Below are 54,700 nucleotides of genomic sequence, written 5' to 3'. Positions count from 1 at the left end.
AGGCAGGCCGCGCTGGAGGCCAAGGGCGCGACGGTCAGCTACCTCGCCAACCCCCAGGGCAAGGTCGACCTCGCGGCCATGCTGCGCGATCTCGCCGTGCGCGAGGTCAATGAACTCCATGTCGAGGCTGGCCACAAGCTCAACGGCTCGCTGATCCGCGAAGGGCTGGTCGACGAACTGCTGGTTTACTTGGCGCCAAAGTTCATCGGAGACGGGCTCGGCATGGCCAGCCAGCCGCATGCATCAGGCCCCCTGACCGTGCTTGGCGATGCATTGGCGCTCGAATTCAAGTCCTTCGAGCCGATCGGCCCGGACCTGCGAATCGTCGCCCGGGTCGCTGGTCGAGACCGCTTTTAGGGTTTGGCCGAGCGGCCTTCGCATCTCTGCGAAAATGCCGCGATGTTCACCGGAATCATTACCGGCGTGGGGCGCATCGCCGCCGTCCACGACCTCGGCAGCTCTTCATCCCACGGCAAGCGGCTCAGCATCGCGGTGCCCGACGGCTATCTGGCCGACGTGGGTCTCGGTGACAGCATCGCGCTCAACGGCGCCTGCATGACCGTCACCTCCCTCGACCCGGCGAAGCAGCTCTTCACCATCGACATCTCGGCCGAATCGCTGGACAAGACGGCCGGCCTCGCCGAAGAAGCGGGCCGCGTCAACCTCGAGAAGGCACTGCGCGCCAGCGACCGGCTCGGCGGCCACATCGTGTCGGGCCACGTGGACGGCATCGGCACGGTCAGCCACTTCGCGCCGGTGGGCGAAAGCTGGGAGCTGCGTGTGCTGGCGCCGCCCGCGCTCGCCCGCTTCCTGGCCTACAAGGGCTCGATCACCGTCAACGGCGTGAGCCTCACGGTCAACAGCGTGAGCGACGGCGCTGACGGCAGCGAGATCAGCATCAACCTGATTCCGCACACGGTCGAAAACACCGCGCTCGGCAGCCTGAAGCAAGGCAGCCGCGTCAACCTCGAGATCGACACCGTCGCCCGCTACGTGGAGCGCATGCTCCAGGCCGGCGCCCTGCCCGTCCCACAGAAAGACAAGACCCCATGAACGCCTCCGTCACGCCGATCACCGCCCCGCGCAGCGGCCGGGCGCCCGCGCCGATTTCGTCGGTCGAAGAGATTGTGGCCGAGCTCGCCGCGGGCCGCATGGTGATCCTGGTCGACGAGGAAGACCGCGAGAACGAGGGCGACATCGTGCTCGCGGCCGACCACGTGACGCCCGAGGCCATCAACTTCATGGCACGCCATGCGCGCGGCCTGATCTGCCTCACGCTCTCCCGCGAGATGTGCGAGCGGCTGCAGCTGCCGCCGATGGTGGCGCGCAACGGCGCCAAGCACTCGACCGCCTTCACCGTGTCAATCGAGGCGGCCGAGGGCGTGACCACCGGCATTTCCGCCGCCGACCGCGCGCGCACCGTGCAGGCCGCCGTCGCACCGAATGCCGTCGCGGCCGACCTGGTGCAGCCCGGCCATATCTTTCCGCTGCAGGCGGTCGACGGCGGCGTGCTGATGCGCGCCGGCCACACCGAGGCCGGCTGCGACCTCGCCGCAATGGCCGGTTGCTCGCCCGCGTCCGTGATCTGCGAGGTGATGAACGAGGACGGCACCATGGCGCGGCTGCCCGACCTGCAGCTCTTCGCCGCCGAGCACGGCATCAAGATCGGCACCATCGCCGCACTGATCGAGCACCGCAGCCGCACCGAGTCGCTGGTCGAAAAGGTCGGCTGCCGCGAAATCCACACCACCTGGGGCTGGTTCACCGCCCATGCCTTCCGCGACAAGCCCAGCCACGGCGTGCACCTGGCGCTGGTGCGCGGCAACTGGAATCCGGGCGACACGGTGGACGTGCGCGTGCACGAGCCGCTCTCGGTGCTCGACGCGCTGGAAGTCAACCGTTCGCTGCACTCGTGGAGTCTCGATGCCAGCCTGGCCCACATCGCGGCCGAAGGCAAGGGCGTGGCCGTGCTGCTCAACTGCGGCGAGACCGGCGCCGAGCTGCTGTCGCAGTTTGACGGCACTGCACGGCCCGCGCAGGCGCCGGAACGTGGGCGCATGGACCTGCGCAGCTACGGCATCGGCGCGCAGATCCTGCGCGAGTGCGGCGTGCACAGGATGAACCTGCTGGGCACGCCGCGCCGCATGCCCAGCATGGCAGCAGGTTACGGCCTGGAGATCGCGGGCTACATCACGAAAGAAGAGCAATGAAGAAGAACACACACGCGAGGCGGGAAGCCTAATGCAGCACGCGAACAAGGGCAGCGATGTCACGCTCGACGGCAAGGGCCTGCGCATCGGCATCGTGCAGGCGCGCTTCAACGAAGACATCACCGACGCCCTGGCCGAGGCCTGCCTGGGCGAGCTCCGAGTGCTCGGCGTCGCCGACGCCGACATCGACCATGTCAGCGTGCCGGGCGCGCTCGAGGTGCCGGTCGCGCTGCAGGCCCTGGCCGAGCGCAACCGCTACCAGGCGCTGATCGCGCTGGGCTGCATCATCCGCGGCGAGACCTACCACTTCGAGCTGGTGGCCAACGAATCGGGCGCAAGCGTGAGCCGCATCGCGCTCGACTACCGCATCCCGGTCGCCAACGCGATCCTCACCACCGAAAACCTCGAACAGGCCATCGCGCGGCAGACCGACAAGGGCCGCGATGCGGCGCGCGTGGCCGTCGAGATGGCGCAGCTGCTCGCCACCCTTTCATGACCGAAGACAACAAGACCGCCGGCGACAAGCCGCGCCAATCCCGCACGGGGCTGACCAGCACGGGCGCACGCAAGGCCTCCGCCAAGTCGACCCGCAGCCGCGCGCGCGAGTTCGCGCTGCAGGCGCTCTACCAGCACCTGGTGGGACGCAACGACGCCGCGTCCATCGACCAGTTCACGCGCGACCTGGCCGGCTTCCACAAGGCCGACGCGGCGCACTACGACGCGCTGCTGCACGGCTCGATCGCGGCCGCGGGCGAGCTCGATGCGCTGATCGTGCCGCTGCTCGACCGCAAGCTCGAAGAGATCTCGCCGGTCGAGCACGCCGTGATGTGGATCGGCGTCTACGAATTCCAGCACTGCCTCGACGTGCCCTGGCGTGTGGTGCTGAACGAATGCATCGAGCTCGCCAAGGAGTTCGGCGGCACCGACGGCCACAAGTACGTGAACGCGGTGCTCAACGGCCTCGCGCCGCACCTGCGCCCGGCCGAGGTCGAAGCCGATCGAGCGACGGGCAAGGCACGGCCATGAGAATTTCGAAGCGCGCCGAGCGCATCGAGCCCTTCTACGTGATGGAAGTCGCCAAGGCGGCCTCCGCGCTGGCGCGCGAAGTCGCGCACACCGATCGGCCGATGATCTTCCTCAACATCGGCGAGCCCGACTTCACCGCGCCGCCGCTGGTGCAAGAAGCCGCCGCACGCGCCGTGCGCGCGGGCGCGACGCGGTACACGCATGCGATCGGCCTCGACCACCTGCGCGAGCGCATCAGCGGCTGGTACCGCGAACGCTTCGGCGCCGACGTGCCGGCGCGCCGCATCGTCGTCACGGCCGGTGCATCGGCCGCGCTGCAGCTGGCCTGCCTGGCGCTGATCGAGGCCGGCGACGAGATGCTGCTGCCCGACCCCAGCTATCCCTGCAACCGCCACTTCGTGAGCGCAGCCGACGGCCGTGCCGTGCTGGTGCCGACCACGGCCGCCGAGCGCTTCCAGCTCAGCGCCGCCAAGGTCGAAGACGCCTGGACCGAACGCACGCGCGGCGTGCTGCTCGCATCGCCCTCCAACCCGACCGGCACCTCGATCGCGCCCGACGAGCTGCGCCGCATCCACGAGGTGGTGTCGAAGCGCGGCGGCATCACGCTGATCGACGAGATCTACCTTGGCCTGTCCTACGACGACGCCTTCGGCCACACCGCGCTCGCGATCGACGACCAGGTCATCAGCATCAACAGCTTCAGCAAGTACTTCAACATGACCGGCTGGCGCCTCGGCTGGCTGGTGGTGCCCGATGCGCTGGTGCCGGTGGTCGAGCGGCTGGCGCAGAACCTTTTCATCTGCGCGAGCACCGTCTCGCAGTATGCGGCGCTCGCCTGCTTCGAGCCCGAGAGCATCGCCGAGTACGAGCGCCGCCGCGCCGAGTTCAAGGCCCGGCGCGACTGGTTCATTCCGCAGCTCGACGCGCTGGGCCTCAAGGTGCCGGTGGTGCCCGACGGCGCCTTCTATGCCTGGGCCGACTGTTCTGCCTTCGGCGAGAAGCTCGGCATCTCGAGCAGCTGGGACTTCGCCTTCGAAGCGATGAAGAAAGCCCATCTCGCGATCACGCCGGGCCGCGACTTCGGCGCGGCCGAAACCGCCCGCTTCGTGCGCTTCTCGACGGCCAGCTCGATGGCGCATCTCGAGGAATCGGTGGAGCGCCTGCGCGCCTGGGCCGGCGCCACCGTCGCTGCATGAGCTTTGCATTTCCAATCCGCGTCTACTGGGAAGACACCGATGCCGGCGGCATCGTCTTCTATGCCAACTACCTCAAGTACATGGAGCGTGCCCGCACCGAGTGGCTGCGCTCGCTCGGCATCGCGCAAGGCCGGCTGCGCGAAGAGACCGGCGGCATCTTCGTGGTCAGCGAGACGCAGCTCAAGTACCACCGCCCGGCGCGGCTCGACGACGAACTGCTGGTTACAGCCGAGCTGCGTCAGATGGGCTCCGCGTCCCTGATAATCGGCCAGCGCGTGCTATCAAATTCAGAGCACGGTCCGGCCACCGGCCCGGCGCCCGATACTGCGGTCCTTTGCGAAGGCACGATCCGCATCGGCTGGGTCGACGCGGCCACGCTGCGGCCCGCGCGCATCCCACCCCAAGTTTCGGGAACCCTCGGGCGCCATGCCGGCTCCATGTCTCAACCTCAGAAGCCATGAATCAAGACCTGTCGATCCTTTCCCTCCTGCTCCATGCCAGCCTTCCGGTGCAGTTTGTCGTGGCCTTGCTGCTCGTGGTATCCGTCGCCAGCTGGGCGGCCATCTTCCGCAAGTTCTTCTCTCTCAAGCGCACGCGCGCGCTCAACGACGACTTCGAACGCGAGTTCTGGTCCGGCACCAGCTTGAACGAACTGTTCTCCTCGGCTGCGCAGAACGCCAAGTTCGCCGGCCCGATGGAACGCATCTTCGCTTCCGGCATGCGCGAGTACCAGAAGCTGCGCGAGCGCCATGTCTCCGACGCCGGCACGCTGCTCGACGGCGCACGCCGCGCGATGCGCGCGAGCTTCCAGCGCGAGCTCGATGCGGTGGAGCAGAACCTGTCCTTCCTCGCCACCGTCGGTTCGGTCTCGCCCTATGTCGGCCTGTTCGGCACGGTGTGGGGGATCATGCATGCCTTCACCGGCCTCGCAGCGCTGGCGCAGGTGACGCTCTCCACCGTCGCTCCCGGCATCGCAGAAGCGCTGGTCGCCACCGCCATCGGCCTCTTCGCCGCCATTCCGGCCGTGGTGGCCTACAACCGCTTCGCCCGCGAGATCGACAAGATCGCGATCGCGCTCGAGACCTTCATCGAAGAGTTCTCGAACATCCTGCAGCGCAACCTGACGGCCCACGTCAACCCGGCATCGGTGACGCCGGCGACCGGCCGCTGAAGCGGAGCACCACGCCATGCCAGCAATGTCCTCCCGCGGCCGCGGCCGCCGAACGATCAACGAGATCAACATGGTCCCGTTCATCGACGTGATGCTGGTGCTCCTGATCATCTTCATGGTCACGGCGCCGCTGATCACGCCGAGCGTGATCAACCTGCCCACGGTGGATCGCGCCAACAAGCAGCCCGACAAGCCGATCGAGATCGTCATCAAGAGCGACGACGAGGTCCAGATCAAGAAGGACCCGTCCACCGGCAGCGGCGCCACCTCGATCCCCATGACGCAGATCGGCACGGCGGCCAAGACCGCGCAGGGCGGCGACGACCAGCGGCCGGTGGTCATCAGCGCCGACAAGTCGGTCAAGTACGAGACGGTGGTCAAGGCGATGAACGCGCTCAAGAGGAGCGGCGTCGAGCGCGTCGGCCTTTCGGTCACGACCACGGGCGCCAAGTGATGGCCTTGGCCTCTTCGCTGATGTCGCTCGGCGCCGATCGCCCGGAGTTCGCGCCGCCGCCGCAACGCGGCACGCCGCGTGCCGTGCTGCTGGCGCTGCTGGCGCATGGGCTGCTCATCATCGCGCTGACCTGGGGCGTGAGCTGGCGCCGCGAAGCGGAGGACGCCGCGATCGAGGCCGAGCTCTGGTCGTCGACCGCGCAGCAGGCCGCGCCGCGCCTCACTGCGCCGCCGGTTCCGACGCCACCCACTCCGGCGCCTGCACCAACGCCGGCACCACCCCCTCCGCCGCCACCTCCCCCGCAGGCGCGAGCACCCGAACCCGCGCCGGCGCCGCGTGCGCCCGACATCGCGCTCGAACGCGAGAAGAAGCTGAAGGAGCAGAAGGAGCGCGAGCTGGAGCAGCAGCAACAGAAGAAGCTCGAAGCCGCGAAGAAAGCGGCGCAGGAGAAGAAGGAACAGGAAGCCCGGGAGCGCGCCGAGGACGAAGCCGAGCGCAAGAAGGAACAGCAGCAGAAGTTGGCCGAGGCGAAGAAGAAGCAGGAAGCCGAAGCCGCGAAGAAGAAGGAAGCCGATGCGAAGGCGGCTGCGCAGGCCGCGGCCGACCGTGCAGCCACGCTCAAGCGCATGCAGGGTCTGGCGGGCGCCAGCGGTGACGACAACTCGAAAGGGGCTGCGCTGAAGGCCTCCGGCCCTTCGGGCGGCTACGGAGCTCGGATCGCGGCAGCTGTGCGCCCCAACATCGTCTACCCCGATGCCGATCTCGTGAGCGGCAATCCGACCGCGGAATTCGACGTCAACTTGGCGCCCGATGGCACGATCGTGGGTGTCAAGCTACGCAAATCGAGCGGTTTGGCGAGTTGGGACGATGCCGCAGAGCGCGGGCTGCGTAGAACGGAAAAGGTACCGCGCGACGTAGATGGCCGCATCTTCCCTTCGCTAACAGTGGTGCTTCAACCAAAGCAGCGCTGAAGCGCCCGCTACTCGTAGACCACCGCCGCGCGGCCCGCATCGGCCTGCGCCGTCCAGCTCGCGAGCGCGGCGTCGGTCGGGAAGAACTTCGCGCGCTCGCCCAGCTGCAGCTCGACCTGCGCGCCGCCGCGCGCCATCGACAGCCGCACCGCCAAGCCCTGCAGCAGCTCGCCGTGCTCGCTCTGTTCGGTGCGCGGCGGAAAGTCGCGCACCAGCCGCGCGATGTCCGGCGCCTTCCCGTTGACCGCGACGCGCAGGAACTTGCCGAAGCGGCAGCGCGCTGCGGCCAGGTCCCACACCTGCTGCACCTGGAAGCGCGCCTCGAAGCCGCCGCGGCCCGGCTGCAGGCGGCCGCTCACGATCACCAGTTCGTCGTCCTTCAGCACGTTGCGGTTGGCGTTGAAGAGCGCCTCGTCGGCGGTCGCGTCGATGGCGCCCGACTTGTCGTCCAGCTTGAAGATCGCCAGCCGGCCGCGCTGGCCGTTGATGACGCGGAAGTCGCTCACGATGCCGGCGATCACCTGCTGCTCGCGGCTGTCGATCAGGTCGTCGATCTCGCGCTTGCAGAAGCGCCGCACCTCGTGCGCCACTTCGTCGAACAGGTGGCCCGACAGGTAGAAGCCGATGGCCGTCTTCTCGTAGGTCAGGCGTTCCTTCACGCCCCAGGGCGTGGCGTCGATGAGCTCGGGCTCCTGCGTCGCAGAGCCGTGCTCGCAGTCGCCGAAGATATCGACCTGCGAGGCGTTGGCCTCGGTCGCGCTCGCGAATTCGAAGGCGCGGTCGACCGAGGCGATCAGCGAGGCCCGGTTCTGCTGCAGCGAATCGAAGGCACCTGCCTTGATCAGCGCCTCGACGGTGCGCTTGTTGATGCGCTGGCGGTCCACGCGCACGCAGAAGTCGAACAGGCTCTTGAAGGGGCCGCCCTCTTCCCGCGCCTTGACCACCGCCTCGACCGCCAATTGCCCCGTGCCCTTGACCGCACCGAGCCCGTAGCGAATGACCTTGTCGGTGACCGGCTCGAAGCGGTAGTTGCCGCGGTTCACGTCCGGCGGCTCGAAGGTCATGCCGAAGTGCTTCTGCGCATCTTCGAACAACACCTTGAGCTTGTCGGTGTCGTCCATTTCCACCGTCATGTTGGCGCAGAAGAACTCGGCCGTGTAGTGGACCTTGAGCCAGCCGGTGTGATAGGCCAGGAGCGAATAGGCGGCCGCGTGCGACTTGTTGAAGCCGTAGCCCGCGAACTTCTCCATCAGGTCGAAGATCTCGTCAGCCTTCTGCTGGTCGATGCCGTTCACCGCCGCGCCCTTGCGGAAGATCTCGCGGTGCTCGGCCATCTCCTCGGCCTTCTTCTTGCCCATCGCGCGGCGCAGCAGGTCGGCGCCGCCGAGCGAGTAGCCGCCCAGGATCTGCGCGGTCTGCATCACCTGTTCCTGGTAGACCATGATCCCGTAGGTCTCCGAGAGCATCTCTTCGACCAGCGGATGCGGATACTCCACCGTCTCGCGGCCGTGCTTGCGTGCGACGAAGCTGGGGATCAGGTCCATCGGGCCCGGACGGTACAGCGCGTTGAGCGCGATCAGGTCTTCGAGCCGCGTCGGCCGCGCGTCCTTCAGCATGCCCTGCATGCCGCGCGATTCGAACTGGAACACGGCCTCGGTCTTGCCCTCGGCGAAGAGCCGGTAGGTCGGCGCGTCGTCGAGCCGGATGTTCTCGTAGGCGAAGTTCTCCTGACCCTTGTGGCGCTGGACGATGAACTCCTTCGCGATCTCGAGGATGGTGAGCGTGGCCAAGCCCAAGAAGTCGAACTTCACCAGGCCGATGGCTTCGACGTCGTCCTTGTCGTACTGGCTCACGGCCGAGTCGCTGCCCGGCTGCTGGTAGAGCGGGCAGAAGTCGGTGAGCTTGCCCGGCGCGATCAGCACGCCGCCCGCATGCATGCCGATGTTGCGCGTCATGCCTTCGAGCTTCTGCGCCAGCTCGACCAGCATGCGGACTTCTTCTTCCTTCTCGATGCGGGCCGCGAGCTGCGGCTCCATCTCGATCGCGTAGTTGTTCTTGTCGCCCTCGGGCTTGGGCGAAGGCGGGTACTGGATCGTGACCGGCTGCCCCGGCTTGTTCGGGATCAGCTTGCTGATGCCGTCGCAGAACATGTAGCTCATGTCGAGCACGCGGCCCACGTCGCGGATCGCGGCGCGTGCGGCCATGGTGCCGAAGGTCGCGATCTGGCTCACCGCGTCGCGGCCGTACTTGTCCTTCACGTAGTCGATCACGCGGTCGCGGTTGCCCTGGCAGAAGTCGATGTCGAAGTCGGGCATCGAGACGCGCTCGGGGTTCAGGAAGCGTTCGAACAGCAGCTTGTATTCGAGCGGATCGAGGTCGGTGATCTTCAGCGCATAGGCCACCAGCGAGCCCGCGCCCGAGCCCCGGCCGGGTCCGACCGGGCAACCGTTCTTCTTGGCCCAGTTGATGAAGTCGCCCACGATCAGGAAGTAGCCCGGGAAACCCATCTTCAGGATGGTGTTGATCTCGAACTCGAGGCGTTCGACGTAGCGCGGGCGCTCGGCATCGCGCTTGGCGGCGTCGGGGTAGAGGTGCGCGAGACGCTCCTCCAGGCCTTCGAAGGAGGCGACGCGGAAGTACTCCTCGATCGGCATGCCGTTGGGCGTCGGGAAGTTCGGCAGCTGCGGCTTGCCGAGCACGAGCGTTAGGTTGCAGCGCTTGGCGATCTCGACCGTGTTGGCGATCGCGCTCGGCACGTCGGCGAAGAGCGCTTCCATCTCGGCGGCGGACTTGAAATACTGCTCCTGCGTGAACTTGCGCACGCGGCGCGGGTTGCCGAGGATCTCGCCTTCCGAGATGCAGACGCGCGCCTCGTGCGCTTCGAAGTCCTCGGCGGTGGCGAACTGCACCGGGTGCGTTGCCACCACCGGCAGCCCGAGCCTTGCGGCCAGCTGCACCGCGGCCAACACATGCGGCTCGTCCTCGGGGCGGCCGGCGCGCTGCAGTTCGATGTAGAAGCGATGCGGAAAAAGCCCCGCCAACTGCAGCGCGATCTCGGCCGCGCGCTCGGCCTGGCCCTGCAGCAGCGGCGCGCCGAGCGGGCCGGCCTGCGCGCCCGAGAGCGCGATCAACCCGCCCTGCAACTCCTCGATCCAGGCCAGCTTGCAGACCGCCTGGGCCTGGCCGCGGCCCACGTTCTGCGTCCAGGCGCGCGCCAGCAGTTCGGACAGGTGCAGATAGCCTTCCATGTTCTGCACCAGCAGCACGATGCGCGTGAGCGCGCCGATCTCCGCGCCCAGGCCTTCGAGGAACACCTCGGCGCCCAGCACCGGCTTGACCCCCTTGCCGCGCGCTTCCTTGTAGAACTTGACCGCGCCGAAGAGGTTGTTGAGATCGGTGATCGCCAACGCCGGCTGCCGGTCGGCCGCGGCGGCCTTGACGACTTCGTCGATTCGGTTGGTGCCGTCGACGACGGAAAACTCGGTGTGCAGGCGCAGGTGAACGAACATGGTGCGCATTGTAGAAAGCAGCACCCCCACCATGTGGTTTGGCTCTCCCTACAATCGCGCTCCGTGCAAGAGATTTTGAATATCGCGGCCTACAAGTTCGTGGCCATCGACGACGGCGAGCTGCTGCGCGACGCGCTGCGCGCCACCGCCCACGCGCTGGCGCTCAAGGGCACCATCCTGCTCGCGCCCGAGGGCATCAACCTGTTCCTCGCGGGCGAGAAAGATGCCGCGCATGACTTCCTCCGGGGCCTGCGTGCCGACCCGCGTTTCGCCGATCTGGAAGCGAAGGAAAGCTGGTCCGAAGCCCAGCCCTTCCGCCGCATGCTGGTCAAGCTGAAGCGCGAGATCATCCGCATGGACCATCCGGCCATCCAGCCCGCCGCGGGCCGCGCGCCGGGCGTCGATGCGCCCACCCTCATGCGCTGGCTCGACCAGGGGCACGACGACGCGGGCAAGCCGATCGCGCTGCTCGACACGCGCAACGCCTTCGAGGTCGACCACGGCAGCTTCGACGGCGCCATCGACTGGCGCATCGGCAAGTTCACCGATTTCCCGAAGGCGCTGAAGAAGCACCGCGAAGACCTGGCCGGCAAGACGGTGGTGAGCTTCTGCACCGGCGGCATCCGCTGCGAGAAGGCCGCGATCCTGATGCGCGAGGAAGGCGTGGCCGACGTGCTTCAGCTCGAAGGCGGCATCCTCAAGTACTTCGAGCAGGTCGGCGGCGCGCACTACCACGGCGAGTGCTTCGTGTTCGATGGCCGAGAGACTTTGGCGCCGGACCTGAGTGCGCGTGCGAGCGGCGCCAGCGCCCGGGCCGCCGAGGACCCGGACATCGCGATCAAGCGCTAGACCGGCGTCGTGCCGGTATCGGCCGGCGTCTGCACCTGGAACGGATGTCCCGGCAGTGGAATGAATTCGGTCTCGCCGGGCACATGGCCCATGCGCTGCGCGGACCAGTCGGCGCCGGCTTCGAGGACGCGCTCGCGCCGGCTGGAGACGAAGTTCCAGGTAATGAAGCGCGGGCCGTCGAGCGGCTCGCCGCCGATGACCACGATGCGAACGGCATCGCGTGTCTCGAAGATGCCGCCCTCGCCCTCCGGCAGCATGGCCATCGTGTGCTGCGCCACGGGCTCGCCATCGAGCCGGATCTCGCCATCGACCGCGTAGACAGCCATCTCCTGCGCCAAGGCCGGCAGTTCGAAACGCGCGCCGGCCGGCAATGGCAGGTCGAGATAGAGCGTCTTGGAAAAGGTCTTCACCGGCGAACGCACGCCGAAGGCTTCGCCCACCAGTACCCGCACGGCCACGCCCTGCACTTCGAGTGCCGGGATCTGCTCAGCCGCCGTGTGGGAAAAGCTGGGCTCGACTTCCTCATGGGCCTGCGGCAGCGCGGCCCAGAGCTGCAAACCATGGTTGACATAGCTCGCATCGAGCAGATGCTCGGGCTTGCGCTCCGAGTGCACGATGCCGCGCCCCGCCGTCATCCAGTTGATCGCGCCGGGGCGGATCTCCTGCACCACGCCGAGGCTGTCGCGATGCGTCATCGCGCCCTCGAAAAGATAGGTCACGGTGGCCAGGCCGATATGCGGATGCGGCCGCACGTCGTGCTCGTTGCCCGGCTCCTCGGTCGCCGGGCCGAAGTGATCGAAGAATACGAAGGGCCCGACCGATCGCCGCTTCGCCGCCGGCAGCAGGCGCCGGACCTTGAAGCCTCCGCCCAGGTCCTTTTCATGCGGTCGAAGCAGCAGCAGCGGTTCGGTCATCGTGGTTCTCCGTGGGGCGATCGAGATCTTGCCACTTCGGCCACGCGTTCGCCGAATGCATAGGCCGTCTCGAGGTCGCCCTTCGCCATCTCGGCCGGGCTGGCATCGGTCGGCGAAGTGGTCAGCAGGCCGTTGTAGCCGCCGACGTAATTGATCGAATCGCGCTTCGCGGCACGGTCGTTGCTCGGCATGAGGCCGAGGCTGACCCACAGGCCGCCGTGCTGGCTGGCGAGGTGCCACAGGTAGGTCAGCGTCGCGTCCTTGTCGCCGTTCATGGCGGCGCTGTTGGTGAAGCCCGCGAAAAGCTTGTTGCGCCAACCCTGGACGTACCAGACCTTCGAGGAGGCATCGGCGAACTTCTTGAACTGCCAGCTCACGCTGCCCATGTAGGTGGGCGAACCCATGATGATCGCGTCCGCGGCCGCCAGCATCTCCCAGCCGCCGGCCGGGAGCTTGCCGTCGGCGTCGATCGCGAGCAGGTGGGCGCCTGCGCCATCGGCCACCGCCTGCGCAATGCGCTGCGTGTGGCCGTAACCCGAATGAAAAACAACGACGATGTTGGTCATGCGGGAAGTATGGCTGCTCAGCGCTTGTCGATGCTGAAGCGGCCGGAGCCGAAGGCTGCGATGGCCAACAGGCCGCCTGCGATCGCGATGTTCTTGAAGAACATCAGCTGGTTCACATAGGCCTTGTCGGCGGGCATGCCCCAGTAGTTGTGGAAGAGCACCGCGGTGGCGACGGTGAACACGGCCAGCACGATGGACACGATGCGCGTCTTGTAGCCGACCAGGAGCAGCAGGCCGAGGCCGAGCTCCACGATGATCGCGATCGCCGCGCCGAGCTGCGGCAGCGGCAGGCCGACCGCGCTGATGTAGCCGACGACGCCGGCGAAGCCGCCGATCTTGCCGAAACCGGCAGGTATGAAGAGCGCCGCGATCAGGATGCGCCCGATGAGCGCGAGCGTGTCTTGCGAAGCGCTCGCGCCGGCGGGGGCGGCGTAGCCGGATGCGGTGGTGGTGGATGCCATTGGAAAGTACTCCTGGGTTGATGAAAAAATAACGCAGCTTCAGGCCGCGAGGTCGAACACCAGCACTTCGGCATTCTTGCCGGCGCCGAGCGTGAGGTGCGATTCGTCCTTGATCAGGGCCGCATCGCCAGTAGCCAGTTTCGTGCCGTTGACCTCGAGCTCCCCGCGCACCAGGTGCACGTAGCTCTTGCGCTTCGGGTCGAGCGCGAGGCTGGCTTGCTCGTTGCCGTCGAGCAGGCCGGCATACATGCGCGCATCGGCATGCACCAGCACCGAGCCCTCGGCCCCGTCGGGCGAAGCCACCAGGCGCAGCTGTCCGCGCTTCTCGGCATCCGGGAAACTCTTCTGCTCGTAGCCGGGCGCGATGCCGCGCACGTTGGGCTCGATCCAGATCTGCAGGAAGTGCGTGGTCTCGTCGGCCTTGTGGTTGAACTCGCTGTGCATCACGCCGCGGCCGGCGCTCATGCGCTGCACGTCGCCCGGCGGGATCGATTCGACGTTGCCCATGCTGTCCTTGTGCGCGAGCTCGCCCGACAGAACGTAGCTGATGATTTCCATGTCCTTGTGGCCGTGGGTGCCGAAGCCGGCGCCCGCGGCGACGCGGTCTTCGTTGATCACGCGCAGATTGCCATAACCCATGTGGGCCGGATCGTAGTAGCCGGCAAAGGAGAAGCTGTGGAACGAGCGCAGCCAGCCGTGATCGGCATAACCGCGTTCCTGGGACTTGCGAACTTGAAGCATCTTTGAACTCCTGCCCCGCCAGATGGCTTGGGGCCTTCGAATGCCGCGCCGCATGCGCAGCGGATGCCCAGAACTTTAGGTCGCGGCCCCGCCCTCGAAAGCGCCGGCTTTTGATGGCATCATTCAATTTTTTTGAACGATCTATGCCCAGCGCCCGTGATGTCCTGACGCCCGATGCGCTCGCGATGCTGCAGACGGTGGTGAGCACCGGCAGCTTTGCCGCGGCCGCGCGCACGCTGGACCTCGTGCCCAGCGCCCTCAGCTACCGCGTGCGCCAGATCGAGGACGCCCTCGACGTGCTGCTGTTCGACCGCAGCGCGCGCCAGGCACGGCTGACCGAAGCCGGCACCGAATTGCTGCGCGAGGCCTCGTGGCTGCTCGGCGAAATCGACGCGGTGGCCAACCGCGTCAAGCGCGTCGCGACCGGCTGGGAGCCGATGCTCACGATCGCGGTCGACAGCGTGATCGCGCGCGATCCGATGCTGGACCTGGCCACCGCCTTCTTCGCGCTCGACCCGCCGACCCGGCTCAAGCTGCGCGATGAAACGCTGCTGGGCACCATCGAGGCACTGTCCAGCGGCGAGGCCGATCTCGCCGTCGGCGCCGTGCTCGATGCCTCGAGCCTCGCCTTCGGCGCCACCGGCATCCGCAGCCGGCCGCTGGGCCAGTTGCATTTCGTTTATGCGGTGGCACCGCACCATCCGCTGGCGCGGATCGACGCCCCCCTCTCCGACAACGTGCTGCGCCAGCACCGCGCCGTGGCCGCGGCCGACTCATCGCGCGCCGGCCCGAGCATGACGGTCAATCTCGTCGGCGGCCAGGATGTGCTCACCGTGCCCACCATGCAGGCCAAGCTGGCCGCGCAGCTCCACGGCCTGGGCGGCGGCTTCCTGCCCGAGCCGATGGCGCGGCCCTACATCGAGGCCGGCCACCTGGTCGAGCGCAAGACCGAACGCGTGGCGCCGATCGGCACCATGCATTGCGCATGGCGCGAGCGCACCGCCGGCAAGCCGGGACGCGCGCTCAAATGGTGGCTCGAACAGTTCGAGCACGAAGGGACGCGCCGGGCGCTCCTTGAAAGGCATCGCGGCCGGTGAGTGTGTCGAGGCGGTTAGAGTCTCCCTTGATCGCCAACAGAAAACGAGACCGCTCAACATGACCACCTCCCGTCCTCCCGCCGATCGCCACCGATCCACCTCCCCGCGCCACTACGCCGTCGTCGGCGCCGGCATGGCGGGCATCGCCTGTGCCCGCACCCTCGCGCAGGCCGGCCACCGCGTCAGCGTGTTCGAACGCGAAGCCGCCGCCGGCGGCCGGATGGCGAGCGAATCCACGCCCTTCGGCAAGTTCGACAGCGGCGCGCAGTACTTCACCGTGCGCGACCCGCGCTTTGCGCGCGTGCTCCAAACCGTGCCGCAAATCTGCAAGCCCTGGAGTGCCAACCTCGTGCGCGTACTCGACCCGCACGGCCGCGTCGCCGAGGCCGCCCTGCCCGCGCGCGAGCCGCACTGGGTTGCCCAGCCCGGCATGGATGCCCTGGTTGCGCATTGGGCCGCGCCGCTGGGCGATGCGCTCGTGACGCGCACCCAGGTCACGACCATCGAGCGCGACGCGCTCGACGGAAAGCGCTGGCAACTGCGCACCGCGGGCGCCGACGATTCGCAACATGTGTACTCCGGTTTCGACGGCGTGCTGCTGGCGGTGCCGCCGGCTCGCACGCGCGCCCTGCTCGACAACGGCAAGCTCTCCTCCGGCATCAGCGAGAAGATCGAAGCAGTGCGCATCGCGCCCTGCTGGACGCTGATGATCGCCTTCCCGCAGGCCAACCAGGCGAACCTCTCCCATCTCGGCCCGCAATGGAACGCCGCGCGCAGTACCCACCACCGCGTGGCTTGGCTGGCGCGCGAATCCTCCAAGCCCGGCCGTGATCGCATCGAGCGCTGGACCCTGCAAGCCAGCGCGGCCTGGTCGCACGAACACCTGCGCGACGACGCCTCGCGCGTCCAGGCCAAGCTGTTGCGCGCCTTCGCCGAGATCACCGGCATCCGCGCCGAACCTTCGCACGCGCAGGCGCGCTGCTGGCCCGAAGCCCAGACCCAGGTACCGGTCGGCAAGCCGCACCTGTGGGACGCCAAGGCGCGCATCGGCGTGGCCGGCGACTGGTGCACCGGGCACCGGGTCGAAGATGCGTTTCTTTCGGGTCTGACGTTGGCGCTCAAAGTGGCGTGATTTCCACCGGTCGATTTGCGCCCTCGCCCACGGGACCGCTGCACGCGGGCTCGTTGGTCGCCGCGCTCGCGAGCTGGCTCGATGTGCGCGCCCGCGGCCCGCAGGCACGCTGGCTGGTGCGCATCGAGGATGCCGACACCGAGCGCTGCCTGCCCGGGCTGGGCGAATACATCCTCTCGCAGCTCGCAGCCTGCGGGCTCGTGCCCGACGCGACGCCCGTGTGGCAGACGCAGCGCACCGCGCTCTACGCGCACGCACTCGATCACCTGAAAGCCCTGGGCCTCAGCTACCCCTGCGGCTGCTCGCGCAAGGACATCGACGAGGCGCTGGCCTTTCGCGGCGTGCCGCACGCCCGGCACGGCGAACGCGTCTATCCCGGCACCTGTCGCGACGGACTGCACGGCAAGCCGGCGCGCGCCTGGCGCTTCGCCACGGTGCAGTTCGAAGCCGCCCGCGCATCGAAGGCCGTGTACTGGGTCGATCGCCGCAAGGGCCAGCAATGCCAGGACGTGGCGCACGAGGTCGGCGACTTCGTGCTCAGGCGCGCCGACGGGCCCTGGGCCTACCAGCTCGCGGTGGTGGTCGACGATGCCGACCAGGGCGTGACGGACGTGGTGCGCGGCGAAGACCTGGCCGACAACACGGCGCGCCAGATCCTGCTGCAGCGTGCGCTCGGCCTGCCGACGCCGAGCTACCTGCATACGCCGCTGGTGCTCGGCGTCGACGGCGAGAAGCTCTCGAAGCAGAACGGCGCCGCGCCGCTCGACACCGGCACGCCAGCCGCGGCGCTCGCTGCGCTCGACGCCGCGGCGCGCGTGCTCGGGCTGGCGGCCACCACGGCTGCAACGCCCGCAGAGGCACTGGCTGACTGGGTGGCCGGCTGGCGGGCTCTCTACAATCCCTCCCCCTGATGACCCTGCCTGCCACCGACCCCGCGCGCGATCCCGCCGCACCCGCTTCCGACGAAGAAACTCCGCCGCATCCCCTGCATCGCCGCCTGAAGAGCTTCGTCAAGCGCGCCGGTCGAACCACCGAGGGCCAGGCACGCGCCTTCGCCGAACTGGGCCCGCTGTTCCTCCTGCCCTATCGCCCCGAGCCGCTGGACATTGCCGCCGCCTTCGGCCGCGTTGCGCCGACCGTGCTCGAGATCGGCTTCGGCATGGGCGAGGCCACCGCGCACATCGCGGCGCTCCAGCCCGAGAAGAATTTCCTGTGCTGCGAGGTGCACGAACCCGGCGTCGGGGCGCTGCTCAAGCGCATCGGCGAACAGCAACTCTCCAACATCCGCATCTGCGCCCACGATGCGGTCGATGTCATCGACCACATGCTGATGCCCGGCATGCTGGCCGGCGTGCATGTGTTCTTTCCGGACCCCTGGCACAAGACGCGACACAACAAGCGCCGGCTGATCCAGCCGCCTTTCGTGCGCAAGCTGGCCGACCGGCTCGCGCCCGGCGGCTACCTGCATTGCGCGACCGACTGGCAGCCCTATGCCGAGCAGATGCTCGAGGTGCTGTCGCAGGAGCCGCTGTTGCGCAACACGGCAGCGGGCTATGCGCCCAAGCCGGACTACCGCCCGCTCACCAAGTTCGAGAACCGCGGCCTCAAGCTGGGCCACGGCGTGTGGGACGTGGTGTTCGAGCGCATCTAGCGCTCAGTGGGCGACGCCGTACACGTCGTCGGTCTGCAACTCGCCTTGCGCGGCCAGCACGTGCTTCTGCGCAGCCATGATGAGCGCCGCACGATAGGCCGAGCGGCTGGCGATCTTGGTGTGCGCGATCAGCGTCTGCCACTCGCGCTCCAGCGTCTGCGGCGAGCGGTCGACCGAGCGGTTCATCAGCGCCTGGCTCACGTCGATCAGCGCGGCCGCCGAGCCGAGGCAGATGTTGATGGCCGACTGCGCGGCACTGGTGCGAAAACGGCCGTCTTCCGACGGCTTGTTCGAGTGCAGGACGTCCAACGGCATATTGGCGGTGGGGCCGAAGTACGGCGCTCCCTGCATGTCGCTGTCGGCACGGGCCAGCACCTGTTCGATGGTGGCGAGGGCGCTTTCCAGCAAGGCGATATCGGATGGCTTTTTCTTCATGTCAATTGCCGGGGACAAGAGCCCGGGATCAGCGGGGATGTTGCCATCGGAGCGCGCTTTCGCCGTGTGCAAAAAGCACGTTTCAAAAACAAAAGTTAACACCTCATCCGAGCACTCCGACGCTACACGGCCACCAACTGGACATCGAACACCCGCTCGAACAGCCAGAGCGCCGCGATGGCGACGGCCAGCACCGAGCCGCTTCGCAGGACCACAGGGCGATAGCCGCGCCAGCCGCGCAAGGCCACCAGCACGAGAAGCGCTGCGCTCACGATCACCAGCTGTCCGGCCTCCACGCCCAGGTTGAACTGAAGCAGCGCGGTGACGAAGCCGCGGGCCGGCAGCTCGAGTTCGCCGAGCACGCCCGCAAAGCCGAAACCGTGGATCAGGCCGAACAGGAAGCTGAAGAGCTTGCGCCGGCCCCGCAGCAGCGGATGGAGATTGTCGAGCGCCGCCACCATGATGGTGAGCGCGATGGCCGGCTCGATGATGCGCGGCGAGATCGTCAGCAGTTCGAGGCCTGCCAGCGCGAGCGTGATGGAGTGCGCGACGGTGAACATGGTGACCATGCCGACCATCGGCCACAGGGCCTCGCGCCAGTTTGCGACCGGCACCCACCCGTCCGCCCCGCGCCGCAGCACGGCGGGCAGCAGCAGGCAGATCAGGAACAGCACGTGGTCGTAGCCGATCAGGATGTGGTGCACGCCATCGCGAAAGAAGCTCGTGCCCGATGCCGCCCCGGTCGGGCCCTCCGGCCAGGCCACGGCCACCGGCCCGCCTGCCGGATCCAGCGAGCGCGCCGTCGGCGCCGCGTCGCCTTGCGCTCCGATGCGCAACAGCCCGCGATGCGTGGGGTCCACTTCCTTGAACAGCCGGTAGTCGAGTTCCATGGCGGGGCCGGTGTCGCAGCGTGCCTGCAACTGCAGCACAAGGTAGGCCCCGTCGATGCGGCTTTCGACGGCAGGCGGCTGTGCGTGCGCGAGCCTGCAGCGCCCCTGCTCGATGCGCAGGCGCGCCAACGCGTAGGCGCCGATGTCGTCCATGCGCGCGCGAACCTCGCCCCAGCTCAGCTGCCGGTCGCCGTTGCGATCCAGGTCGAGCGCCGCATCGAGGTCGCGCAGCGCGATGTCCCAGCGGAGGTCCAGCGTGTCGCCGTTGCGCTGCAGCTGCAGGTAGGCATCGCTCGCCTTGTGGGCCCGCGCGGCCGGTGAGGCGGCGGCCAACGCGATGAACAGCAGCACCGCACCAAGGCGCTCAAAGAATCGCATCGATGCGCGCATCTCGCAGCCCCGTCTGTTGCAGCAGCGCTTTCACTTCGCCGCATGCGGCCTCGTCGCGCGCCGCAACGGCCGCGCGCGCTAACAGCAGCAGGTCGATCGGTTCGCGCTGCAGCTGGACGTTGACGCGCGCGAGCGCGAGGGCGCGTCGCGCATCGCCCTGCACATCGAGTGCGAACAGCGCTTGTTCCCGCGCATGCACCGACGTCGCATGGGGCCGCAGCGCGGCGGCCGCAAAGCGCGCCTGCAGCTCCTGCACTTCCCGCTGCGCGCTGTCGCGCCGTCCGGCCACGGCCAGCCGCAGCAGCACGGCATCGTTGCGCGGCTCCTTGCCGAGCAGAGGCGCAATCTCGGCCGCTCGCCCGTGCCGCTGGAGAAAGTCGCTGTAGGCCAGCAGCAGGTAGCCCGAGCGCTCGGTATCGAGCGCCTGCCGGTACGCGAGTTCGGCCGCCGCCGGGCGGCCCGCACGTTCCTCGATCTCGGCCACGCTGGTCAGCAGCCATTGGCGCGTGCCGGCCTGGCGCGGGTGCGCCAGCGCCGGGTCGGCCAGGAGCCCCTGCAGCGCGCTGCGGGCCGCCGCATGCTCGCCGCGCAGGCCTGCGTTCTCGGCCAGGCAGGCGATGGCGTACAGCGCCGGCCCGACACGGCCCAACGCGCGGCAGGCCGCATCCGATTCGCTATAGCGCCCGCGCACGCGCAGGATGGTGGCGAGCGTGATCCAGGCCCGCGCATGGGTCGGCTGCCGGGCCAGCGCCATCTTCAGCGTGGCTTCGGCGCCGTCGAAGTCGTGCAGGAACTGCGCCACGGTCGCATGCATGACCAGCACCGCCGGCGGCGTTGCGCCGGCCGAGACCGGTTCCCAGGCCTGCAGCGCAGCCATCGCATAGCCCGCGTAGCGCGCATCGCCCTGCGCGCGGGCCAGGTCCAGATAGGCCTGCGCCGCCGCGATGGCCACGCCTTCGTCGCGCGGACTTTGGGCGAGCTCGCGCCGGAGCCTGCGCTCGTCGCGCGACCAGCCTGCGATGGAAGGCAGGGTCTCGACGATGGCCTCGTCGCTCGCCGGCACGCGCGGGGCCGCGCCTGCGGCCCCGGCGAGCACGACGAAGGCCGGAACCAGCCATCGCATGAGCGCGCGCACCCGCATGGCCGCTCCAGACATCACTGCGTGGAAAGCGGGTCTTTGGTGTCCGAAGTCGGCGGCGGATCGAAAGCCGCGACATCGGCCGGCTCGGCGGTGTCGAGCGCCATGTCGATCAGTCCTTTCACGTAGGCGATGAAGGCGTCGTACGGATCGGTCATCACGGGCGGTGGGTTCGAAGGCGGCGGTGCGGTGCCGATGGGGAAGCCCCCAGATCCGCCCCCTCCTCCGCCGCCGCACCCGGCCAGGACGACCGCTGCCAGCAAGGATGCACTCCACAGATGGGTCTTGCGGTTCATGCCGTTCTCCTCACTGCGCACCGGGCAGCGGCGTGTTCAGGTACGGAAAGGCGTCGAGGAACTGGGCAGGACTCACGGCCGCCCCGTCGGTCAGCGCCGCGCCGCCGGCCGGAGCGTCGGCAGGCGTGCAACCAACCTTGAGCGTGTCGCTCGCGCCGGTCGCGACGCAGAGCACGCCCATCGCCACGCGCAGCTCGGCATCGACGATGTCGTCACCCGGCCGGCGGCCGTTCGGGAAGCCCGCGGTATCGCCGGCCAGGACGCCGAGGTTCATCTGGCTGGCCTTCGGTGTCGGCGCGATGCCTGTGTTGAGCCGCAGCATTTCCGAGGGCTTCACGTTGGCCGGCTTGTTGACGCCATCCACGCCCGTGAGAAAGGCCGCGACCAGGTCGCTGCGCGGAAAGTTGGTCGGCGCGGGGGCCGAAGGGAACAGCGTCTGGATCAGGGCCGGCAGGGTCGGATTTGTCACGTAGTCCGCGAACTGCGCGTCGTCCCTGGGCTTGGAGCTGTTGAACTTGTCCTTGTCCTTCAGGCCGATCACCAGTTCGTTGACCAGCGGCATCCCCAGACGCGAGACCTGCGCCCAGGCGCCGCCGTTCAGCGCGGTGGTGCCGTGGCCGCTCTTGGGCGGGCTCGCGATCAGGCGGCCCTGGCGCACGCTGGCGCTGGTCCAGCCGCCGACGATGGGGTCGGCGCCCGTCACGCAGGCGATCGGCACTTCCAGCGCCATCGTGGTGATGTTCCTGCCGGCCAGCGAGTCGGGATTGGCGTTCGGCGCACCCAGCGGATTGAGGTTGATCAGGTCGAACACCTGGCCCAGCGCGACGGCGAAGGGGTCCTTGCGCTGGCCCACGAACACGCGCCCGGGCGTAGCGCAGCCCGGGATGTTGACCGCATAGAGATGCTGGTTGGCGTAGGCGGCATAGCCGGTCGGGCCGCCGAAGGTCTTGTCGCCGATGTTGTCGGTGGGCTTGTCGAACTCCGTGCCGCCGCCGGCCATCGTGACCGCCTCCGCACGCCCCTTGCGGCGGTCGCCGTACACCACGCTCAGGGTGTAGGTCTCGCGCAGGTTGCTGGTCGCGCCATTGGGCGCCGAGATGCCGCCCGACTGCACCAGCGGAATCGACACCTGCTTGCCGGAGATCGGCAGTTGGATGTCGCGCAGCGTGTTCTTGAACTTGAACTGGAAAGTGACGTTCTCGACCGCGTCGCCGTCGGTGTCCAGGTGGATCTCGTACAGCGCGTTCGGATCCATCGTGAAGTAGTTCGGCCCGCCGTACGGACCCTGGTCGGGCTGGTAGTTGGCGATCAGCGTCAGGTAGTTCTGCCGGCCCGGCTCGTAGCTGCGGAACATGTAGAAGTCGGTCGCATCGAGCTTGGGCATGCCGGCAATGGAAGGCGCTTCGCGGTGGCTGGACGCGAAGGCGCCGCCGGCCGCTGCCGCGCACAAGGCGAGGACGCAGGCTCTGCGGGAATGTGTTGGGAATTTCATCGGCGTCACCTCAAGAAGTGGAACGGTTTTCGAAACAGCGCACGGAGCGCCTTCGAAGTACGCGGCAATCGTTCACGTGGATACGGCGCAGAGCGCGCAATACAGCGTTGCGCATCCGGCAAGCGCGCCGCCGACGCGGCGCCCATCAGCAAACCGGCCCAACGTGACTTACTACCTTCGTATAAGGCACCAAAATTGCTACATTTTTCCGATTGATGTAGCGAAAGGTTTCCGATGGATCTGTCACGCAGGCTTTGGCTGGGCAAGGTGGGGGCCACGATGCTGCTGGGCGGCGGCCTCGGTGCGAGCCGGATCGGCCAGGCGCAGACCACGCGCGCCGCCGCGCCGGCAGCGGCCTCGGCGCGCACGGTGATCCTCGGGCAATCGGTTCCGCTGACCGGCGCCGCCAGCGAGATCGGGCTGGCCTTTGCCGCCGGCTGCCGCCTCTACGCGACCCACTTCAACGAAACGCAGGCCGCCAGCGGCATCCACCTGAAACTGCAGCAGCTCGACGACGGCTACGACGCCGCGCGCGCTGCCGCCAATGCGCGCACCCTGCTCACCACCGACAAGGCCGACATGCTGTTCGGCTTCGTCGGCACCGCCAGCAGCGAAGCCGGTGCCGCCGCGGCCGCGCAGCAGGGCACGCTGCTCTTCGCACCCTTCGCCGCCTCGGACAGCCTGCGCGGCGCCGCGCATCCGAACGTGTTCCACGTGCGTCCCAGCATGGCCGACGAGGCCTTCAAGATCGTGCGCCAATGTGCCACCGTGGGGCAGACGCGCATCGCGCTGGTCGGCGACGACGACGCCATGGGCCGCGCCGGTCTCGCCGCCGTGCAGCAGGCCATGACCGATCAGAAGCTTGGGGCCCTGGCGGCGAGCGCGCTGGTGCCCGCCGCCGGCGACAAGCTCGATGCGGCACTCGCCGCGGTGCAGAAGCAGAACCCGCAGGCCATCGTGCTGGTGTCGCTTTCGAGCACCACCGCCAATGTGATCCGCAAGCTGCGCAAGAGCGGCTATTCCGGCGCCTTCATGGCCTTCTCGATCGTCGGCATCGATCCGCTCTACGCGGCGCTGGGCAAGGACATCGGCGGCATCGTGATCTCGCAGGTCGTGCCCTCGCCGCGGCCCTCGGCCATCCCGATCGTCAAGGAATACCTCGCCGCCATCGACACCTCCGACCAGACGGCCTCCTACGAAGGCATGGAAGGCTTCATCGCCGCCAAGGCCGCGGGCGAAGCCGTTCGCCGCGCCGGCCGCGGCTTCACACCCGCGAGCCTGCAGCGCGTGATGGCCGGCATGTCGGACTACGACGTCGGCGGCTTTCGCATCAACCTGCGCCCCGGCCTGCGCGATCCGCAGCGCAGCATCGACCTGATCAGCATCACGGCCGACGGGCGCGTATTGCGCTAAGCAGTGCCGCCCAGGCGCTGCAGCGCATCGAGCGACAACAGCTCGATGCGGCCGTAGCCGAGCGCGATCGCGCGCTCTTCCGCCAGCGCGTTGAGCTCCTTCGAGAGCGTCTGCCGCGTCACGCCCAGCATCATCGCCAAGGCCTCCTGCGGCAGGCGCACGCGCTTGCGCAGATGCACCGACTGGGTCGCGTCGCCGCGCGCCAGCACCAGCAGCCGGCGTGCGACGCGGGCGCGCAGGTCGCGCAAGGTGGCGTCCTCCATCAATCCATAGAGTCCCCGCACCCGCGCCGCGAGCAGTGCCGCGATCGCATGGGAGAAGGCCCTGCCCTGCATCTGCTGCGCGAAGGCTTCAGGCGGCACCACCAGCAGGTCGAGCGCGCTCAGCGCGGTGGCATCGTGGGTGCGCGGCGAACCGTCGATCAGGCTGATCTCGCCGAACCAGTTGCCGGGCTCGAGCACGGCCAGGATGGCTTCGCGCCCATCGTGCCGCAAGGTCGAGATCTTGATCGTTCCGGCCGCCAGCCCGTAGAAGCCGCTGCCCGCCGCCTGCACCGGATCGCCCTGGCGGAACAGCATCGCGCCGCGCCGCAGGTGGACCAGGTCGGCAGCGCCCAGCAAGGCCTCGCGCTGCAACCGCGGCATCGAGGCGAACCACGGGTTGGCTTCCATGGCGCTGCGGTGCGCTGCAGACAGGCGCGGTCGGGGAGGCTGAGGCATGCAGGGTCGGGGGTTTACCAGGGCCCTGGATTGTCAAATTCTTGACAGTTGATGGTCAAGCGCAGGTCTACAGTGGGCCGCACCCCACGGAGACACGATGAACGCAAGAGCGAACTTCACCCGCATGCAGGACAGCACGCGGGAAGACTGGCAACTGATCGGCGGCGAGTTCATGCAGTTCGCGAGCGGCCTGCCCGAGCGCGTGATCAAGCACCTGCAGATCCTCGAAGGCGACTACGGCGGCTTCCCGGTCGACCGCTACACCCACTCGCTGCAGACCGCCACGCGCGCCTTGCGCGACGGACGCGACGAAGAGTACGTGGTGTGCGCGCTCCTGCACGATATCGGCGACACGCTGGGCTCCTTCAACCATCCCGACATCGCGGCCGCGATCCTGAAGCCATTCGTGCGCGAGGAGAACCACTGGATGGTGCAGAACCACGGCATCTTCCAGGGCCACTACTTCTTCCACCACATCGGGCTCGACCGCAACCTGCGCGACAACTTCAGGAACCATCCGAACTACGAACGCACGGCCGAGTTCTGCGAGCTCTACGACAACCCGGCCTTCGACCCGAAGGCCGAGACGCTGCCGATCGCCGAGTTCGAACCGATGCTGAAGCGCGTGATGGCGCAGCCGCGTCAAAGCATCTACAAGGCTGCGTTGAAGCCTGCAGAGGCCGTCTGAAATTTCACCCCAAGGACACCCACATGAACGCCACCACCCAACCCGAAATCCAGAAGCTCGTCTCCGCCGAAGAATGGCAGCTGCGCGTCGACCTCGCGGCCTGCTACCGGCTGGTCGCGCTCTACGGCTGGAGCGACCTGGTCTTCACGCACATCAGCGCGCGCGTGCCCGGGCCCGAACACCACTTCCTGATCAATCCCTACGGCCTGATGTTCGACGAGATCACGGCGTCGAGCCTGATCAAGGTCGACCAGGACTGCAACAAGATCATCGACTCGCCCTACCCCGTGAACCCGGCCGGCTTCGTGATCCACAGCGCGGTGCATGCGGCGCGCGAAGACATCCAGTGCGTGCTGCACACCCACACGCGCGCCGGCATCGCGGTGAGCGCGCAGAAGAACGGCGTGCTGCCGATCAGCCAGCAGTCGACCTTCGTGCTCGCCTCGTTGGCCTACCACGACTACGAGGGCGTGGCCTTCCGCGACGACGAGAAGCCGCGCCTGCAGGCCGACATGGGTGACGCCAACTTCCTGATGCTGCGCAACCACGGCCTGCTCACCGTGGGCAAGACCATCGCCGATGCTTTTCTCTCGATGTACGTCTTCGAGACCACCTGCCAGATCCAGATCGCCGCGCAGTCCGGCGGCAGTGAACTCACGCAGGTGAATCCGAAGATCGTCGAGGGCGTGGGCCAGGCGATGAAGGTGCAGACCGGCGGTCTCGGAGGCGCCTTCGTCTGGCCCTCGCTGATCCGCAAGCTCGACCGCATCGATCCCGGCTACAAAAACTAGGTGGCCCCGTACAAACCCTGATCGCCGTGACGGCGGATCGACAGCTTCGCTTTCTACGATTTCTCCAGGGCATCCCCACGCTGGATGCCCACAGCGCAGTTCGCGCACACCAGGAGACATCGACATGCAGATCACGGGTATGTTGCACGGCGCGCGGCTGCTGCAATTTGCAGGCTTTCCCGCCACCGAGGTGCTGGGCCCCGCGGCCAGCGAAGAAGAAATCAAGGCGCTGATCGACAAATACGGGCTCATCTTCGTCAAGCCGGTCTTCAAGGGCGGCATCGGCAAAAAGGGCAAGGCCGGCCTCCTGGGCCGCGCCACCGATCTGAAGACTGCGCTGGCCGAGAAGGAGCGCCTCTATTTCGCCGAACACACGGTCGGCCACGTCAAGGCCAAGGCCAACGGCGTGACCTTCGAGGCCGACGTGCCGGCCAAGCACGAGGTCTACTTCTCGATCAGCGATTCCACGCGTTTCCGCGCGCCGACCATGACGCTCACGCACATGGGCGGCATGGACATCGAGGAGCTCGAGAAGAGCCAGGTCGCGATGGTGCCCTTCGATCCGCTGACCGGCCTCAAGGCCTTCGTGGTGGCCAATGCGCTGACCGAGATCGGCGCACCGAAGGAGATCATCTCGCCGCTGGTGCAGCAGTTGCCCAAGCTGTGGGAGCTGTTCCACGACTTCGGCATGACCACGCTGGAGCTCAACCCGATCCGCATGCGCGAGGACAAGAAGGGCCGGCTCACGCCGGTGGCCTGCGACTTCAAGTGCGGCTTCGACCGCGACGATCCGCGCTGGCTGCGCCTGGGCCTGCCGCCGCACCTGTTCGCGGCCGACTATTCCGACTTCGAGCAGGAGATCAACACGCTGCGCACCCACCAGGGCCAGAGCGATGTCTACGTGATCAACGAGCGCGGCACGGTGCTCGCGCCCACCTTCGGCGGCGGCGCCAACTCGCTGGTGACCGAAATGCTGGGCGACGACGCGATCATCAGCTCCGACTTCGGCGGCAACCCGCCCTACGAGAAGATGAAGGAGGTGGCGCGCATCTGCTTCAAGCACTGGCTCAGGCAGGCCAACGTGCTCTTCATCATCGGCGGCAAGAGCAACAACACCGACATCTTCGAGACCCTGCGCGCCATGGCCGATGCGCTGCGCGAGCACTTCAGCCAGCACGGGCCGACGCCGCTCTACGTGGTGCTGGGCCGCGGCGGGCCGAACCTGGTGCGCGGCATGGGCGCCTTGCGCGACACCTGCGATGCGCTGGGCCTGCCCTATCGCCTCTTCGGCTTCGACTCCGACATGAGCGAGGTGATCCAGTTCGCGAAGAAGGTCAACAACTGGATGAAGGACGGCGGACGCGAACAGATCGCGGCCCGGCTCGGCATCCAGGCCCCCGCAACCGCCAACGCCGACTGACGCAGGAGAGATCACCATGCAAGCCAACTGGCAGAAAAAAGGCGTCGGCGACTTCAAGTACCACGTCGGCATCAGCTCGCTCACGCAGGTGGCGTCGCGCGACGACCGCGTCTGCGTGCTCAACATCCTGGGCGGTGAATCGAGCGAGGTGACGCCGGTGAGCCATGTGTACTCCGGCGGCAACGTGGTGTGCGGCACGGCGCCGGGCAAGGGCGGTGCGGTGCTCGAGACGAGCATCGGCAACATCCCGGTCTACAACAACGTGCGCGACGCGCTGGCCGCGGGACACCGCTTCAACTGCGGCGTGGTCTATCTGCCGCCCTCGGCCGCGCGCGACGGCGTGGCCGAACTGATCCGCGTCAACCCCGACCTGCGCAAGATCTTCATCATCACCGAGAAGATCGCCGTGCACGACGCGCGCGAGATCCGCGCCATGGGGCAGCAGAACGGCATCGACATCTTCGGCGCCAACGGGCTCGGCGTGGCCGACTCGTGGAACCAGGTGCGCATCGGCGGCGCATTGGGCGGCGACAAGCCCGGCGACTCGCTCAGGCCGGGCTCGATCGCGATCTTCTCCAACTCGGGCGGCTTCTCGACCACCATCGCGCAGTACCTGCGCATGGCGGGCTGGGGCACCACCACGGTCATCTCATCGGGCAAGGACGTCTACATCCACTACGCGGCGCCCGAGTTCGCCTTCGCGCTGGCCAACGATGCGCGCAGCAAGGCCGCGGTGCTCTACTGCGAACCCGGCGGCTACTACGAGTTCGATGCCCAGTTCACCAAGCCGGTGGTGGCCTGCGTGGTGGGCCGCTGGAAGAGCAAGCTCACGCGCGCGGTCGGCCATGCCGGCGCGATGGCCGGCGGCTCGGACGACGCGCTGGCCAAGGAACGCTGGTTCATGGACAAGTTCGGCGTCGACGCGATCTTCACGCCCGACAACCCGGTGTTCTCTGCCAAGGGCGCGCTGGTGACCAACATCGCCCACATCCCGGCCGCGCTCACGGCCGTGATGCGCGCCAATGCGACCATGCCCGACTTCGCGGCCGAAGGAAACCTGGCGCTCAAGCCCTGGTTCGGTTCCGACGAAGGGCTGGATCTGCCCGATGAACTGCGTCCGCTGGTGGTGGAAGCGGTCGCGCCCTACAACGAACAGGTGGCGCTGCTCAACACGCAGATCGGCGGCGTGGTGCCGCGCCAGGCCATGAAGGATGCATCCGGCGCCTCGCAGATGGACGCGAAGACGCAGGTCAGCAGCCTGCACGGCACCAGCATGCTCGATGCGGCCACGCTGCCGCTGGAGTCGAACGTCGCGCTGGCGCTGGTGCACGACGCCGGCGGCGAGAACGACCGCAAGCTGATCGCACCCGCGATCGCGGCCTTCGTCAACCTGCATGGCCGGCCCGAGCTGGCGGCAGCCGAAGCCAGCCGCGAGGCCGGCAACGCGCCCAACGCGGTGCTGGCCGCCGCGGCCGCCATCGTCGGGCCGAAGCGGCAGCAAGCGGCGCGCGCTGCGCTCAAGTTCATGCTCGAGCGCTTCCATGCCGCCGGGCTGGGCACCGAGTTCGGCGCCTCGCTGAGCGAGAGCTTCGACGTCGGCACAGTCGATGCCTCGGACCCGCCCGAGCTCACGACCGAGACACCCGATGCCCGCGCCCAGGCCCTGATCGCCGGCGTCCGGGCACGCGGCGCGCGTTCGGTGTTCCTGCGCTGGCTGCAGAACCAACCGGGCCATCCGACCGAAGCCGCGGTGCTGGCCGCGATCTCGGCCACGCTGGCCTGGGGCCCGCTCTCGCGCAAGCGCATCTCGCGTCTGACCGCCGAGAACTTCCCCTGGTGGCTGCAACTGTTTGGCACGCTGATCGGCGCTTCGGCCGAGGCCTCGAAGCACGAGGCCGGGCGCTTCTGCGGCATCGCGCAGGAGCAGATGCTGGGAAGCCTCAGCCTGGGCGAGATCGCCTTCGCGGCGCTCCTGGGCCACACACCGGGCGAGAAGGATCTGTTCGCCTTCCAGACGCTGGTCGGCCTGCTCCTGACCAACGGCCCGGGCGCGATCTCGGCGCAGGGCGCCAAGGGCGCGGTCTCGGCCGACGGACCCGAGCAGCCCGAGCGCGTGCAGCTCAACAAGGCGCTGGTCGGCTTTCTCACGCACACCGGCTATGCGCACGGCGGCAACGGCTATGAGGGCATCGCCTACCTCAACGAGCAGTTCAAGGCGAGCGGCCTGAAGGATCCGAGCGCCAGCGACCACGGCATCGACCTGAAGGCGCTGGCCGCGCGCGCGGTGGAGCAGTACGCGCAATACAAAAGCCAGAAGAAGACCGTGGGCAGCCTCGACATCGCCAAGCTGCCCGGCGTGAACCATCCAGTGTTCAAGGACAAGCCGGTCAACTTCGATCCGCGCGAAGTGTTCATCGCCAAGCTGCAGGAAGCGCGCGGCGACTGCAACGTGTTCCACGATTTCTACCGGGCGCTGGTGCAGCAGCTGTTCGACGCCGGCGTCTCGCGCAACGTCTACTGCGTGAACGTCGACGCGGTGATCGCGGCCCTGCTGCTCAAGATGCTGTGGCAGCCGCTGCAGTCAGGCGAGATCGGCGAACGCGAGCTCGAGACCGCAGCCTTCACCATCTTCCTCTACCCGCGCATGCTCGGCTGCGCGGCCGAGATCGACGACCACCTGAACCGCGGACGCAACATGGACACGCGCACCGCCGCCTCGCTCTGCAAGTTCGTCGCCTGAGCCAGGGCCTGTTCAGGCTCTGGTCAGCATGCCGCAAGCACGATCCATCATGACCACAGCCATCCTGGCCGACGGCGCGCCCGCGTCCGTTCAACAAGGCTCCAAGCTCGGCGCGGTGCTCCGCGTGACGAGCGGCAACTTCCTCGAGCAGTTCGACTTCTTCCTGTTCGGCTTCTATGCGACCTACATCGCGAAGGCCTTCTTTCCCGCCACCAGTGATTTCGCTTCGCTGATGCTGACCTTCGCGGTGTTCGGCGCCGGCTTCCTGATGCGGCCGCTGGGCGCCATCGTCCTCGGTGTCTACATCGACGAGGTCGGGCGCCGCAAGGGCCTGATCGTCACGCTCGCGATCATGGCCAGCGGCACCGTGCTGATCGCCTTCGTCCCGGGCTATGCCTCGATCGGCCTGCTCGCGCCGGCCCTGGTGCTGCTGGGCCGGCTGCTGCAGGGCTTCTCGGCGGGCGCCGAGCTGGGCGGCGTCTCGGTCTACCTCTCGGAGATGGCGACGCCCGGGCACAAGGGCTTCTACACCGCCTGGCAATCGGCGAGCCAGCAGGTCGCGATCGTGCTGGCCGCGGCGCTGGGTTTCGCACTCAACGAGCTCATGAGCCCCGAGACGCTGGCCGGCTGGGGCTGGCGCGTGCCCTTCTTCGTCGGCTGCGCGATCATCCCCTGCATCTTCGTGCTGCGCCGCTCGCTGCAGGAGACCGAGGAGTTCCAGGCCCGCAAACACCATCCGACGACGCGCGAGGTGGCCGCATCGATGCGGCAGAACTGGCGCATCGTGTTCGCCGGAATGCTGCTGGTGGCGATGACCACCGCCACCTTCTACCTGATCACGGTCTACACGCCGACCTTCGGCCGCACGGTGCTGCACCTGAGCGCCAAGGACAGCCTGGTCGTCACGCTGCTGGTCGCCGTCACCAACTTCATCTGGCTGCCGGTGGGCGGCGCACTCTCCGATCGCATCGGCCGCAAGCCGCTGCTCGTCGCGATGACCGTGCTGGCCGTCCTCACCGCCTATCCGGCCATGTCCTGGCTGGCGGCGGCGCCGAGCTTCGGCCGCATGCTCGACGTGCTCTTGTGGTTCTCGTTCCTGTTCGGCATGTACAACGGTGCGATGGTGGTCGCGCTCACCGAAGTGATGCCGGCGCAGGTGCGCGTGGTCGGCTTCTCGCTGGCCTACAGCCTCGCCACCGCGATCTTCGGCGGCTTCACGCCGGCCGTGTCGACCTGGTTGATCGAGGCGACTGCGGACAAGGCGGCGCCGGCCTACTGGATGAGCTTCGCGGCGGTCTGCGGGCTGATTGCGACGCTGGCGCTGTACCGGCGCCAGGCCGGGAGGGTGGTCCGAGCCTAGATCAAGTCATCTTCCGGGTCCGCCGCCGCCACTAGGCCCGCCGCCGCCACCGGGCCCACCGCCGCCACCGGGTCCGCCGCCACCGCCGGGTCCGCCGCCACCGCCAGGCCCACCGCCACCGCCAGGCCCACCGCCACCGCCGGCACCACCACCGGCACTACCGCCGCCGGCACCACCGGCACCACCGGCACCACCACCACCACCACCACCACCACCGGCACCGCCACCACCGGCACCGGCACCGCCACCGCCACCACCGGCACCGCCACCGCCACCACCGGCACCGGCACCACCGCCAGCGCCACCACCACCGGCGGCGCCAGCGCCGGAGCCAGCACCCGAGGAGCTACCGCCACCGCTGCCGCCGGGATCGGCGCCAATACCTCCGCCCGAACCTTTGGAGATGATCACTGCGCCGGCAGTCCCGGCTTGTGATGCCTGAGGCGCCTGACCTGCCTGCCTGAAGTTCCAGCAGGGCACCTCTCCAAAGGGGTTGTATCGGTCGCAGGCGGTCGAGCTTCTTGTTGCCGGACGAGCGGCGGCTTGGAGCTGTGTGCCTGAGCGCGCCGCAGGTCGCGCCTCGCTGAGGCTGGGGCGCGCATCGGCCACAGGTGGGCTCGCCAACACCACGACCGGAGCGGCAGGCGCGTCGCCCTTGGCTTCGGGTGCGTCTGCCGTGGCAGTTCGGGGTTGGATGGGTGGCTGCGCTCTTGGCATCGGCATCGGCGCTGGCACCGGCGTTGCTTCGACACGCGCCGTTCTGGGCTGAACCTGAACAGTCGCCACCGTGGTTCGAGCCGGCTGGGGAACGAGATCGTCTTGATCAACCGAGGCTTCAGCTGGTGAGCCCACGCTCGATAGAGCCTGCGGCACATCAGGCTGCTGTGGCGTGCCTCTTGTTGCCGCCGTCGCCGGGTGAACAGAGGCCACCGGCGCGGGGTCCACGGACGCGGCAGGCGGCGGCGAAGAAGCAACTGCTGTTTGCTCCGCAGCCGGGCTGGCCGGCTGCAACAGGGATGAGGCCGCGCTCGAAGGCGGGACAATGCGCGTCGCATCGCGGCTCAAGTACCAGAGGACGAAAGCGCCATGCAGCAGCGCCAGCACGATCAACAACAAGACGATGGACACGTCGACACCTGGCGGCACGGGTATCCATCCCACGCGTCTCAGTGCACCAGTGCTCCGCGGCTCGCGAGCAACAGCCTTCAACGCCAACGAATAGCGCGGCGCCGTTGGCACCGCGAGCGGTTCACTGGACGTGGTGGTATCGAACGTTGTCGTGCCTGAGCGGATGCCCGAGAACTTGCCCGCACAACCCCGGCAATACCTTGCGCTGTCTCTGTTGGGCGTGTGGCACGACTCGCAGAACTTGGTCATTCCGATGATCCGTCGGACAGTGCAAGCAGCGCTATGGGATGGGGATGAACTTCGTGACGATCACCAGTGAATTGATCACGAGCCAGAAGGCTGCAAAGTCCAAGGCCCATGCCCGCCGCGGGACGATGCGCGACTCCTTCGGCAGCGGCACTTTTTTGCCTGCATCTCTGCTGGCATAGAAGGCCGGCAGCTTGTGCGAACAGCATTTGCAATACCGCGCAGAGCCCATGTTGATGGTGCTGCAGGCCTCGCAGATTTCGGCTGACGCAGTGCCTGATTGCAACCTCGCCAGATCGATGAGGTTTCCAAAGGCGACGCCCGAAGACGTGACTGGAGGCTCGGCAAAAGAAACAGAAGCGGCAGTCATGGATGCTCTCCTCGACGAAAGACAGATGCAGGTTCACCGAAGGTTTGCCCGGCGCCGCAGTACCGGTCTGCCTTGGCTTGCGCAAGACTGCGCCCCAATCGTTGCTCCGCGATCGCGCGTCTTGCGAACATCAGCAGCTCTGCGTCCGTGGGCCCGCGCCCCGCACCCTCGATGTGCCTCCGGAAGGCGCGAACGATGCGGTCCTGTATCGCTTTCCTGACGTGCGTCGCTGCAGCAAAGGCCCGGTGCGCGCTCATTTCATGCGCAGCGATCGAGACTCGCGGCGCCGCCATGCTGCGTCGCCACGCAACGACCGGGCGGCCGCTCCTCCAGGGCGTGATCTTTTTCTTGCTACGTGTGACTGGCTTTGACATTTTTCTCTCCTGAGGAAGCACCTTGGATGTGAAATCTTCACATCTGTAGTTCTCTTGTCTTATAGTGATGTGCTTCTTTTTGTAAGACAGCGACGCAAGTCGCTGTCCAGTTGGTAACTGGGCGTTAAGCCCGTCACTGTCCGAGGACCGATTGCCCAGCGACAAGGCACAGATCACAGAAGGCCAACTTGCCTGGGTCCTGGCGGCTTGCGCACGCGTCATGCGTCCGTTGGTCAGGCTCGCGCTGGCCTTCGGTGTCAAGCATCCCCATCTGGAGGAATTGCTGCGGGATCTCCTGATCGACGAAGCGCGCCGTGCGTGGCTCCAGAACAAGGGCGCCGAGCCGAACATCAGCCAGCTGTCGGTGACGACAGGCTTGAACCGCAAGGCCGTGACCACGAAGGTGCGTGAGCCGGAAGATCCGTTGCCGCACACCGAGATGTCAGCCGCGGCCAAGACCCTGACCCTGTGGCTGCAGATGATCGACGACGACCCTGTGCACCGGTCCCTCCCCATCGTGGCCGAAGCCCAGGCGTCATCGTTCGAAACCGTTGCCCGGCGCGCCAGCCATGGCAACGTGCACCACCGCGCCATCCTCGACGAGCTGGTGCGTTTGAACATGGCGATCGAGCACGAGGGCCTCGCCGAGCTCAACGCCACCGCCTTCGTTCCGGCGAAGGACTTGAAGACGATGCTCGCCTTCCTGGGCGACAACACGCGCGATCACCTGCTCGCGGGCGTAGCCAACACGCTCGGCGCAGAGCCGCCCTTGCTCGAACGATCGGTATTCGCAGCCGGGATTGCGCTGGAGGACTGCGAACGCATCCACGAGCTCGTGCGCGAGCGGTGGAGCCAACTTCATCACGAATTGACCCGGGAAATGACGCGCGCCTTCGAAGAGGCCGAGAAAACGGCTTCGGGCCGCATCAGGGTCGGCATTTACACCTACTATGAAGACGGCGCAGCCGAGCGCGCTGAAGCACCGGCTGCCACGCCCTCGAAACGACTACGGGGAAGAAAAGCATGACGAACGACTCGCTGCGCAATGGCTTGCTGGCGCTGTTGACCGGCTTGCTGCTCTCTTGCGGCGGTGGCGGCAGCAGCAGCAGCAGCAGCAGCAGCGGAGCCGGAAGCGCAGCGTTCGGCAGCGCCGGCATTGCAGGATTGACCGCCGAGTCGCTCGGCGGCGGCGGCACCAGCGACGGCCAGGGCGGAAGCTCGTCCGGCACGGATGGCGGCTCGACAACGGCCTCCAGCGGCGACGACGGATCGGGCGTGGGCTCCGGCGGTACCGGCGTGAGCACCGCCGATGCGGCCGGCATCGGCGGGGTCGATGGCGCGGGCAGCATCATCGTCAGCGGACTGCGCTACGACACGGACACCGCCGTCATCAACCTCGAGGATGCCGCATCCCTGCAGCTGGGAATGAGCGTGAAGGTCAGCGGGCCGGTCAACGCCGACTTCACGAGCGGCACGGCCCGCCGGGTCGATTCGGCTGCCGATATTCGCGGCCCGCTTTCGTCGGTCGATCTGGCGCAGGGCAGCTTCGTCGTCATGGGCACCACGGTGACCACCGACAACGCCACCGTCTGGGCCGATGCGACCGGACTTGCTGCCATCGCACCCAACACGACGCTGCAGGTCTGGGGCCTGCCGGCGGCACCCGGCGTGCTTCGTGCGACGCGCGTCGAGCAGCACGGCCCCTCGGCACCGATCCTCACCGGCACGGTCCAGAACCTCGATCAGGCACGACGCACCTTCACGCTCGGCAGCTTCGTTATCGACTACAGCGTCGCGGCCCTGAGCGGCAGCCCCGACGGGCGCCCGCCTGCCAACGGCACCCTCGTGCGCGTGCGTGCGAGCACCGCCCTGCCGGGCCGCCTGCCTGCCACCCTCGTGCAGTGGTGGTACCCGGTGCCGACGGCGAACACCACGCCGGTCCAGCTCGCGGGCGTCGTCACTGACTACGCGGGACTGGGTTCGCTGCGGGTGCTGGGCGCGCCGGTGGACGCCTCTTCCGCGCTGATCACCGGAGGGCCGGACGGCTCGGTCGGCAATGGCGTGAAGGTGGACGTGGCCGGCACGATGTCCAACGGCATCCTCAAGGCCACCAAGCTCAAGATCAGGCATATCCCTGGCACCGGCGGGCCGGCGTCGTTCACCCTGATCGGGGCCATCGGCAACTTCAGCTCCGCCTCGAGCTTCTGGGTACAAGGACAACTCGTGAATGCCGGCGGCCCGGGCGTCGTGTTCGTCAACGGCGCCGCGTCGAACCTGGGCAACGGGGTGCGCGTGAGCGTCGAGGGCGCGCAGGTCGTCGATGGCGTGCTGATCGCCACCCGTGTGAGCTTCGACAGCTAGTTCGATGACCGATCCCATGAGCCAATGGGTCGGTGCCTTCCTGGCCGAGTGGTGCCGCCTGTCCGAAGGGCTTGCCGATCCCGAGCAATCGGCGGAGTTCGCGAAGGACATCTACGCCTCGTACGGGCAGCGCGATCCTGTCGAAGTCGCCGCAGAAATGTGGGGTGACGGAGCGGGGCGGACCGCCTGACAGCTTCCAGCCCTACGATGGCTGGCAGACAACCCAGGAGACGCCAATGACTTTTCCCACGCTCACGCGCCGCGCGGCATTGCTGCTCGCTGCCCTCGCCCTCGCCGGCTGCGGCAGCCTCGGCGGCAAGCCCGACATCGCTGCCGAACCGATCCACGTCATGACCTCGGGCGGCTTCACCGCCGCCTACAACGAGCTCACGCCCGGCTACGAAAAAGCCAACGGCCGCAAGGTGCAGACCGCCTACGGCGCCTCGATGGGCGCGGCCAGCGACTCGATCCCGAGCCGCCTCGCGCGCGGCGAGCCGGCCGACATCGTGATCCTTGCGCGCCCTGCCCTCGACGCGCTGGTGGCGCAGGGCAAGGTGGTGTCCGGCAGCCAGGTCGATCTGGTGCGCTCGTCGATCGGCTTCGCGGTGCGCACCGGCACGCCCAAGCCCGACCTCAGCACGGTCGATGCACTCAAGCGCACGCTGCTCGCAGCGCCGTCGATCGCCTATTCGGCCAGCGCCAGCGGCACCTACTACGAGACCGAGCTGCTCAAGAAGCTGGGCATCGAGGACCAGGTGAAGCCGAAGAGCAAGCGCATCCTCAGCGAACGCGTCGGCACCGTGGTCGCACGCGGCGATGCGGCGCTGGGCCTGCAGCAGGTCAGCGAGCTGCTGCCCATCAAGGGCATCGACTACATCGGACCGCTGCCGGCGGAAGTGCAGCGCGTCACGGTGTTCTCGGCCGGCATCGCGACCGGCGCCAAGCAGCCCGAGGCGGCGCGGCAGCTGATCCGCTACATGAACTCGCCGGCCGCCGCGCCGGTGATCGAACGCACCGGGCTCGAAGCGATCGCGGCACGCGGCCCGTAAACTGGCGCGGCCCCGATCAACCACCGACGCCCGCAACGACCATGAGCTCGCCGATCACCCCCGCCATCGTCTCGGCCCTTGCGCCCACCGGCACGCTGCGTGCCTCCATCAACCTCGGCAATCCGATCCTCGCGAACAAGGAAGCAGCCAGCGGCGACCCGGCCGGCGTCTCGGTCGACCTGGCGCGTGCTCTTGCAGAACGCCTGTCCGTTCCGATCGGGCTGGTGGTGTTCGAGAAGGCGGCCGCGTCCGTCGATGCAGTACGCAACGAGCAGGCCGATATCGGCTTCTTCGCGATCGATCCGGCGCGCAGCGAGGGCCTACGCTTCACCGCGCCCTATGTGCTGATCGAGGGCAGCTACCTGGTGCCCGCGGCCTCGCCGATCCGGCGCAACGAGCAGGTGGACCAGGGCGATGTCCGCATCGCGGTCGGCACCGGCAGCGCCTACGACCTCTTCCTCACGCGCGAGATCAAGGAGGCGCAGATCGAGCGCGTGCAGGGCGCCAAGGGCGTGTTCGAGAGGCTGCACGCGGGCCAGGTCGAGGTGGCGGCCGGCATTCGGCAGGTGCTCGAGGCCGAGGCCGGACGCACGCCCGGCTTGCGCCTGCTGCCGGGGCGCTTCATGGTGATCCAGCAGGCGATGGGCACGCCGGCCTCGCGCGGCGCGGAAGCGGCCGCCGCGCTGGCCGCCTTCGTCGAGGAGATGAAGGCCAGCGGCTTCGTGGCCGAGGCGCTGGCGCGGCATCGCATCCGGGGCGCCAGCGTGGCGCCTGCGGCCGTTCAGGCGTAGCGCGCCAGGCCCAATCCTTCCATATCGATCTCGGGCGAGCGGCCGCCGATCAGGTCGGCCATCACGCGGCCCGTGCCGGCCGCCATGGTCCAGCCCAGCGTGCCGTGGCCGGTGGCCAGCAGCAGCTTCGAAATAGGCGTGGCGCCGAGGATGGGCGTGCCGTCGGGCGTCATCGGCCTGAGGCCGGTCCAGAACTCCGCGCCTTCGACGCTGCCGCCCTGCGGGAACAGATCGGTGACCACGTGCTCCAGCGTGTCGCGCCGCCGGTCGTTCAGCCGCAGGTCGTAGCCCGAGAGCTGCGCCGTGCCGCCGACGCGGATGCGGTCGCCCAGCCGCGTCACGGCGACCTTGAAGGTCTCGTCCATCACCGTCGACTCGGGCGCCATCGCCGCGTCGGCGATCGGCACCGTGATCGAGAAGCCCTTGACCGGATACACCGGCAGGCGAATGCCCAGCGGCTTCAGCAGCTTCGGCGAGTAGCTGCCCAGCGCCACCACGTAGCGGTCGGCGCGAAAGGGGCCGGCCTCGGTATGGACGGCGGTCACGCCGGCGGCGTCGCGCGCGATGTCGGTGATGCCCACGCCGAAGCGAAAGCGCACGCCCGCCGCTTCGGCCAGCCGCGCCAGCGCCTGCGTGAACTTGAAGCAGTCGCCGGTTTCATCGCCCGGCAGGCGCAGGCCGCCGACGAACTTCTCCCTCACCGCGGCCAGCGCCGGCTCGTGCCGCACGCAGCCCTCGCGGTCCAGCAACTGGTAGGGCACGCCGTAGGCCTTGAGGATCTCGATGTCCTTGCCGGTGCCGTCGAGCTGCTTCTGCGTGCGGAACAGCTGAAGCGTGCCTAACGCGCGCTCGTCGTAGCGGATGCCGGTGTCGGCGCGCAGCTGCTGGAGGCAGTCGCGGCTGTATTCGGCCAGGCGCACCATGCGGCCCTTGTTGAGTTCGTAGCGCGCATGCGTGCAGTTGCACAGCATCGCGATCCCCCAGCGCCACATCGCGGGATCGAGCATCGGCCTGATGACCAGCGGGCTGTGCCGCATCAAAAGCCACTTGATCGCCTTGAGCGGCACGCCGGGCCCGGCCCAGGGCGCCGAGTAGCCGGGCGACACCTCGCCGGCGTTGGCATAGCTGGTCTCCAGCGCCGGCGCCCGCTGGCGGTCGAGCACGGTGACCTCGTGGCCGGCCTTGGCGAGGTAGTAGGCCACGGTGGTGCCGATCACCCCGCTGCCCAGAATCAGTACTTGCATGCGAATCCTTGCCGTCTATGTCAAACCCAGCGCCGATTGCAATCGTTGTGCCGACAAGTGCTCCGGCCGCTCGGGCCAGGCTTCCAGCAGCGCCACCATCTTCTCGTTGATCGGCGCGCGGGCGCCGTTCGACTTGGCGAGCCGCACCACCTCGCCGCACAGCGCGTCGATCTCGGTGCGCCGGCCCAGCGCCAGGTCGTCGGCCATGCTGGAGCGCGCCTTGTCGTCGATGCGCAGCATGCGCGCCGCGACCAGGCGGAACAGCGGCGTCGGCAGGCGCAGCATAAACGGCAGGCGCCGCGCCGGCACCGCCGCGAGCTGCGCCGGCGCGATGTTGGCCCACGCCAGGGCATCCAGCGCTTCGTCCATCAGGGCCGCCAGACAGCGGCGGTAGCCGCGGTCCAGCAGCTGCTCGCGCAGCGGCAGGCCCGAGAGCGCGTTGATCGGGTTGTTGAGATTGAGCAGCAGCTTGCCCCATTGGACCGACAGCATGTCGTCATAGGTGTCGACCGGTACGCCGGCACGCTCGAACACGGCCAGCCAGGGCCGCAGCGCCCTGCTGCGCCGGGCGGCCAGCCGGCCGACCGTGCCGCGGTGGAAGCTGCCGGGTTCGATCTCCGCGACGTTGTACGGCACCATGCCGGGCAGCACATAGAGCGTGGGTGCGACCTTCGATGCGACGGCCGCATTCGAGATGCCGTTCTGCAGCAAAAGCACCGGCGTGCCGGCCGGCAGCGCCTCGGCCAGCGCGGCCGCGGCCTCGACCGTCGCACTGCTCTTCACGGTCAGGAGCACCAGCGAGGGCCGTATGCCCAGAGGCACCCGCTCCTCGAGATGCAACGCGTCGGGCGGCACGTGGCGCTCCATGCCGTCGAGATCGCTGAGCGTGATCCCGCGCCGCGCGAGCGTCTGAAGCACGCGCGGGCGGCCGACAAAGACCACACGCACGCCCTCCGCCGCCAGGCAGCCGCCGATAAAGCAGCCGATGGTGCCGGCACCCATCACGAGCACGTCGACGGGCACCGGCTCGGACTCGGGCTCGGCCATGTGCGCTAGATCCGTTCCGCGACCCAGCCCTGCACCGACTGCAGCGCGGCCGGCAGGCCTGCCGCATCGGTGCCGCCGGCCATGGCCATGTCGGGCTTGCCGCCGCCCTTGCCGCCGACCTGCTGGGCGACGAAGTTGACCAGCTCGCCCGCTTTCACCTTGCCCATGGTGTCGGCCGTGACGCCGGCGGCGATCTGCACCTTGCCGCCGTCGACGGCCGCCAGCACGATGGCCGCGGTCTTGAGCTTGTCCTTGAGCTTGTCCATGGTCTCGCGCAGCGTCTTGGCATCGGCGCCGTCGAGCTTGGCGGCGAGCACCTTGATGCCGCCCACGTCCACCGCCTGCGCGAGCAGTTCGTCGCCCTTGGACGAAGCGAGCTTGCCCTTGAGCGCGCCGACCTCGCGCTCCAGCGCGCGCACCTGATCGAGCACCTGCGTGAGGCGCGGCTGCAGTTCCGAGGCCGGCGTCTTCAGCGTGGCGGCCACGCTGTTCACCGTCGCCTCGAGCTCCTGCAGATAGGCCAGCGCATTGGCGCCGGTCAGCGCCTCGATGCGGCGCACGCCGGCGGCCACGCCGCCTTCGCTCACGATCTTGAACAGGCCGATGTCGCCGGTGCGCGCGACGTGCGTGCCGCCGCACAGCTCGCGGCTGGAACCGATGTCGAGCACGCGCACGGTGTCGCCGTACTTCTCGCCGAACAGCATCACGGCGCCGGTCTGCTGGGCCGACTCCATGTCCATCAGGCGCGCCTGGGTCGCCTGGTTGGCCAGGATCTCGGCGTTCACGCGCTTCTCGATCTCGAGGATCTGCGCTGCGCTGACGGGCGCGTTGTGCGCGAAGTCGAAGCGCGTCTTGTCGGCATCGACCAGCGAGCCCTTCTGCTGCACGTGCGTGCCCAGCACCTCACGCAGCGCCTTGTGCATCAGGTGGGTGACGCTGTGGTTGCGCATGGTGGCGGCGCGCAGCATCGTGTCGACGCGCGCGGTGACGGCATCGCCCACCTTCAACGTGCCCTGCGTCTGCGTGCCATGGTGGCCGAACACGTCGGCCTTGATCTTCTGCGTGTCGTCGACGCCGAACTGCACGCCTTCGGCCGCCAGCACGCCCTGGTCGCCGACCTGGCCGCCGCTCTCGGCATAGAAGGGCGTGGTGTCGAGCACCACGATGCCGGGCTGGCCTTCTTTCAGTTCCTGCACCGGCGCGCCTTCGTAGTAGAGGGCCACGACCTTGGCCTCTTCTTCGAGGTGCTCGTAGCCGGTGAAGGTATTGGCCCCGCCGCTGTACTCGACGGCGCGGTCCATCTTGAACTTGCCGGCGGCGCGGCCGGCGGCCTTCTGCTTTTCCATCGCCGCGTTGAAGCCGGCCGCATCGACCTCGACGCCGCGCTCGCGGCACACGTCGGCCGAGAGGTCGAGCGGAAAGCCGTAGGTGTCGTGCAGCTTGAAGGCCACTTCGCCCGGCAGCACCTTGGCGCCATCGGCCAGGGCCGCGTCGAGGATTTCCATGCCGTTGGCCAGCGTCTCGAAGAAGCGTTCTTCCTCGGCCTTCAGCGTCTCGGTAATGCGCTTCTCGTCGGCCACGAGCTTCGGATAGGCGTCGCCCATCAGCGCCACGAGGTCGGGCACCAGCTTGTGGAAGAAGGGCTTCTTCTGGCCCAGCTTGTAGCCGTGGCGGATCGCGCGGCGCACGATGCGGCGCTGCACGTAGCCGCGGCCCTCGTTGCTGGGGATCACGCCGTCGGCCACCAGGAAGGCGGTGGCGCGGATGTGGTCGGCGATCACGCGCAGGCTCTTGTTGTCGAGGTCTTTCTCGCCGGTTTCGCGCGAGGCAGCCTTGATCAGCGCAGCGAAGATGTCGATCTCGTAGTTGCTGTGCACGTGCTGCAGGATCGCGGCCAGGCGCTCCAGGCCCATGCCGGTGTCGACGCAGGGCGCGGGCAGCGGCTTCACGCTGCCGTCGGGCTGCATGTCGAACTGCATGAACACGTTGTTCCAGATCTCGATGTAGCGGTCGCCGTCTTCATCGGGCGAGCCGGGCGGGCCGCCAGCGATCTCGGGGCCGTGGTCGTAGAAGATTTCCGAGCACGGGCCGCAGGGGCCGGTGTCGGCCATCATCCAGAAGTTGTCGGACATGTAGCGACCGCCCTTGTTGTCGCCGATGCGCACCACGCGCTCGGGGGGCAGGCCGATTTCCTTGGTCCAGATGTCGTAGGCCTCGTCGTCCTCGATGTAGACGGTGGCCCAGAGCTTCTCGGCCGGCAGCTTGTAGACCTGGGTCAGCAGCTCGAAGGCCCAGGTGAGCGACTCGCGCTTGAAGTAGTCGCCGAAGCTCCAGTTGCCCAGCATCTCGAAGAAGGTGTGGTGGCGCGCGGTGTAGCCGACGTTCTCGAGGTCGTTGTGCTTGCCGCCGGCGCGCAGGCAGGCCTGCACCGAGGCCGCGCGCACGTAGGGGCGCTTGTCGGTGCCGAGGAACACGTCCTTGAACTGCACCATGCCCGAGTTGGTGAACATCAGCGTCGGGTCGTTGCCGGGCACCAGCGAACTCGACGGCACCACGGTATGGCCCTTGGAGGCGAAGAAATCGAGGAAGGACTTGCGGATGTCCGCAACGCTGAAGGTGGGCTGGCTCATCTTGGACTGGACTTCTGAGAGAGGCGGCCGAGCGGGCAGCCCCTGCATCGAACCCACCTAACTGCTTGATTTGCTTGAACATTCGATTATAGGTTTGGCCCCCTGCCCCGACCGCCCCTGTTGGTATGGCGAAGACCTATGCTCGGGCCCATGAACGACCGCCTGCTGGCCGATGCCGTGCTGGTGCTGCACGGCCTTTTCATCCTGTTCGTGGTGGCGGGCGGCCTGCTCGTGTGGCGCTGGCCGCGGCTCGCCTGGCTGCACCTGCCGGCGGTGCTGTGGGGCGCATGGGTGGCATGGACCGGAGGGTACTGCCCGCTGACGCCGCTCGAGAACGAACTGCGGCTCGCGGCCGGCCAGGCCGGCTACAGCGGCGGCTTCATCGACCATTACCTGCTCGGCGCGATCTATCCCGAAGGCCTCACCCGCGGCGCGCAGATCGCGTCGGGCACATTCGTCGCCGTGCTCAATCTGGGGGTGTATGGGCTGCTTCTTCGCAGGTGGCGCGCGAAGCGAAGCTGATGCCAAGCCGCTAGAAAATTGAAAACAAAAGGAGTACTCTTTCGCCGAACAGCTCGGCGCCGGCGCGTCACGCGCACGGCAGGATCGGTTGGCCTGAGGAGGTCATCATGCTCGGTGAATTCGTCACAAGAGAACAGGTCGCCACCCTTGCAGCACGAGCGCGGCGACAGCCGGAACACCTGCTCGAGTTCGAGCCCGACGTGGTGCGCAGTTCGTACAACCTGCGGCCGTTCCTGATCCATCACCATCTCTGCGAACACCCCAGCTTCTCGCTAGACGCATTGTTCGCGCTCTGCCGGCGATTGCCGCGCGGGCAGGTGCAGTACCGCGTCGGCGCCATTCCCGGCGATGCGAATTTCGACTCCTCCTACGAGCGCTACCGCGAGGGCCTGCGCTTCGACGACGTGCTGGAGCAATTCGAAGAACACAAGGCCTACATCTGCATCTACAACCCGGAGCGCGATGCGGGCTACCGGCCGGTGCTGGAGGACCTGCTGGCCGAGATCGCCGCGGCCATCGAAGACATCGATCCGGTGATCACCTGGTACTCGACCTACGTCTTCATCTCGACGCGCGACGCGGTCACGCCCTACCACATGGACCGCGAGATGAACTTCCTGCTGCAGGTGCGCGGCGAGAAGGAAGTGATGCTCTGGAATCCGCGCGACGACGAGATCATGAGCGCCGCCGAGAAGGACCGCCTGCTCGCGGCTTTCGAGAGCCAGCGCCCGAGCTACAAGCCCTCCTTCGAAGCCAAGGCGATGCGCTACGAACTGCGGCCCGGCTTTGGCGTGCACCATCCCTTCATCGCGCCCCACCGCGTCCATACCGGCCCCGACCTGTCCGTCTCGCTCGCCTTCACCTTCCGCACGCAGAAGTCCGACCTGCGGACCAGCGCGCATGCCTTCAACCACGTGCTGCGCCGCTGCGGCTGGTCGCCGGCGGAGGTCGGGGCCGAGCATCCGTACGCCGATCGCGCCAAGGCGGCGGCGGCGCACGCGATGGATGTGCCGCTCGAGTTGCTGCGCAAGCACCGGCACGCGCGTTCGGCCGCCGCGCACTGACGAAGGCGCAACGCGCTCAAGGCGCCGGCTCGATGTTCAGGTTCATGCGGAACAGGTTGCCCGGATCGAATTGCCGCTTCACGGCCTGCAGGCGCGGGTAGTTCGCGCCGTAGCTGCCCGCGACGCGCTCGGCCTCGTCCTCCGTCAGGAAATTGACGTAGCCGCCGCCGGTTGCGTGCGGCACGGCATCCTGGAAAACCTGCCGCGCCCATGCGCGCACCCGCTCGTCGTCGGCCGCGTCGGACCAGCGGCCATGCACGTTCATGATGTAGCGCGCATCGCGGCCGACGAAAGCCGTGTCATCGGGTTTCACGCGCGCCATCGCGCCGCCGAGCTGGGCGATGAAGATCTCGCACGCCGGCCCCGGCAGCCGGCCGACGGAAGCGATCACGAGGTCGAGCGCCGCATCGCTCAGCGTGCTGAAGTTGTTCGACTTCCAGTAGTTGCGGCTGCCCGGCGTGAGCAGCGGATCGAAGGCCGACTGGAAGCCGACATAGGGCGTCGGCCCCAGCGCAGTCCCGAGCGGATCGCCGAACTGCAGCACCGGCGCGGCGGCGCGCTCGCCGGCTTCGACATCGCCGCTGTAGACGAGCGGCAAGATCACCACCTCCGTGCCGTGGACCGATTCGGGAAGGAAGGGCAGCGGGGGCGCCTTGCGCATCACCGTCCACACGCTCAGCTCGTCGGGCGCGCCGGCGGTGAAGTCGCGCCACGCGCGCAGGACCTGCTGCGCCTGCGCAAACGGATAGACCACCAGGCCCGAGTACACCTCGGGGCCGACCTCATGCAGCTGGAACTCGAACGAGGTCGCCACGCCGAAGTTGCCGCCGCCGCCGCGCAAGGCCCAGAACAGCTCGGGTTCCGAGGTGGGCGAGGCGACGCGCTCGGTGCCGTCGGCGATCACGACGGTGGCGCGCAACAGGTTGTCGATGGTCAGGCCATGGCGGCGCGTCAGCCAGCCGAAGCCGCCGCCGAGCGTGAGCCCGGCCACGCCGGTGGTGGAATTGATGCCGAGCGGCGTGGCCAGGCCGTGGGCCTGCGCCTCGCGATCGAAGTCGCCGAGCAGCGCGCCCGCGGCGACGCGCGCGGTGCGCTTCGCGGCATCGACCACGACCGTGCGCATGCCCGACAGGTCGATCATCAGCCCGCCCTCCGCGACCGCATTGCCCGCGATGTGATGGCCACCGCCGCGCACGCTGAGCAGCATCTTGTGCGCCGCGGCGAAACGCACGGCGGCCTGGACATCGCTGTCTTTCATGCACCGCGCGATCAGCGCCGGTCGGCGGTCGACCGTGCCGTTCCAGACCTTGCGCGCTTCGTCGTAGGCGGCATCGGCAGCGCCGAACACCCCGCCGCTGATCTGCGCCGCAAAAGCGGCGACGTCGGACTGCTGGAGTTGCCGGACGTCCTTGTCCAGCGTCTGGTAGGTCAGAGAGGTCATGGGGTGCTCCCGGAGTGAACGCGTTGAAGAGCCGGAGGCTCATTCTTGCGATCTGGCCGCTCCCGCACCTGACCCGGCGTCCTTGAAATCTATCCGTGCGTCCGGACGGTGGCGGGCTGGGGCGCTCTCGGATCAAATGAGATTAATTTCTTGTAATGAGACTAAAATCTCATTACGATACTGGCACTTCAACCCGCAAGGACACTCACCATGGCACTGACCCGCAGCGAAATGGATCGCAAGCTCGACGAGCATTTCAATTTCGAAGCCCAGGACAACGTGGAGGGTGTGCTGGCCACGCTCACGGCCGACGTCGAGCACGACGTGGTCGGCTGGCCCAGCGGCCCCAGCCGCAGCCGCGAAGGCGCGCGCCCGTTCTACGAGACGCTGTTCGCCGACCTGTCCGAAGGCAAGGTCGAATCCAGGCGCCGCCTCTACGGCGACAACTTCATGGTCGACGATTCGCTATGGAGCGGCCGGGCGCCGGGCCACCCCTTCGGCATGGACGGCCGCGACCGTCCGCTGGCCTTCCGCCTGCTGCACGTGATCGAGTTCGCCGACAACGGCGACATCCGCCGGGAGAACGTCTGGGTCGACCTGGGCGCCATCCTGCAGCAGTTGCCCCAGGTGGGCTGAGCATGGCGGGAAACGAAGGCCGCCCGCAGCAGAAGCAGCGCACCCGCAAGGCCCTGCTGCAGGCCGCATCGCAACTGACGAAACAGGGACGCCGGCCGACGCTCGAGGAGATCGCCGAAGAGGCGCTGGTTTCGCGCGCCACTGCCTACCGCTATTTTCCGAACGTCGAGGCGCTGCATCTGGAGGCATCGATCGACATCGAGACGCCCCAGGCGGAGGATGCGCTGCGCGGCGCGCCGGCGGACGACGTGGTCGCCCGTCTCGAACACGTGGACGACGCGCTGCACACGATGATCGCGGCCAACGAGGCGCCGCTGCGAATGATGCTGGCGCAGTCGCTGGAGCGAAGCGCCCGCGGCGAAACCGACGCGCAGCTGCCGGCACGCCAGAACCGCCGCACGCCGCTGCTCGAAGCCGCGCTCGCGCCGGCGAACGGCTCCATCAAGCCGGCGGCGCTGAAGAACCTCAAGCACGCGCTCGCACTGGTGATCGGTACCGAGGCCATGGTGGTCTTCAAGGATGTGCTTCGACTCGACGACGCCGAGGCGCGCAAGGTCAGGCGCTGGGCGATCCGGGCGCTGGTCGCGGCTGCGGCGCAGCCTGCGCTCGCACCGGCCAGGCCGGTTCAGCGCAAACCGAAGGAAACGATTCTTCCCCGTCGATCTCGTCCAAGGAGTTCTCCATGACAGCGCGCCCGAAATTCGTTGCCGCCGCATTCGCCCTTCTCGCCTGCGCCGGAACCTTGGCCGGGCCGGCGGAAGCAGGCAAGGATCAACTGCGCCGCGGCCGCTACCTGATACAGGTCGCCGGCTGCAACGATTGCCACACGCCGAACTACGGACCCAGCAACGGCCAGGTCGACGAGAAGCTCTGGCTCACGGGCGATGCCCTGGGCTGGGCGGGTCCCTGGGGCACGACCTATGCCACCAACCTGCGCCTGCTGATGGCCAGCATGAGCGAGCAGCAGTGGATCCACCATGCGCGCAACATGCGGCCGCGGCCACCCATGCCCTGGTTCAATGTCCGCGCCATGAGCGATGCCGACCTGAAGGCCATCTATGCATTCACCCGCTCGCTAGGCCCCGGCGGTTCGCCGGCACCCGGCTATGTACCGCCCGGCAAGAAGGCTACGGGGCCGGTGGTGCAGTTCCCGGAGTGAGGCAGCGCGTGGCGCGCTGAGCGTTCAGGCGGCAGCGACCGCAGTAGAATCCGCGCCTGCTGCGGGTGTAGTTCAATGGCAGAACGGCAGCTTCCCAAGCTTCATACGAGGGTTCGATTCCCTTCACCCGCTCCAAACCCGACCATTGCGCATCACGGCCCCTCTCGCAGGGGCCGTTTTCATTGCGCTGGTGGTATCGATCGTCACGGCCCGGAGTCGGCCTTCATGCGTTGCTTCGAGGACGTATTCGCACCATCGATGCATCCCATTCACCCAAAGCGTTTTACTCCCGAAGCGCTCATCCCTAACCTCTGCCGACCTCCAATCCGCCCCCATTGAAGGGACGGACTGAGGTCTGCAGACGCGTGCCTGGCGCTCCAGCGTTCGTCGATCTGCCGGTACAGAACGACAGAACGGAACGCGAGACATGCCCAAACTCCTCCTGTTGATCAGCGCCAACACCACCAGGCAGATCAAACTGCGCAAGCCGGAAACCAGCATCGGGCGGGCCTCGGGCAACGACATCGTCATCAGGCATGAAAGAGTCAGCCGTTTCCATGCCGCGCTGGTCCTCGACGGTCCATTCGTGACGATCAAGGATCTGGCCAGCAGCAACGGCGTCTACGTGAACGACGTCAAGGTGGAGACGCAGCATCTTGTCGATGGCGACAGCATCTCCATCGGCGGCTGCAGAATGCGCTTCCTGGCCGGCAATCAGGACTACACGGCCGTCGAGGCCTTGCGGCTGCTGACGATCCCGGGGCTTCCGCTCGAACTGGCATCTCAGCGCGTCTCTCCCACATGGGCTGACGCATTGCGCGGCGCGGCCGCCTGACCCGCTCGATCTCGGCACTCCTCGAAGGGTCATCCGCCAAGCCGCCCTCGCACCGCCTCCTACAATGGGTCGCATGCGCTTCCCGGCCACCGCCCTCCTCGTCACTGACTGCCCCGCTGCAGCCCCCGCCGCCCTCGCGGCAGGCCGGCGCACGCACGCAGCCGACGGCAAGGCGACCCGGCCCGCTGAGCGCACGCCAGCCGCACTTTCCCCCGCCCGGCGATCGCCCTTCCCTCTTCTCGTTTAGCGCAACCATCGATCGCCGGGCTTAAGCCCCGCGCGACAGCGACCCTTTGCGGCTCGCATTCGACTGGAGTGCTTCATGTCATCGACGACCACCCTTCGCGGCGAGCGCACGCTCACCGAACTCGATCACCTTCGTCTCAGCAAGCTGCTCGACGAAAAATCCCACCCGGGGCTCGAAGCTCTCCTCGATGCCGCCGAACTGCTGCGCTCGCGCGAAGTGCCGGCGGATGTCGTCACGATGTATTCGCAAGTGACCATCGCGGATGTGCCCTCGGGCCGGCGCCACAAGCTGACCCTCTGCTACCCCAAGGATGCCAACCCCGGCGCCGGCCTCGTCTCGGTACTCTCGCCGGTCGGCATGAGCCTGATCGGCTTGCGGCTCGGCGCGGTGGCGAGCTGGACTTTGCCGAGCGGCGAGGAAGGCCGCGCCGAGGTGGTCGAGATCCTGTTCCAGCCCGAGGCCAGCGGCGACTACACGACCTGAGAGCCCGCGCGAACACCCTCAGTCGTCGACGCCGGCCAGCAGATCCTGCGACTCGTCGTCGAAGCCCGGCACCGGTTGCGCCTTGGCCAGGGCCATCCAGAGGCTGAAGGGCATGCGCGGCAGCGCGCGGTGCACGGCCGAGCGCGCCACGACCAGCCGGCCCTCTTGCGCGATCAGCACGCCGCATTCGGCCGGAATCTCGTCGGGCTCGCCGATGGGCCGGCCCTTCGCATCGCAGCCCAGCACGTACCAGCACTCGCCGCCGAGGTCGAGGTAGGCAGCGCGCTTGTCGGGCCTGCGCAGGTCGCTCAGCAGGTCGGCGCGATTGACCTTGACTTCGTGGACGATCGGTTGCGCATAGGCCTCGACGCTGGTGTTGCGGATCGAGAAGACGTCCGGCCGCGCGATGCACCAGCGCGGCTTGTCGCCCTCGTTCACCGCCGGCAGCCGCGCCCGCAAACTTAAGGCCCGCCAGGCCACGCGGCCGGCGCGCGTCATCTCGCGCGCGACCTGCTCGACCAGCGCCTCGTGCTTGGAGAGCACCGCGCGGTTGACGACCAGCGTGCGCGCAATGTGCGCGATGCCGGCATCGGTGACACGCAGCGTTTCGTGGCCCGGCGCCGAGCGCACGCGTTCCAGCAGGCCGGCGGCCAGCAGGTCGACCTCGATGGCGTCGCAGCAAGGCCAGCCGGCCGAGCGATAGACCTCGCGCAGGCGGCGCGCATGCAGGCGCCCCAGCGCCGCCGCGCCGGGCGGCGGATCGGCCACCGGCGGCGGCGCGCCTGGCTCGGTCATCGGCGGATCAACCGCCGGCGGGTCGCCCTCCGGCGGCGGCGGTGGCGGTTGCGCGGGCGTTGGCGGGATCGGCAGATCGGGCGCGGGCGGCGGCGGCCCGATGGGTGCGTCGACGTCGATGCCCTGCGAGGTGAGTGCTGCTGTCATCGCGCAAGGTTAGCGAAAAGCAGCGGCCGAGGCGAGTGCGGGCGCGGCTACGGGCGCTGGCCCGCAGACCCGGACATGACCACCACCACCTGCGCCTGCGTCTTCCCGACCGAGAGATAGACATGCCCCACGCTGCTGTCGAAGTAGACCGACTCGTTGCGCCGCACCAGCACCGACTCGCCGGTCTCGAAGCGGATGCGCACGGCGCCGGACAAGACCATGCAGAACTCGTGGCCGGGATGCCGGATGAAATCGGCGAACTCGTTTTCGTGGCGCGCCAGGATGCGGCCGTGCATCGGCTCCATGGTCTTCGCCGGATAGTCGGTGCACAGCATCCGGTATTCGTACTGGTCGCTGGCATAGCTCGGCGAACTGTCGAGCGCCGAATGAACGAAGGTCGGCGCCGCCTTGCCCGTGCGGCGCGCGGCCGGATCGAACAGGCGCGAGATATCGACGTTCAGCGCCCGCGCGACAGCAGCGAATTTCTCGTAGCTGATGGAGATCTGCCCGAGCTCCATCTTCGACAGCGTGGACAAGGCCACGCCCGAACGAGCGGACAACTCCTTCAGCGTGAGCTTGGCGGCCTTGCGGATCGAACGCAGCCGCTCGCCCATGACGTCGCGTCCTATCGATTCGACGGGCGCGGCGGCCGATCTGGTGCGGCGCGATTTCTTCGCGGGCGGCGTGGGCGGAGGACGCAAGGGACGGACCATGGGGCGGCGCATTATGGCGCACGGGGTGCGGCTTGACCGTACCTGTGCCCCGGAACGATAATTCTCGTAAATGAGAATTCAGATTCCATGAGCACGCCGCCTTCCTTCGACTTCGCAGTGATCGGCGCCGGCATCGCCGGCGCATCGCTCGCATTCCATTTGGCCGGGCGCTCCAGCGTGATCGTGCTGGAGCGCGAGTCCCAGCCCGGCTATCACTCGACCGGCCGCTCCGCCGCGATGTTCATGGAAAGCTACGGCACGCCGGCCATCCGGGCGCTGACGCGCGCGAGCCGCGCGTTCTACGAGCAACCGCCCGAAGGCTTCGCCGCGCATCCGCTGCTCACGCCGCGCGGCGCGCTCTACATCGCCAGCGAGGCCCAGTTGCAGGAGCTGCAGGCGACTTTCGAGGCGCTGTCGCGCAACGCTGCGAACGTCCGCCTCGTCACCGGCGAGGAGGCCGTTTCCATGGTGCCGGTGCTGCGCGCCGATCGCGTGCATGCGGCCATCTTCGAGCAGGATGCACAGGACATCGACGTCCATGCACTCCATCAGGGCTACCTCAAGGGCATGCGGGCCCGCGGCGGCACGCTGCGCTGCAACGCGGAGCTCGCGGCGGCGGTGCGTACCGAGGGCTTCTGGCAGCTGAGCCTGGCCGACGGCCAGCAGGTGCAAGCGCGTACCCTGGTCAACGCCGCAGGTGCGTGGGCCGACCAGATCGCGGAGCTGTGCAAGGCCGCGCGCGTCGGGCTCGAACCGCGGCGGCGCAGCGCCTTCACCTTCGCGGCACCCGAGGGCCTCGACTGCACGGCATGGCCGGCGGTCGTCGGCATCGACGAAAGCTTCTACTTCAAGCCGGATGCCGGCCAGCTGCTGGGTTCCCCGGCCAATGCCGACCCGGTCGTGCCGCACGACGTGGTGCCCGAGGAACTGGACGTGGCCCTGGGCATCCACCACATCGAGAACGCCACCACCTTGTCGATCCGTCGCCCGAGCCATGCGTGGGCCGGACTGCGTTCCTTCGTGCCGGACGGCGACTTCGTGCTCGGCTGGGAAGAGAGCTGCGAAGGATTCTTCTGGCTTGCCGGCCAGGGCGGCTATGGCATCCAGACGGCGGCGGGCGCGTCGGAGCTTGCAGCAGCCTTGCTGCACCACGAGGCGCCGCCGGCGCACCTGCTCGCCCACGGCGTGGATCCCCTTGCATTCCGGCCGGGGCGACTGCGTTGACTCCGACGCCGCAGAGGTTTCTACTGGCACGATTCATGCAGGTTTTCGGCTTTGCTCGGATATGAGAATTCTCGTTAAAGAGAATTTTCGAATCATCACCGAAAGGACTTCCATGCAACTTCGCATCAGCGCCCTTCTTCATGCTGCAGCATGGGCCTGCGCATCCCTCGCGACCACGCTGTCCGCCTATGCCGCCGGCTATCCGGAAAAACCGGTGCAGATCATCGTGCCGTTCCCGCCGGGCGGCGCCGGCGACGTGATGGGGCGCCTGCTGTCGCGGCAGCTCGAAGCCCGGCTCGGGCAGCCGGTGATCGTCGACAACAAGCCCGGCGCGGGCACCGCCATCGGCGCGCAGTTCGTGGCGAATGCCAAACCCGACGGCTACACGCTGCTCTTGAGCTCCAATTCCACCTACACCCTCAACCCGGCCATCCAGCCCAAGCTGTCCTACGACCCGATCAAGGCCTTCGAGCCGCTGGGCATGGTGGCCAACCTGGCGCTAGTCCTGGTGGCCCATCCGACGGTGCAGGCGAGCAGCGTGCAACAGCTCGTTGCAGCCGCCAAGGCCGAGCCCGACAAGTACATGTACGGCTCCTTCGGCAACGGCACCGTGTCCCACTTCGCCGGAGAGATGTTCAAGTCGGCGGCCGGCGTCAAGCTCACGCACGTGCCCTACCGCGGCAGTGCGCCGGCGATGACCGACCTGGTCGGCGGACAGATCCCGCTGGCCTTCGACAGCGTGGTGGCCGCGGTGCCGCACATCAAGACCGGCAAGATCAAGCCCCTGGCGGTCACCACCGCTGCACGCTCGACACTGCTGCCCGATGTGCCGACCGTGGCCGAGAGCGGCTACCCCGGCTACCAGATGAGCTCCTGGATCGTGCTGGTCGCGCCGCGCGGCTTGCCGCCGGAGGTCAAGCAGAAGCTCGAGCAGGCCCTGGCCGCCTCCATGGAGGACGCCGAGATGCGCGAAAAGCTCAAGGGCGTGGGCTTCGAGCCCGCCTATGCGCCCATCAAGGACTGGAGCGGCATGGTCGGCAAGGACATCGCCCGGCTGCGCAAGATCGCGGAACAATCGCAGATCAAACCCGACTGACCTTTTTCCCTTTGGGCCTCGCACATCCATGTCATCCGGCAACACCCTTCCAGACCAGTCCGCCGTCGAACTGCGCCGCATGATCGGCAGCCGCGAGGTCTCGCCCGTCGAGGTGCTGGAGTCCAGCATCGCGCGCATCGAGGCGCTGAACCCGGCGGTCAACGCGCTCACCGCCACCTGCATCGAACGGGCGCGCGAAGAAGCCCGGCGCGCCGAGGCACAGGTGCTGCGCGGCGAAGCGCTCGGCAGCCTGCACGGCCTGCCCATCGGCATCAAGGACCTGGAAGACACCGTCGGCCTGCTGACCACCTACGGCTCGCCGCGCTTCCGCGGCCAGGTGCCCGCGCGCGACCACGCGCTCGTCGCGCGCTTGCGCGCCGCGGGTGCCATCGTGGTCGGCAAGACCAACGTGCCGGAAATGGGCGCCGGCGCCAACACGCGCAACCCGGTCTGGGGCGCCACCGGCAATCCCTTCGATCCGATGCGCAATGCGGGCGGTTCGTCGGGCGGCTCGGCCGCTGCGCTCGCCACCGGCATGCTGCCGCTGGCAACCGGCTCTGACACCGGCGGGTCGCTGCGCATTCCCGCGGCACTGTGCGGGGTGGTCGGCTTCCGTCCCTCGCCGGGGCTGGTGCCGGTGGAACGCAGGCAGCTCGGCTGGACGCCGATCTCGGTGATCGGGCCGATGGGGCGTACCGTGGCCGACACCTGTCTGCAGTTCGGCGCCCAGGTCGGACAGCATGCCTGCGACCCGCTCACCTATGCAGTGGACGGCCGCACGTTCACGCAGCTTGCGCCCGCGGACCTGGCTTCGCTGCGCGTCGGCTACACCGAAGACTTCGGCGTCTGCCCGGTGGACGACGGCATCCGCACGCTGTTCCGCCAGCGCATCGCAACGATCCGCCACCTGTTCCGAAGCGTCGACGCGGTGCGGCCCGACATGGGCGAAGCCGACCGCTGTTTCGACGTGGTCCGTGCAGCAAGTTTCGTCGCGGCATTCCGCGAGGCCTACGAAACCGACCCGGGCTCGCTCGGGCCCAACGTGCGCGCCAACTACGAGATGGGCGCGAACATGACGATGGCAGACGCCACCTGGGCGCACCTGGAGCAGACGCGCATCTTCCGTTCGTTCCAGGCACTCTACGAAGACTTCGACCTCATCCTGTCGCCGACCACGCCGGTGTCGCCCTTCGCCTGGACGCTGCCCTACCTCGATCAGATCAACGGCCAGCCGCTGCGCAACTACTACCACTGGCTGGGCCTGACCTACGTCGTAACGCTGGCCACCAACCCCGCGCTCGCGCTGCCCTGCGGTGTGGACGCGGGCGGCATGCCCTTCGGCCTTCAACTCATCGGCCGCTTCCGCGGCGATGCCGAA

The 54,700-nt window shown here is 68.0% G+C and carries 55 protein-coding genes and 1 tRNA gene (2 of these 56 cut by a window edge); 37 read left to right on the top strand and 19 right to left on the bottom strand.

Annotated elements, in window-relative coordinates:
* The 10 genes in view from ribD to tolA are tightly spaced (at most 42 nt apart) and all read left to right on the top strand, a layout consistent with a single transcriptional unit that may run on beyond the window.
* Positions 1-357: the end of a bifunctional diaminohydroxyphosphoribosylaminopyrimidine deaminase/5-amino-6-(5-phosphoribosylamino)uracil reductase RibD gene (gene ribD / locus ACSQ89_RS11805; protein ID WP_436292485.1), read on the top strand. The gene continues 762 nt to the left of window position 1, outside the view; the window shows 357 of its 1,119 coding nt (coding positions 763-1,119); its start codon lies beyond the left edge, outside the window; the stop codon is at positions 355-357.
* A 42-nt stretch (positions 358-399) separates the two neighbouring features.
* Entirely contained in the window at positions 400-1,053 is a 654-nt protein-coding gene (locus ACSQ89_RS11800; protein WP_093109257.1) for a riboflavin synthase, read from the top strand.
* Positions 1,050-2,210: a bifunctional 3,4-dihydroxy-2-butanone-4-phosphate synthase/GTP cyclohydrolase II gene (gene ribBA, locus ACSQ89_RS11795; protein WP_093109126.1), complete on the top strand. Its 1,161-nt coding sequence runs from the start codon at positions 1,050-1,052 to the stop codon at positions 2,208-2,210. Before ACSQ89_RS11800 ends, ribBA begins: the two co-directional genes overlap by 4 nt.
* Positions 2,211-2,241: 31 nt before the next feature.
* Positions 2,242-2,706 carry a 6,7-dimethyl-8-ribityllumazine synthase gene (gene ribH / locus ACSQ89_RS11790; protein ID WP_093109125.1) on the top strand — a complete coding sequence of 155 codons (465 nt, stop codon included), beginning with the start codon at positions 2,242-2,244 and terminating at the stop codon, positions 2,704-2,706.
* Positions 2,703-3,236 (top strand): transcription antitermination factor NusB, encoded by a 534-nt coding sequence (gene nusB / locus ACSQ89_RS11785; protein ID WP_436292484.1) that lies wholly within the window; start codon positions 2,703-2,705, stop codon positions 3,234-3,236. The genes ribH and nusB overlap by 4 nt, the downstream gene beginning before the upstream one ends.
* Positions 3,233-4,432: a pyridoxal phosphate-dependent aminotransferase gene (locus tag ACSQ89_RS11780; protein ID WP_436292483.1), complete on the top strand. Its 1,200-nt coding sequence runs from the start codon at positions 3,233-3,235 to the stop codon at positions 4,430-4,432. The genes nusB and ACSQ89_RS11780 overlap by 4 nt, the downstream gene beginning before the upstream one ends.
* Positions 4,429-4,893, top strand: coding sequence for a tol-pal system-associated acyl-CoA thioesterase (gene ybgC, locus ACSQ89_RS11775; RefSeq protein WP_093109122.1), 465 nt, complete (start codon positions 4,429-4,431; stop codon positions 4,891-4,893). The genes ACSQ89_RS11780 and ybgC overlap by 4 nt, the downstream gene beginning before the upstream one ends.
* Entirely contained in the window at positions 4,890-5,603 is a 714-nt protein-coding gene (gene tolQ, locus ACSQ89_RS11770; RefSeq protein WP_093109121.1) for a protein TolQ, read from the top strand. The genes ybgC and tolQ overlap by 4 nt, the downstream gene beginning before the upstream one ends.
* 16 nt (positions 5,604-5,619) lie before the next feature.
* The gene (locus ACSQ89_RS11765; protein ID WP_093109120.1) at positions 5,620-6,057 is read left to right on the top strand and encodes an ExbD/TolR family protein; all 438 of its coding nucleotides are present in this window, start codon (positions 5,620-5,622) and stop codon (positions 6,055-6,057) included.
* Positions 6,058-6,077: 20 nt separating this feature from the next.
* A complete protein-coding gene (gene tolA, locus ACSQ89_RS11760) occupies positions 6,078-7,028 on the top strand; it encodes a cell envelope integrity protein TolA (protein ID WP_436292550.1) in 951 nt (316 codons plus the stop codon).
* A gap of 8 nt (positions 7,029-7,036) precedes the next feature.
* Here the strand turns inward: tolA and dnaE are convergent, their stop codons facing one another.
* Positions 7,037-10,537 carry a DNA polymerase III subunit alpha gene (gene dnaE / locus ACSQ89_RS11755; RefSeq protein ID WP_093109119.1) on the bottom strand — a complete coding sequence of 1,167 codons (3,501 nt, stop codon included), beginning with the start codon at positions 10,535-10,537 and terminating at the stop codon, positions 7,037-7,039.
* A 63-nt stretch (positions 10,538-10,600) separates the two neighbouring features.
* Between dnaE and ACSQ89_RS11750 the strand changes: the two genes are divergently transcribed.
* On the top strand, positions 10,601-11,386 hold the full coding sequence (locus ACSQ89_RS11750; protein ID WP_436292481.1) for a sulfurtransferase: 786 nt from the start codon (positions 10,601-10,603) through the stop codon (positions 11,384-11,386).
* Here ACSQ89_RS11750 and ACSQ89_RS11745 read toward each other — a convergent pair.
* The 4 genes from ACSQ89_RS11745 to ACSQ89_RS11730 are packed head-to-tail and all read right to left on the bottom strand — an operon-like array spanning position 11,383 to position 14,068.
* Positions 11,383-12,300 (bottom strand): pirin family protein, encoded by a 918-nt coding sequence (locus tag ACSQ89_RS11745; protein ID WP_436292480.1) that lies wholly within the window; start codon positions 12,298-12,300, stop codon positions 11,383-11,385. The two genes, ACSQ89_RS11750 and ACSQ89_RS11745, sit on opposite strands and share 4 nt — an antisense overlap.
* On the bottom strand, positions 12,297-12,866 hold the full coding sequence (locus ACSQ89_RS11740; protein WP_436292479.1) for a flavodoxin family protein: 570 nt from the start codon (positions 12,864-12,866) through the stop codon (positions 12,297-12,299). Before ACSQ89_RS11740 ends, ACSQ89_RS11745 begins: the two co-directional genes overlap by 4 nt.
* A 17-nt stretch (positions 12,867-12,883) precedes the next feature.
* Positions 12,884-13,327: a DoxX family protein gene (locus ACSQ89_RS11735; protein ID WP_436292478.1), complete on the bottom strand. Its 444-nt coding sequence runs from the start codon at positions 13,325-13,327 to the stop codon at positions 12,884-12,886.
* A 39-nt stretch (positions 13,328-13,366) separates the two neighbouring features.
* Complete coding sequence (locus ACSQ89_RS11730) at positions 13,367-14,068, bottom strand: pirin family protein (protein ID WP_093109114.1); 702 nt, start codon at positions 14,066-14,068, stop codon at positions 13,367-13,369.
* Between the two features lie 143 nt (positions 14,069-14,211).
* Here ACSQ89_RS11730 and ACSQ89_RS11725 point away from each other — a divergent pair, with 143 nt between their 5' ends.
* The 4 genes from ACSQ89_RS11725 to trmB are packed head-to-tail and all read left to right on the top strand — an operon-like array spanning position 14,212 to position 17,948.
* Complete coding sequence (locus ACSQ89_RS11725; RefSeq protein ID WP_093109113.1) at positions 14,212-15,165, top strand: LysR family transcriptional regulator; 954 nt, start codon at positions 14,212-14,214, stop codon at positions 15,163-15,165.
* 58 nt (positions 15,166-15,223) lie between these two features.
* On the top strand, positions 15,224-16,297 hold the full coding sequence (locus tag ACSQ89_RS11720) for an NAD(P)/FAD-dependent oxidoreductase (protein ID WP_139191722.1): 1,074 nt from the start codon (positions 15,224-15,226) through the stop codon (positions 16,295-16,297).
* A complete protein-coding gene (gene gluQRS / locus ACSQ89_RS11715; protein WP_093109112.1) occupies positions 16,294-17,208 on the top strand; it encodes a tRNA glutamyl-Q(34) synthetase GluQRS in 915 nt (304 codons plus the stop codon). Before ACSQ89_RS11720 ends, gluQRS begins: the two co-directional genes overlap by 4 nt.
* The gene (trmB, locus tag ACSQ89_RS11710) at positions 17,208-17,948 is read left to right on the top strand and encodes a tRNA (guanosine(46)-N7)-methyltransferase TrmB (RefSeq protein ID WP_436292477.1); all 741 of its coding nucleotides are present in this window, start codon (positions 17,208-17,210) and stop codon (positions 17,946-17,948) included. Before gluQRS ends, trmB begins: the two co-directional genes overlap by 1 nt.
* A gap of 3 nt (positions 17,949-17,951) precedes the next feature.
* On the opposite strand, the gene ACSQ89_RS11705 is transcribed toward trmB, so the two are convergent.
* The 5 genes from ACSQ89_RS11705 to ACSQ89_RS11685 form a co-directional block, all read right to left on the bottom strand.
* Positions 17,952-18,383, bottom strand: a complete 432-nt coding sequence (locus ACSQ89_RS11705) for a hypothetical protein (protein ID WP_093109110.1) — start codon at positions 18,381-18,383, stop codon at positions 17,952-17,954.
* Positions 18,384-18,505: 122 nt separating this feature from the next.
* Complete coding sequence (locus tag ACSQ89_RS11700) at positions 18,506-19,651, bottom strand: HupE/UreJ family protein (protein WP_436292476.1); 1,146 nt, start codon at positions 19,649-19,651, stop codon at positions 18,506-18,508.
* Positions 19,638-20,804, bottom strand: a complete 1,167-nt coding sequence (locus ACSQ89_RS11695; protein ID WP_436296191.1) for a hypothetical protein — start codon at positions 20,802-20,804, stop codon at positions 19,638-19,640. Before ACSQ89_RS11695 ends, ACSQ89_RS11700 begins: the two co-directional genes overlap by 14 nt.
* 14 nt (positions 20,805-20,818) lie before the next feature.
* Positions 20,819-21,097 (bottom strand): hypothetical protein, encoded by a 279-nt coding sequence (locus ACSQ89_RS11690; protein WP_093109107.1) that lies wholly within the window; start codon positions 21,095-21,097, stop codon positions 20,819-20,821.
* A 10-nt stretch (positions 21,098-21,107) separates the two neighbouring features.
* A complete protein-coding gene (locus tag ACSQ89_RS11685) occupies positions 21,108-22,589 on the bottom strand; it encodes a DUF4331 domain-containing protein (protein ID WP_436292474.1) in 1,482 nt (493 codons plus the stop codon).
* 234 nt (positions 22,590-22,823) lie between these two features.
* On the opposite strand from ACSQ89_RS11685, the gene ACSQ89_RS11680 reads away from it, so the two are divergent.
* The gene (locus tag ACSQ89_RS11680; RefSeq protein ID WP_436292473.1) at positions 22,824-24,002 is read left to right on the top strand and encodes an ABC transporter substrate-binding protein; all 1,179 of its coding nucleotides are present in this window, start codon (positions 22,824-22,826) and stop codon (positions 24,000-24,002) included.
* On the opposite strand, the gene ACSQ89_RS11675 is transcribed toward ACSQ89_RS11680, so the two are convergent.
* Complete coding sequence (locus ACSQ89_RS11675) at positions 23,999-24,721, bottom strand: Crp/Fnr family transcriptional regulator (protein WP_436296190.1); 723 nt, start codon at positions 24,719-24,721, stop codon at positions 23,999-24,001. The genes ACSQ89_RS11680 and ACSQ89_RS11675 overlap by 4 nt on opposite strands.
* Positions 24,722-24,818: 97 nt before the next feature.
* Here ACSQ89_RS11675 and ACSQ89_RS11670 point away from each other — a divergent pair, with 97 nt between their 5' ends.
* The 5 genes from ACSQ89_RS11670 (at position 24,819) to ACSQ89_RS11650 (ending at position 31,720) form a co-directional block, all read left to right on the top strand.
* Positions 24,819-25,409 (top strand): HD domain-containing protein, encoded by a 591-nt coding sequence (locus tag ACSQ89_RS11670; protein WP_436292471.1) that lies wholly within the window; start codon positions 24,819-24,821, stop codon positions 25,407-25,409.
* Between the two features lie 23 nt (positions 25,410-25,432).
* Entirely contained in the window at positions 25,433-26,200 is a 768-nt protein-coding gene (locus ACSQ89_RS11665; protein WP_093109102.1) for a class II aldolase/adducin family protein, read from the top strand.
* A 124-nt stretch (positions 26,201-26,324) separates the two neighbouring features.
* Positions 26,325-27,620 (top strand): ATP citrate lyase citrate-binding domain-containing protein, encoded by a 1,296-nt coding sequence (locus ACSQ89_RS11660; RefSeq protein ID WP_436292470.1) that lies wholly within the window; start codon positions 26,325-26,327, stop codon positions 27,618-27,620.
* Positions 27,621-27,636: 16 nt separating this feature from the next.
* Complete coding sequence (locus ACSQ89_RS11655; RefSeq protein WP_093109100.1) at positions 27,637-30,360, top strand: CoA-binding protein; 2,724 nt, start codon at positions 27,637-27,639, stop codon at positions 30,358-30,360.
* A gap of 49 nt (positions 30,361-30,409) precedes the next feature.
* Positions 30,410-31,720, top strand: coding sequence for an MFS transporter (locus ACSQ89_RS11650; protein WP_436296189.1), 1,311 nt, complete (start codon positions 30,410-30,412; stop codon positions 31,718-31,720).
* Here ACSQ89_RS11650 and ACSQ89_RS11645 read toward each other — a convergent pair.
* Entirely contained in the window at positions 31,717-32,076 is a 360-nt protein-coding gene (locus tag ACSQ89_RS11645) for a hypothetical protein (protein WP_436296188.1), read from the bottom strand. The two genes, ACSQ89_RS11650 and ACSQ89_RS11645, sit on opposite strands and share 4 nt — an antisense overlap.
* 1,052 nt (positions 32,077-33,128) lie before the next feature.
* Positions 33,129-33,464, bottom strand: a complete 336-nt coding sequence (locus ACSQ89_RS11640; RefSeq protein ID WP_436292467.1) for a hypothetical protein — start codon at positions 33,462-33,464, stop codon at positions 33,129-33,131.
* Positions 33,465-33,989: 525 nt separating this feature from the next.
* On the opposite strand from ACSQ89_RS11640, the gene ACSQ89_RS11635 reads away from it, so the two are divergent.
* From ACSQ89_RS11635 to ACSQ89_RS11615, 5 genes are read left to right on the top strand one after another with little or no spacing between them, the layout of a single operon-like run.
* Positions 33,990-34,865, top strand: a complete 876-nt coding sequence (locus tag ACSQ89_RS11635; RefSeq protein WP_436292466.1) for a DUF6502 family protein — start codon at positions 33,990-33,992, stop codon at positions 34,863-34,865.
* On the top strand, positions 34,862-36,199 hold the full coding sequence (locus tag ACSQ89_RS11630; RefSeq protein ID WP_436292465.1) for a DUF5666 domain-containing protein: 1,338 nt from the start codon (positions 34,862-34,864) through the stop codon (positions 36,197-36,199). The genes ACSQ89_RS11635 and ACSQ89_RS11630 overlap by 4 nt, the downstream gene beginning before the upstream one ends.
* A gap of 4 nt (positions 36,200-36,203) precedes the next feature.
* Positions 36,204-36,389: a hypothetical protein gene (locus tag ACSQ89_RS11625; RefSeq protein ID WP_139191725.1), complete on the top strand. Its 186-nt coding sequence runs from the start codon at positions 36,204-36,206 to the stop codon at positions 36,387-36,389.
* Between the two features lie 46 nt (positions 36,390-36,435).
* On the top strand, positions 36,436-37,248 hold the full coding sequence (locus ACSQ89_RS11620; protein WP_436292464.1) for a substrate-binding domain-containing protein: 813 nt from the start codon (positions 36,436-36,438) through the stop codon (positions 37,246-37,248).
* Positions 37,249-37,289: 41 nt separating this feature from the next.
* Positions 37,290-38,039 carry a transporter substrate-binding domain-containing protein gene (locus tag ACSQ89_RS11615; protein ID WP_093109269.1) on the top strand — a complete coding sequence of 250 codons (750 nt, stop codon included), beginning with the start codon at positions 37,290-37,292 and terminating at the stop codon, positions 38,037-38,039.
* Here the strand turns inward: ACSQ89_RS11615 and ACSQ89_RS11610 are convergent.
* Genes ACSQ89_RS11610 through alaS form a run of 3 tightly spaced genes read right to left on the bottom strand, consistent with a single transcriptional unit; the run spans position 38,030 to position 42,960 of the window.
* The gene (locus ACSQ89_RS11610) at positions 38,030-39,283 is read right to left on the bottom strand and encodes a D-amino acid dehydrogenase (RefSeq protein WP_093109270.1); all 1,254 of its coding nucleotides are present in this window, start codon (positions 39,281-39,283) and stop codon (positions 38,030-38,032) included. The genes ACSQ89_RS11615 and ACSQ89_RS11610 overlap by 10 nt on opposite strands.
* Positions 39,284-39,298: 15 nt before the next feature.
* Positions 39,299-40,330 carry a 2-dehydropantoate 2-reductase gene (locus tag ACSQ89_RS11605; protein ID WP_436292463.1) on the bottom strand — a complete coding sequence of 344 codons (1,032 nt, stop codon included), beginning with the start codon at positions 40,328-40,330 and terminating at the stop codon, positions 39,299-39,301.
* 5 nt (positions 40,331-40,335) lie between these two features.
* A complete protein-coding gene (gene alaS / locus ACSQ89_RS11600; RefSeq protein ID WP_436296187.1) occupies positions 40,336-42,960 on the bottom strand; it encodes an alanine--tRNA ligase in 2,625 nt (874 codons plus the stop codon).
* Positions 42,961-43,110: 150 nt separating this feature from the next.
* On the opposite strand from alaS, the gene ACSQ89_RS11595 reads away from it, so the two are divergent.
* Together ACSQ89_RS11595 and ACSQ89_RS11590 are read left to right on the top strand one after the other, a co-directional pair.
* Entirely contained in the window at positions 43,111-43,482 is a 372-nt protein-coding gene (locus ACSQ89_RS11595) for a DUF2784 domain-containing protein (protein WP_093109434.1), read from the top strand.
* Between the two features lie 107 nt (positions 43,483-43,589).
* A complete protein-coding gene (locus ACSQ89_RS11590; protein ID WP_436292461.1) occupies positions 43,590-44,546 on the top strand; it encodes a cupin-like domain-containing protein in 957 nt (318 codons plus the stop codon).
* Between the two features lie 16 nt (positions 44,547-44,562).
* Here ACSQ89_RS11590 and ACSQ89_RS11585 read toward each other — a convergent pair whose 3' ends face one another.
* Positions 44,563-45,987: an FAD-binding oxidoreductase gene (locus tag ACSQ89_RS11585; protein WP_436292460.1), complete on the bottom strand. Its 1,425-nt coding sequence runs from the start codon at positions 45,985-45,987 to the stop codon at positions 44,563-44,565.
* Between the two features lie 210 nt (positions 45,988-46,197).
* On the opposite strand from ACSQ89_RS11585, the gene ACSQ89_RS11580 reads away from it, so the two are divergent.
* From ACSQ89_RS11580 to ACSQ89_RS11555, 6 genes are all read left to right on the top strand, one after another.
* Entirely contained in the window at positions 46,198-46,623 is a 426-nt protein-coding gene (locus tag ACSQ89_RS11580) for an ester cyclase (protein WP_093109274.1), read from the top strand.
* A 2-nt stretch (positions 46,624-46,625) separates the two neighbouring features.
* Positions 46,626-47,309 (top strand): TetR/AcrR family transcriptional regulator, encoded by a 684-nt coding sequence (locus ACSQ89_RS11575; protein WP_436292459.1) that lies wholly within the window; start codon positions 46,626-46,628, stop codon positions 47,307-47,309.
* A complete protein-coding gene (locus ACSQ89_RS11570; protein WP_436292458.1) occupies positions 47,306-47,782 on the top strand; it encodes a c-type cytochrome in 477 nt (158 codons plus the stop codon). The genes ACSQ89_RS11575 and ACSQ89_RS11570 overlap by 4 nt, the downstream gene beginning before the upstream one ends.
* A 61-nt stretch (positions 47,783-47,843) precedes the next feature.
* Positions 47,844-47,917: transfer RNA gene (locus ACSQ89_RS11565), tRNA-Gly, on the top strand.
* A gap of 292 nt (positions 47,918-48,209) precedes the next feature.
* Complete coding sequence (locus ACSQ89_RS11560; protein WP_436296186.1) at positions 48,210-48,617, top strand: FHA domain-containing protein; 408 nt, start codon at positions 48,210-48,212, stop codon at positions 48,615-48,617.
* Positions 48,618-48,939: 322 nt separating this feature from the next.
* The gene (locus tag ACSQ89_RS11555; RefSeq protein ID WP_093109278.1) at positions 48,940-49,347 is read left to right on the top strand and encodes a GreA/GreB family elongation factor; all 408 of its coding nucleotides are present in this window, start codon (positions 48,940-48,942) and stop codon (positions 49,345-49,347) included.
* A gap of 18 nt (positions 49,348-49,365) precedes the next feature.
* Here ACSQ89_RS11555 and ACSQ89_RS11550 read toward each other — a convergent pair whose 3' ends face one another.
* Together ACSQ89_RS11550 and ACSQ89_RS11545 are read right to left on the bottom strand one after the other, a co-directional pair.
* Complete coding sequence (locus tag ACSQ89_RS11550; RefSeq protein ID WP_436292456.1) at positions 49,366-50,289, bottom strand: hypothetical protein; 924 nt, start codon at positions 50,287-50,289, stop codon at positions 49,366-49,368.
* A gap of 47 nt (positions 50,290-50,336) precedes the next feature.
* Positions 50,337-51,002, bottom strand: a complete 666-nt coding sequence (locus ACSQ89_RS11545; RefSeq protein WP_244503959.1) for a helix-turn-helix domain-containing protein — start codon at positions 51,000-51,002, stop codon at positions 50,337-50,339.
* An 87-nt stretch (positions 51,003-51,089) separates the two neighbouring features.
* On the opposite strand from ACSQ89_RS11545, the gene ACSQ89_RS11540 reads away from it, so the two are divergent.
* The 3 genes from ACSQ89_RS11540 to ACSQ89_RS11530 form a co-directional block, all read left to right on the top strand.
* Positions 51,090-52,226 (top strand): NAD(P)/FAD-dependent oxidoreductase, encoded by a 1,137-nt coding sequence (locus tag ACSQ89_RS11540; protein WP_436292455.1) that lies wholly within the window; start codon positions 51,090-51,092, stop codon positions 52,224-52,226.
* A 112-nt stretch (positions 52,227-52,338) separates the two neighbouring features.
* Complete coding sequence (locus ACSQ89_RS11535; RefSeq protein WP_436292454.1) at positions 52,339-53,322, top strand: Bug family tripartite tricarboxylate transporter substrate binding protein; 984 nt, start codon at positions 52,339-52,341, stop codon at positions 53,320-53,322.
* A gap of 28 nt (positions 53,323-53,350) precedes the next feature.
* Positions 53,351-54,700, top strand: partial view of an amidase gene (locus ACSQ89_RS11530; RefSeq protein WP_436292453.1) — the 5' portion only. It continues 180 nt past the right edge of the window; 1,350 of the gene's 1,530 nt are visible here — the first part of the coding sequence; it begins with the start codon at positions 53,351-53,353; its stop codon lies beyond the right edge, outside the window.

The organism is Variovorax sp. LjRoot175, assembly GCF_964253805.1.
Lineage (GTDB): Bacteria > Pseudomonadota > Gammaproteobacteria > Burkholderiales > Burkholderiaceae_C > Variovorax.
Note: the sequence above shows the minus strand (reverse complement) of the source record. Positions and strands in the feature narration are given on the sequence as shown.

What these genes read in the sequence shown, in the direction of transcription:
- ribBA (WP_093109126.1), top strand. Translation starts at nt 1,050, where the DNA reads ATGAACGCCTCCGTCACGCCGATCACCGCCCCGCGCAGCGGCCGGGCG.
- ACSQ89_RS11550 (WP_436292456.1), bottom strand. Translation starts at nt 50,289, where the DNA reads ATGACAGCAGCACTCACCTCGCAGGGCATCGACGTCGACGCACCCATC.
- ACSQ89_RS11685 (WP_436292474.1), bottom strand. Translation starts at nt 22,589, where the DNA reads ATGAAATTCCCAACACATTCCCGCAGAGCCTGCGTCCTCGCCTTGTGC.
- ACSQ89_RS11670 (WP_436292471.1), top strand. Translation starts at nt 24,819, where the DNA reads ATGAACGCAAGAGCGAACTTCACCCGCATGCAGGACAGCACGCGGGAA.
- ACSQ89_RS11660 (WP_436292470.1), top strand. Translation starts at nt 26,325, where the DNA reads ATGCAGATCACGGGTATGTTGCACGGCGCGCGGCTGCTGCAATTTGCA.
- tolQ (WP_093109121.1), top strand. Translation starts at nt 4,890, where the DNA reads ATGAATCAAGACCTGTCGATCCTTTCCCTCCTGCTCCATGCCAGCCTT.
- ACSQ89_RS11575 (WP_436292459.1), top strand. Translation starts at nt 46,626, where the DNA reads ATGGCGGGAAACGAAGGCCGCCCGCAGCAGAAGCAGCGCACCCGCAAG.
- ACSQ89_RS11630 (WP_436292465.1), top strand. Translation starts at nt 34,862, where the DNA reads ATGACGAACGACTCGCTGCGCAATGGCTTGCTGGCGCTGTTGACCGGC.
- ACSQ89_RS11540 (WP_436292455.1), top strand. Translation starts at nt 51,090, where the DNA reads ATGAGCACGCCGCCTTCCTTCGACTTCGCAGTGATCGGCGCCGGCATC.
- ACSQ89_RS11720 (WP_139191722.1), top strand. Translation starts at nt 15,224, where the DNA reads ATGACCACCTCCCGTCCTCCCGCCGATCGCCACCGATCCACCTCCCCG.
- ACSQ89_RS11735 (WP_436292478.1), bottom strand. Translation starts at nt 13,327, where the DNA reads ATGGCATCCACCACCACCGCATCCGGCTACGCCGCCCCCGCCGGCGCG.
- ACSQ89_RS11555 (WP_093109278.1), top strand. Translation starts at nt 48,940, where the DNA reads ATGTCATCGACGACCACCCTTCGCGGCGAGCGCACGCTCACCGAACTC.
- ACSQ89_RS11560 (WP_436296186.1), top strand. Translation starts at nt 48,210, where the DNA reads ATGCCCAAACTCCTCCTGTTGATCAGCGCCAACACCACCAGGCAGATC.
- ACSQ89_RS11580 (WP_093109274.1), top strand. Translation starts at nt 46,198, where the DNA reads ATGGCACTGACCCGCAGCGAAATGGATCGCAAGCTCGACGAGCATTTC.
- ACSQ89_RS11595 (WP_093109434.1), top strand. Translation starts at nt 43,111, where the DNA reads ATGAACGACCGCCTGCTGGCCGATGCCGTGCTGGTGCTGCACGGCCTT.
- tolA (WP_436292550.1), top strand. Translation starts at nt 6,078, where the DNA reads ATGTCGCTCGGCGCCGATCGCCCGGAGTTCGCGCCGCCGCCGCAACGC.
- ACSQ89_RS11655 (WP_093109100.1), top strand. Translation starts at nt 27,637, where the DNA reads ATGCAAGCCAACTGGCAGAAAAAAGGCGTCGGCGACTTCAAGTACCAC.
- ybgC (WP_093109122.1), top strand. Translation starts at nt 4,429, where the DNA reads ATGAGCTTTGCATTTCCAATCCGCGTCTACTGGGAAGACACCGATGCC.
- dnaE (WP_093109119.1), bottom strand. Translation starts at nt 10,537, where the DNA reads ATGTTCGTTCACCTGCGCCTGCACACCGAGTTTTCCGTCGTCGACGGC.
- ACSQ89_RS11620 (WP_436292464.1), top strand. Translation starts at nt 36,436, where the DNA reads ATGACTTTTCCCACGCTCACGCGCCGCGCGGCATTGCTGCTCGCTGCC.
- ACSQ89_RS11765 (WP_093109120.1), top strand. Translation starts at nt 5,620, where the DNA reads ATGCCAGCAATGTCCTCCCGCGGCCGCGGCCGCCGAACGATCAACGAG.
- ACSQ89_RS11680 (WP_436292473.1), top strand. Translation starts at nt 22,824, where the DNA reads ATGGATCTGTCACGCAGGCTTTGGCTGGGCAAGGTGGGGGCCACGATG.
- ACSQ89_RS11605 (WP_436292463.1), bottom strand. Translation starts at nt 40,330, where the DNA reads ATGGCCGAGCCCGAGTCCGAGCCGGTGCCCGTCGACGTGCTCGTGATG.
- ACSQ89_RS11665 (WP_093109102.1), top strand. Translation starts at nt 25,433, where the DNA reads ATGAACGCCACCACCCAACCCGAAATCCAGAAGCTCGTCTCCGCCGAA.
- ACSQ89_RS11590 (WP_436292461.1), top strand. Translation starts at nt 43,590, where the DNA reads ATGCTCGGTGAATTCGTCACAAGAGAACAGGTCGCCACCCTTGCAGCA.
- ACSQ89_RS11690 (WP_093109107.1), bottom strand. Translation starts at nt 21,097, where the DNA reads ATGAACCGCAAGACCCATCTGTGGAGTGCATCCTTGCTGGCAGCGGTC.
- ACSQ89_RS11545 (WP_244503959.1), bottom strand. Translation starts at nt 51,002, where the DNA reads ATGGTCCGTCCCTTGCGTCCTCCGCCCACGCCGCCCGCGAAGAAATCG.
- ACSQ89_RS11570 (WP_436292458.1), top strand. Translation starts at nt 47,306, where the DNA reads ATGACAGCGCGCCCGAAATTCGTTGCCGCCGCATTCGCCCTTCTCGCC.
- ACSQ89_RS11625 (WP_139191725.1), top strand. Translation starts at nt 36,204, where the DNA reads ATGACCGATCCCATGAGCCAATGGGTCGGTGCCTTCCTGGCCGAGTGG.
- ribH (WP_093109125.1), top strand. Translation starts at nt 2,242, where the DNA reads ATGCAGCACGCGAACAAGGGCAGCGATGTCACGCTCGACGGCAAGGGC.
- ACSQ89_RS11615 (WP_093109269.1), top strand. Translation starts at nt 37,290, where the DNA reads ATGAGCTCGCCGATCACCCCCGCCATCGTCTCGGCCCTTGCGCCCACC.
- ACSQ89_RS11705 (WP_093109110.1), bottom strand. Translation starts at nt 18,383, where the DNA reads ATGAAGAAAAAGCCATCCGATATCGCCTTGCTGGAAAGCGCCCTCGCC.
- nusB (WP_436292484.1), top strand. Translation starts at nt 2,703, where the DNA reads ATGACCGAAGACAACAAGACCGCCGGCGACAAGCCGCGCCAATCCCGC.
- ACSQ89_RS11800 (WP_093109257.1), top strand. Translation starts at nt 400, where the DNA reads ATGTTCACCGGAATCATTACCGGCGTGGGGCGCATCGCCGCCGTCCAC.
- alaS (WP_436296187.1), bottom strand. Translation starts at nt 42,960, where the DNA reads ATGAGCCAGCCCACCTTCAGCGTTGCGGACATCCGCAAGTCCTTCCTC.
- ACSQ89_RS11535 (WP_436292454.1), top strand. Translation starts at nt 52,339, where the DNA reads ATGCAACTTCGCATCAGCGCCCTTCTTCATGCTGCAGCATGGGCCTGC.
- trmB (WP_436292477.1), top strand. Translation starts at nt 17,208, where the DNA reads ATGACCCTGCCTGCCACCGACCCCGCGCGCGATCCCGCCGCACCCGCT.
- ACSQ89_RS11730 (WP_093109114.1), bottom strand. Translation starts at nt 14,068, where the DNA reads ATGCTTCAAGTTCGCAAGTCCCAGGAACGCGGTTATGCCGATCACGGC.
- ACSQ89_RS11740 (WP_436292479.1), bottom strand. Translation starts at nt 12,866, where the DNA reads ATGACCAACATCGTCGTTGTTTTTCATTCGGGTTACGGCCACACGCAG.
- ACSQ89_RS11640 (WP_436292467.1), bottom strand. Translation starts at nt 33,464, where the DNA reads ATGACTGCCGCTTCTGTTTCTTTTGCCGAGCCTCCAGTCACGTCTTCG.
- ACSQ89_RS11725 (WP_093109113.1), top strand. Translation starts at nt 14,212, where the DNA reads ATGCCCAGCGCCCGTGATGTCCTGACGCCCGATGCGCTCGCGATGCTG.
- ACSQ89_RS11675 (WP_436296190.1), bottom strand. Translation starts at nt 24,721, where the DNA reads ATGCCTCAGCCTCCCCGACCGCGCCTGTCTGCAGCGCACCGCAGCGCC.
- ACSQ89_RS11610 (WP_093109270.1), bottom strand. Translation starts at nt 39,283, where the DNA reads ATGCAAGTACTGATTCTGGGCAGCGGGGTGATCGGCACCACCGTGGCC.
- ACSQ89_RS11585 (WP_436292460.1), bottom strand. Translation starts at nt 45,987, where the DNA reads ATGACCTCTCTGACCTACCAGACGCTGGACAAGGACGTCCGGCAACTC.
- ACSQ89_RS11745 (WP_436292480.1), bottom strand. Translation starts at nt 12,300, where the DNA reads ATGACCGAACCGCTGCTGCTGCTTCGACCGCATGAAAAGGACCTGGGC.
- ACSQ89_RS11780 (WP_436292483.1), top strand. Translation starts at nt 3,233, where the DNA reads ATGAGAATTTCGAAGCGCGCCGAGCGCATCGAGCCCTTCTACGTGATG.
- ACSQ89_RS11700 (WP_436292476.1), bottom strand. Translation starts at nt 19,651, where the DNA reads ATGCGATTCTTTGAGCGCCTTGGTGCGGTGCTGCTGTTCATCGCGTTG.
- ACSQ89_RS11650 (WP_436296189.1), top strand. Translation starts at nt 30,410, where the DNA reads ATGACCACAGCCATCCTGGCCGACGGCGCGCCCGCGTCCGTTCAACAA.
- ACSQ89_RS11695 (WP_436296191.1), bottom strand. Translation starts at nt 20,804, where the DNA reads ATGCGGGTGCGCGCGCTCATGCGATGGCTGGTTCCGGCCTTCGTCGTG.